General features: G+C 73.0%; 49 protein-coding genes and 1 pseudogene (1 of these 50 cut by a window edge). 25 read left to right on the top strand and 25 right to left on the bottom strand.

Annotated elements, in window-relative coordinates:
• From ACFRU2_RS02680 to ACFRU2_RS02655, 6 genes are all read right to left on the bottom strand, one after another.
• Window positions 1-854 carry the 5' portion of a carbohydrate ABC transporter permease gene (locus tag ACFRU2_RS02680; RefSeq protein ID WP_375949768.1) on the bottom strand. Its footprint begins 7 nt before the window's first position, so only the first 854 of its 861 coding nucleotides appear in the window; it begins with the start codon at window positions 852-854; the stop codon falls past the left edge of the window.
• Between the two features lie 189 nt (window positions 855-1,043).
• The gene (locus ACFRU2_RS02675) at window positions 1,044-2,351 is read right to left on the bottom strand and encodes an ABC transporter substrate-binding protein (RefSeq protein WP_382966804.1); all 1,308 of its coding nucleotides are present in this window, start codon (window positions 2,349-2,351) and stop codon (window positions 1,044-1,046) included.
• A gap of 115 nt (window positions 2,352-2,466) precedes the next feature.
• The gene (locus ACFRU2_RS02670) at window positions 2,467-3,570 is read right to left on the bottom strand and encodes a substrate-binding domain-containing protein (RefSeq protein WP_382966802.1); all 1,104 of its coding nucleotides are present in this window, start codon (window positions 3,568-3,570) and stop codon (window positions 2,467-2,469) included.
• A 111-nt stretch (window positions 3,571-3,681) separates the two neighbouring features.
• Window positions 3,682-5,193 (bottom strand): peptide MFS transporter, encoded by a 1,512-nt coding sequence (locus ACFRU2_RS02665; protein ID WP_382966800.1) that lies wholly within the window; start codon window positions 5,191-5,193, stop codon window positions 3,682-3,684.
• 323 nt (window positions 5,194-5,516) lie between these two features.
• Window positions 5,517-6,248 (bottom strand): ribonuclease H, encoded by a 732-nt coding sequence (locus tag ACFRU2_RS02660; protein WP_382966798.1) that lies wholly within the window; start codon window positions 6,246-6,248, stop codon window positions 5,517-5,519.
• A gap of 7 nt (window positions 6,249-6,255) precedes the next feature.
• The gene (locus ACFRU2_RS02655; RefSeq protein ID WP_382966796.1) at window positions 6,256-8,523 is read right to left on the bottom strand and encodes an MMPL family transporter; all 2,268 of its coding nucleotides are present in this window, start codon (window positions 8,521-8,523) and stop codon (window positions 6,256-6,258) included.
• A 113-nt stretch (window positions 8,524-8,636) separates the two neighbouring features.
• Between ACFRU2_RS02655 and ACFRU2_RS02650 the strand changes: the two genes are divergently transcribed.
• The 4 genes from ACFRU2_RS02650 to ACFRU2_RS02635 all read left to right on the top strand — a co-directional run bounded on the left by ACFRU2_RS02650 (window position 8,637) and on the right by ACFRU2_RS02635 (window position 11,112).
• The gene (locus tag ACFRU2_RS02650; RefSeq protein WP_382966794.1) at window positions 8,637-9,338 is read left to right on the top strand and encodes a TetR/AcrR family transcriptional regulator; all 702 of its coding nucleotides are present in this window, start codon (window positions 8,637-8,639) and stop codon (window positions 9,336-9,338) included.
• Entirely contained in the window at window positions 9,335-10,075 is a 741-nt protein-coding gene (locus tag ACFRU2_RS02645; RefSeq protein WP_382966792.1) for a DUF2993 domain-containing protein, read from the top strand. Before ACFRU2_RS02650 ends, ACFRU2_RS02645 begins: the two co-directional genes overlap by 4 nt.
• Window positions 10,076-10,202: 127 nt before the next feature.
• Window positions 10,203-10,625 (top strand): hypothetical protein, encoded by a 423-nt coding sequence (locus ACFRU2_RS02640; protein WP_382966790.1) that lies wholly within the window; start codon window positions 10,203-10,205, stop codon window positions 10,623-10,625.
• Window positions 10,626-10,701: 76 nt separating this feature from the next.
• Window positions 10,702-11,112: an SgcJ/EcaC family oxidoreductase gene (locus ACFRU2_RS02635; protein WP_382966788.1), complete on the top strand. Its 411-nt coding sequence runs from the start codon at window positions 10,702-10,704 to the stop codon at window positions 11,110-11,112.
• A gap of 23 nt (window positions 11,113-11,135) precedes the next feature.
• Here the strand turns inward: ACFRU2_RS02635 and ACFRU2_RS02630 are convergent, their stop codons facing one another.
• Window positions 11,136-11,876, bottom strand: coding sequence for an SDR family oxidoreductase (locus tag ACFRU2_RS02630; protein ID WP_382966786.1), 741 nt, complete (start codon window positions 11,874-11,876; stop codon window positions 11,136-11,138).
• A 71-nt stretch (window positions 11,877-11,947) separates the two neighbouring features.
• Here ACFRU2_RS02630 and ACFRU2_RS02625 point away from each other — a divergent pair, with 71 nt between their 5' ends.
• From ACFRU2_RS02625 to ACFRU2_RS02600, 6 genes are all read left to right on the top strand, one after another.
• The gene (locus ACFRU2_RS02625; protein ID WP_382966784.1) at window positions 11,948-12,892 is read left to right on the top strand and encodes a LysR family transcriptional regulator; all 945 of its coding nucleotides are present in this window, start codon (window positions 11,948-11,950) and stop codon (window positions 12,890-12,892) included.
• A 159-nt stretch (window positions 12,893-13,051) separates the two neighbouring features.
• Window positions 13,052-13,984, top strand: a complete 933-nt coding sequence (locus tag ACFRU2_RS02620; RefSeq protein WP_382966782.1) for an ADP-ribosylglycohydrolase family protein — start codon at window positions 13,052-13,054, stop codon at window positions 13,982-13,984.
• A gap of 40 nt (window positions 13,985-14,024) precedes the next feature.
• Window positions 14,025-14,768: a class I SAM-dependent DNA methyltransferase gene (locus tag ACFRU2_RS02615; protein ID WP_382966780.1), complete on the top strand. Its 744-nt coding sequence runs from the start codon at window positions 14,025-14,027 to the stop codon at window positions 14,766-14,768.
• 94 nt (window positions 14,769-14,862) lie between these two features.
• Window positions 14,863-15,579: a VanZ family protein gene (locus ACFRU2_RS02610; RefSeq protein ID WP_382966779.1), complete on the top strand. Its 717-nt coding sequence runs from the start codon at window positions 14,863-14,865 to the stop codon at window positions 15,577-15,579.
• Between the two features lie 63 nt (window positions 15,580-15,642).
• Complete coding sequence (locus tag ACFRU2_RS02605; protein ID WP_382966777.1) at window positions 15,643-16,338, top strand: response regulator transcription factor; 696 nt, start codon at window positions 15,643-15,645, stop codon at window positions 16,336-16,338.
• Window positions 16,331-17,461, top strand: coding sequence for a sensor histidine kinase (locus tag ACFRU2_RS02600; RefSeq protein WP_382966775.1), 1,131 nt, complete (start codon window positions 16,331-16,333; stop codon window positions 17,459-17,461). The genes ACFRU2_RS02605 and ACFRU2_RS02600 overlap by 8 nt, the downstream gene beginning before the upstream one ends.
• Before the next feature lie 5 nt (window positions 17,462-17,466).
• On the opposite strand, the gene ACFRU2_RS02595 is transcribed toward ACFRU2_RS02600, so the two are convergent.
• Window positions 17,467-18,822: a D-alanyl-D-alanine carboxypeptidase family protein gene (locus ACFRU2_RS02595; RefSeq protein ID WP_382966773.1), complete on the bottom strand. Its 1,356-nt coding sequence runs from the start codon at window positions 18,820-18,822 to the stop codon at window positions 17,467-17,469.
• 1,184 nt (window positions 18,823-20,006) lie between these two features.
• Between ACFRU2_RS02595 and ACFRU2_RS02590 the strand changes: the two genes are divergently transcribed.
• Both ACFRU2_RS02590 and ACFRU2_RS02585 read left to right on the top strand, forming a co-directional pair.
• The gene (locus tag ACFRU2_RS02590; RefSeq protein ID WP_382966771.1) at window positions 20,007-20,741 is read left to right on the top strand and encodes an N-acetylmuramoyl-L-alanine amidase; all 735 of its coding nucleotides are present in this window, start codon (window positions 20,007-20,009) and stop codon (window positions 20,739-20,741) included.
• 11 nt (window positions 20,742-20,752) lie between these two features.
• Window positions 20,753-21,190: a glutaredoxin domain-containing protein gene (locus tag ACFRU2_RS02585; protein ID WP_382966769.1), complete on the top strand. Its 438-nt coding sequence runs from the start codon at window positions 20,753-20,755 to the stop codon at window positions 21,188-21,190.
• 15 nt (window positions 21,191-21,205) lie between these two features.
• Here the strand turns inward: ACFRU2_RS02585 and ACFRU2_RS02580 are convergent, their stop codons facing one another.
• Window positions 21,206-22,876, bottom strand: coding sequence for a chloride channel protein (locus ACFRU2_RS02580; RefSeq protein WP_382967816.1), 1,671 nt, complete (start codon window positions 22,874-22,876; stop codon window positions 21,206-21,208).
• Between the two features lie 334 nt (window positions 22,877-23,210).
• Here ACFRU2_RS02580 and ACFRU2_RS02575 point away from each other — a divergent pair, with 334 nt between their 5' ends.
• Window positions 23,211-24,551, top strand: coding sequence for a cytochrome P450 (locus ACFRU2_RS02575; protein ID WP_382966767.1), 1,341 nt, complete (start codon window positions 23,211-23,213; stop codon window positions 24,549-24,551).
• Between the two features lie 402 nt (window positions 24,552-24,953).
• Here ACFRU2_RS02575 and ACFRU2_RS02570 read toward each other — a convergent pair whose 3' ends face one another.
• On the bottom strand, window positions 24,954-27,422 hold the full coding sequence (locus ACFRU2_RS02570) for a YfhO family protein (RefSeq protein ID WP_382966765.1): 2,469 nt from the start codon (window positions 27,420-27,422) through the stop codon (window positions 24,954-24,956).
• Window positions 27,423-27,829: 407 nt separating this feature from the next.
• Here ACFRU2_RS02570 and ACFRU2_RS02565 point away from each other — a divergent pair, with 407 nt between their 5' ends.
• Window positions 27,830-28,450: an L-threonylcarbamoyladenylate synthase gene (locus ACFRU2_RS02565; RefSeq protein ID WP_382966763.1), complete on the top strand. Its 621-nt coding sequence runs from the start codon at window positions 27,830-27,832 to the stop codon at window positions 28,448-28,450.
• A gap of 82 nt (window positions 28,451-28,532) precedes the next feature.
• Here the strand turns inward: ACFRU2_RS02565 and ACFRU2_RS02560 are convergent, their stop codons facing one another.
• From ACFRU2_RS02560 to ACFRU2_RS02535, 6 genes are all read right to left on the bottom strand, one after another.
• Window positions 28,533-28,793: a hypothetical protein gene (locus ACFRU2_RS02560; protein WP_382966761.1), complete on the bottom strand. Its 261-nt coding sequence runs from the start codon at window positions 28,791-28,793 to the stop codon at window positions 28,533-28,535.
• Window positions 28,790-29,383, bottom strand: a complete 594-nt coding sequence (locus tag ACFRU2_RS02555; protein ID WP_382966759.1) for a TetR family transcriptional regulator — start codon at window positions 29,381-29,383, stop codon at window positions 28,790-28,792. Before ACFRU2_RS02555 ends, ACFRU2_RS02560 begins: the two co-directional genes overlap by 4 nt.
• Window positions 29,380-30,840 (bottom strand): MFS transporter, encoded by a 1,461-nt coding sequence (locus ACFRU2_RS02550; RefSeq protein ID WP_382966757.1) that lies wholly within the window; start codon window positions 30,838-30,840, stop codon window positions 29,380-29,382. Before ACFRU2_RS02550 ends, ACFRU2_RS02555 begins: the two co-directional genes overlap by 4 nt.
• 150 nt (window positions 30,841-30,990) lie before the next feature.
• Window positions 30,991-31,896 carry a hypothetical protein gene (locus ACFRU2_RS02545; protein ID WP_382966755.1) on the bottom strand — a complete coding sequence of 302 codons (906 nt, stop codon included), beginning with the start codon at window positions 31,894-31,896 and terminating at the stop codon, window positions 30,991-30,993.
• A gap of 99 nt (window positions 31,897-31,995) precedes the next feature.
• Window positions 31,996-33,378 carry a uracil-xanthine permease family protein gene (locus ACFRU2_RS02540; RefSeq protein ID WP_382966753.1) on the bottom strand — a complete coding sequence of 461 codons (1,383 nt, stop codon included), beginning with the start codon at window positions 33,376-33,378 and terminating at the stop codon, window positions 31,996-31,998.
• On the bottom strand, window positions 33,375-34,505 hold the full coding sequence (locus tag ACFRU2_RS02535; protein ID WP_382966751.1) for an aryl-sulfate sulfotransferase: 1,131 nt from the start codon (window positions 34,503-34,505) through the stop codon (window positions 33,375-33,377). Before ACFRU2_RS02535 ends, ACFRU2_RS02540 begins: the two co-directional genes overlap by 4 nt.
• A 202-nt stretch (window positions 34,506-34,707) precedes the next feature.
• On the opposite strand from ACFRU2_RS02535, the gene ACFRU2_RS02530 reads away from it, so the two are divergent.
• Window positions 34,708-35,334, top strand: a complete 627-nt coding sequence (locus ACFRU2_RS02530; protein WP_382966749.1) for a helix-turn-helix domain-containing protein — start codon at window positions 34,708-34,710, stop codon at window positions 35,332-35,334.
• 26 nt (window positions 35,335-35,360) lie between these two features.
• Here the strand turns inward: ACFRU2_RS02530 and ACFRU2_RS02525 are convergent, their stop codons facing one another.
• On the bottom strand, window positions 35,361-36,527 hold the full coding sequence (locus ACFRU2_RS02525; RefSeq protein WP_382966747.1) for an AI-2E family transporter: 1,167 nt from the start codon (window positions 36,525-36,527) through the stop codon (window positions 35,361-35,363).
• A gap of 287 nt (window positions 36,528-36,814) precedes the next feature.
• On the opposite strand from ACFRU2_RS02525, the gene ACFRU2_RS02520 reads away from it, so the two are divergent.
• The 7 genes from ACFRU2_RS02520 to ACFRU2_RS02490 all read left to right on the top strand — a co-directional run bounded on the left by ACFRU2_RS02520 (window position 36,815) and on the right by ACFRU2_RS02490 (window position 45,743).
• Window positions 36,815-37,186, top strand: a complete 372-nt coding sequence (locus ACFRU2_RS02520) for a hypothetical protein (RefSeq protein WP_382966745.1) — start codon at window positions 36,815-36,817, stop codon at window positions 37,184-37,186.
• 198 nt (window positions 37,187-37,384) lie between these two features.
• Window positions 37,385-41,371, top strand: coding sequence for a helix-turn-helix domain-containing protein (locus tag ACFRU2_RS02515; protein ID WP_382966743.1), 3,987 nt, complete (start codon window positions 37,385-37,387; stop codon window positions 41,369-41,371).
• A gap of 179 nt (window positions 41,372-41,550) precedes the next feature.
• Window positions 41,551-42,399 carry a C40 family peptidase gene (locus tag ACFRU2_RS02510; RefSeq protein ID WP_382966741.1) on the top strand — a complete coding sequence of 283 codons (849 nt, stop codon included), beginning with the start codon at window positions 41,551-41,553 and terminating at the stop codon, window positions 42,397-42,399.
• A 148-nt stretch (window positions 42,400-42,547) separates the two neighbouring features.
• On the top strand, window positions 42,548-43,762 hold the full coding sequence (locus tag ACFRU2_RS02505) for a serine hydrolase domain-containing protein (RefSeq protein WP_382967814.1): 1,215 nt from the start codon (window positions 42,548-42,550) through the stop codon (window positions 43,760-43,762).
• 116 nt (window positions 43,763-43,878) lie between these two features.
• Window positions 43,879-44,679 carry an NPP1 family protein gene (locus ACFRU2_RS02500; protein ID WP_382966739.1) on the top strand — a complete coding sequence of 267 codons (801 nt, stop codon included), beginning with the start codon at window positions 43,879-43,881 and terminating at the stop codon, window positions 44,677-44,679.
• Between the two features lie 196 nt (window positions 44,680-44,875).
• Window positions 44,876-45,457, top strand: a complete 582-nt coding sequence (locus ACFRU2_RS02495; protein WP_382966738.1) for an HPP family protein — start codon at window positions 44,876-44,878, stop codon at window positions 45,455-45,457.
• 100 nt (window positions 45,458-45,557) lie between these two features.
• Complete coding sequence (locus ACFRU2_RS02490) at window positions 45,558-45,743, top strand: DUF6381 family protein (protein WP_284717145.1); 186 nt, start codon at window positions 45,558-45,560, stop codon at window positions 45,741-45,743.
• Between the two features lie 53 nt (window positions 45,744-45,796).
• Here the strand turns inward: ACFRU2_RS02490 and ACFRU2_RS02485 are convergent, their stop codons facing one another.
• The 3 genes from ACFRU2_RS02485 to ACFRU2_RS02475 all read right to left on the bottom strand — a co-directional run bounded on the left by ACFRU2_RS02485 (window position 45,797) and on the right by ACFRU2_RS02475 (window position 47,824).
• Complete coding sequence (locus ACFRU2_RS02485) at window positions 45,797-46,147, bottom strand: hypothetical protein (RefSeq protein ID WP_243332017.1); 351 nt, start codon at window positions 46,145-46,147, stop codon at window positions 45,797-45,799.
• 133 nt (window positions 46,148-46,280) lie between these two features.
• The gene (locus ACFRU2_RS02480) at window positions 46,281-46,460 is read right to left on the bottom strand and encodes a contact-dependent growth inhibition system immunity protein (RefSeq protein WP_382966735.1); all 180 of its coding nucleotides are present in this window, start codon (window positions 46,458-46,460) and stop codon (window positions 46,281-46,283) included.
• Between the two features lie 170 nt (window positions 46,461-46,630).
• Window positions 46,631-47,824, bottom strand: a complete 1,194-nt coding sequence (locus ACFRU2_RS02475) for a cytochrome P450 (RefSeq protein WP_382966733.1) — start codon at window positions 47,822-47,824, stop codon at window positions 46,631-46,633.
• Between the two features lie 115 nt (window positions 47,825-47,939).
• On the opposite strand from ACFRU2_RS02475, the gene ACFRU2_RS02470 reads away from it, so the two are divergent.
• The gene (locus ACFRU2_RS02470) at window positions 47,940-48,647 is read left to right on the top strand and encodes a dienelactone hydrolase family protein (protein ID WP_382966731.1); all 708 of its coding nucleotides are present in this window, start codon (window positions 47,940-47,942) and stop codon (window positions 48,645-48,647) included.
• A gap of 39 nt (window positions 48,648-48,686) precedes the next feature.
• Here ACFRU2_RS02470 and ACFRU2_RS02465 read toward each other — a convergent pair whose 3' ends face one another.
• Window positions 48,687-50,438, bottom strand: coding sequence for an Ig-like domain-containing protein (locus ACFRU2_RS02465; RefSeq protein ID WP_382966729.1), 1,752 nt, complete (start codon window positions 50,436-50,438; stop codon window positions 48,687-48,689).
• A gap of 47 nt (window positions 50,439-50,485) precedes the next feature.
• The gene (locus ACFRU2_RS02460) at window positions 50,486-51,565 is read right to left on the bottom strand and encodes a hypothetical protein (RefSeq protein ID WP_382966727.1); all 1,080 of its coding nucleotides are present in this window, start codon (window positions 51,563-51,565) and stop codon (window positions 50,486-50,488) included.
• A gap of 258 nt (window positions 51,566-51,823) precedes the next feature.
• On the opposite strand from ACFRU2_RS02460, the pseudogene alc reads away from it, so the two are divergent.
• A pseudogene (alc, locus tag ACFRU2_RS02455) lies at window positions 51,824-52,909 on the top strand (allantoicase); the annotation flags it as partial.
• 18 nt (window positions 52,910-52,927) lie between these two features.
• Here alc and ACFRU2_RS02450 read toward each other — a convergent pair.
• Window positions 52,928-53,338, bottom strand: coding sequence for an organic hydroperoxide resistance protein (locus ACFRU2_RS02450; protein WP_382967812.1), 411 nt, complete (start codon window positions 53,336-53,338; stop codon window positions 52,928-52,930).
• A 127-nt stretch (window positions 53,339-53,465) separates the two neighbouring features.
• Here ACFRU2_RS02450 and ACFRU2_RS02445 point away from each other — a divergent pair, with 127 nt between their 5' ends.
• The gene (locus tag ACFRU2_RS02445) at window positions 53,466-53,939 is read left to right on the top strand and encodes a MarR family winged helix-turn-helix transcriptional regulator (RefSeq protein WP_382966725.1); all 474 of its coding nucleotides are present in this window, start codon (window positions 53,466-53,468) and stop codon (window positions 53,937-53,939) included.
• On the opposite strand, the gene ACFRU2_RS02440 is transcribed toward ACFRU2_RS02445, so the two are convergent.
• Both ACFRU2_RS02440 and ACFRU2_RS02435 read right to left on the bottom strand, forming a co-directional pair.
• Window positions 53,902-54,594: a cytochrome b/b6 domain-containing protein gene (locus ACFRU2_RS02440; RefSeq protein ID WP_382966723.1), complete on the bottom strand. Its 693-nt coding sequence runs from the start codon at window positions 54,592-54,594 to the stop codon at window positions 53,902-53,904. The genes ACFRU2_RS02445 and ACFRU2_RS02440 overlap by 38 nt on opposite strands.
• Entirely contained in the window at window positions 54,578-55,243 is a 666-nt protein-coding gene (locus tag ACFRU2_RS02435) for a molybdopterin-dependent oxidoreductase (RefSeq protein WP_382967810.1), read from the bottom strand. The genes ACFRU2_RS02440 and ACFRU2_RS02435 overlap by 17 nt, the downstream gene beginning before the upstream one ends.
• Window positions 55,244-55,562: the final 319 nt, after the last annotated feature.

The following is a 55,562-nucleotide window of genomic DNA, read 5'->3' as shown; positions in this document are numbered from 1 at the left end:
GAGTCACCTCGCTTTCCGATCCGGGTGACGACGTAGGAGAGGGTGCCGGCGACGAAGGCCACGAGGAGCGAGGCGGAGGAGGCGAGCCCGTAGTCGTGCCGCTCGAAGGCCGCCTTGTAGATGAACATCATCGGGGACCAGTCCGAGCCCATCGAGCCGGCCCGCTTCGAGAGGAGCATCGGCTCGCCGAAGATCTGGACCACGCCGACACAGGTGAACAGGAGCGTGAGGAAGACGGCCGAGCGGATCATCGGGAGTTTGATCCGCAGGGCGATGCGCAGTTCGCCGGCGCCGTCCATGACGCCCGCTTCGATGACCTCGCGGGGCACGGCCTGGAGCGCGGCGAAGAAGATGATCATGTTGTAGCCGATCCACTGCCAGGCCGCGACGTTCACCAGCGAGGGCACGACGCTGCCGGGGGCGAAGAAGTCCCACTGGCCGCCCGCCGCTTCGATCCAGTCCAGGACCGGGCTCAGGCCGGGGGTGTAGAGGTAGGTCCAGATGATCGCGGCGATCAGTCCGGGGACCGCGTGCGGCATGAAGACGGCGAACTGGACGAGCCGCTTGGCCTTGGCCGCGGCCGAATCTACGAGCAGGGCCAGGGCGAGCGCGGCGCCGATCATCACGGGGATGTAGACGGCGCAGTACGCGGCCACGTGCAGGAAGGAGGAGGTGAAGCCGTGGTCGCCGAGCGCCTTGGTGTAGTTCCCGAACCCGCTGAAGACCCGTTCGGTGCCGCCGAATCCGAGACCGGAGGAGCGCTCGGTGAAGAAGCTCATCCAGAGCGCGTACGCGACGGGCAGGATCAGGACCGCGGTGAAGAGCAGGAAGAACGGGCCGAGGAAGACGAGCACCGCCCTGCCCTGGCCTGGCCGGCGCGCGGGCGCGGCGCCGCGCGCTGAACGAATGAGTGGTGCTGCCACCGGATCTCCTTGGTGGTGCGCTGCGGAGGAACGGACGGGGAAAGGGGCGGGGAAGGGACTTCGAGACAGGGCGGGGAGCGGGGCCCGGGTGCCGGGAGGGCTTCGGGCCCCGCGCGGCGCCTACTTCGCGAGGTTGAGCCCTCGGCCCTTGATGGCCGCCTCGGCGGCGGTCTGGCCGGCCGCGAGTCCGTCGGCCAGGGTGCCCTTGAGCGCGGCGTCCTGGATGGCGGTGTTGGTGGCGGTCTGCACCGGGCCCCAGACCCAGCCCGGGACGATGGTGTCGACCTGCGCGCCGGCGATCTCGTAGACCTTGTCGCCGCCGAAGAAGCCCTTGTCGTCGAAGGCCGCGGCGGCGATCGGACGCAGCTCGGGGCTGGCGGGCAGGCTGCTGCTCGGCGCCTTCAGGCTGCTGAGGCGGGCCTTGACGCCTTCGGGGCTGGTGGCCGCCCACGTGGCGAACTCCGCCGCTTCCTTGACGTGCTTGCTGCCCTTGGTGACGGCGTAGCTGGTGCCGCCGAACATGCCGGTGGCCGGGGTGCCCCAGTGCGGCAGCGGGGCGACGCCCCACTTGCCCGAGTCCTTGGCCAGGGCCGTCATCGTGCCGCCCGCGCTCCACGAGGCGCCGATGAAGCTGGCCATGACCCCGTCGGCCTTGGCCTTCGCGAACTCCGGTCCGTTGATCTTCAGGTTCATCACCAGGTCGTCCTTGACCAGGCCCTGCCAGTACGAGGCCACCTTCTGCGAGGAGGCGTCGTTGATGTTGACCTTCCAGCCGTCACCCTCGGTGCCGTACCACTTGGCGCCGGCCTGCCAGGAGAGCGCCGCCAGCAGGGGCGCGTCGTCGTTGCCCCAGCCGCCTATGCGCACGTTCTTGCCGGAGGCCTTGATCTTCTCGGCGGCCGCCTTGTACTCGTCCCAGGTCTTGGGGACTTCGACGCCCGCGTTCTTGAAGAGGTCCTTGCGGTAGTAGAGGAGGTTGGGCGTGGCGTCGTACGGCACGGCCCAGGTCTTGCCGCCGAGGGTCACCCGGTCCTGGACGCCCTGGGGGAACTTCGCCTTCACGGCGGCGCCGGCCGGGGCGGTGATGTCCTCCAGGAATCCCTGGCTGACGAACTCGGGGAGCGTCGGGTACTCGATGCCCGCGACGTCGGGAGCGTTCCCGGCCTTGATCGCGTTGCTGATCTTGGCGTACCCGTCCGGTCCGCCGGTGATGGCCGAGAAGGTGACCTTGATGTTCGGGTGGGACGCGTTGAAGGCGTCCACCACCTGCTGGGCACCGCCGGTCCAGCCCCAGTAGGTCAGGTTGACCGGCTCTTTGGGGGCGTCGGCCTTCGGCGCGGCGCCCTCGCTCCCACCGCAGGCAGTGGCGAACAAGGCCAGCGAGAGGGTGGCGAGGGCGGCGCGGGAGGTACGGGAAGTGAGCTTCACTGCTCTGCTCCTCAGGTGCGAGCCGTCGATGCGGCGAGGTGATGCACATCATTCGGCCAGAGGAGAAGCGAGTCAATAGAAAAGGAAAGTTTGAGAAAGAAAAGCGAAGTAACGGTTAGGCCTCGCTGGACGCGCGCACCCTCAGCTCCGGGAGGATGGCGATCCGTCGCCGCGGACGACCCGGCTCGCGCAGCCTTCGTACGAGCAACTCCACTCCCGTGACCCCGACTTCGTGCTTCGAGGGCGCCACCGCGCTCAGCGGCAGGTCCGCCAGGGAGGCGACCTCGTCGTCGTACGAGACCAGCGCGACATCGCCCGGCACGGACAGCGCGGCACCGCGCAGCCGCTGCATCAGCACCATGGCCTCGTGGTCGGGATGGACCAGGGCGGCGTCGACGCGCCCGTCCCGCACGGCTTCCACGAAGGCGTCCATCACCTCTTCGTAGGCGGCGTCACCCGCACCGAACTGCTCCAGATCGAGGAAGAACGCGTGCTCGGCCGTGCCGGGGCCGGCCTCCTCCATCGCCGCGTCGTAGCCCTTCTTGATCCAGGGCGCGGTGGGGGTCCCACCGCGCATCACGAGGGCGATCCTGCGGCGCCCCGTGTCCAGGAGGTGGCGCACCGCCAGCCTGGCTCCGTACCCGTGGTCCGTACCGACGTGCTCGGCGGCGGAGGCCTGCTGTTCCGGGCGGCGTTCGATCAGCACGACGGGCACGCCGAGCTCCTCGTACCACTGACCTCCCGGCTTGCCCTCGCCGGCGGAGGGCGCCAGCAGCAGCCCGTCGACGCCGTCCTCGACCATCCGCGCGGCCTGCGCCTTCTCCGTGTCCACGTCGTACGTGGACACGGCGAGCGTCAGCCGCACCCCGAGGGCGTCCGCCGCTTCCCGGGCGCCCTTGATCACCTCGGGGTAGTAGTAGGCGGAGGACGGCACGATCAGCCCGAGGACCAGCGGCCGGCCGGATCCGGCGGCGGGGGCGGGGGCGGCCGTGCGGGCCGCCGCCGGGGCGGCGGTCACGGGGGCGGTCTCCGCCCAGTCCTCGGGCAGCATCGCGCCGCCGTGCACCCGGGCCAGCAGGCCGCGTTCCGCGAGGACTTCGACGTCCTTGCGCACCGTCACCACGGACACGCCGAGCTCCGCCGCGAAGTCCGTGACGCGCATCGATCCCGCTTCGCGGACCCGTCGCAGGATCGCCTGCTGTCGTTCCTCTGCGTGCACGGTGGAGCTCCCCTCGACTGCGTCCCTGGTCGAGCTCAGCGTAGCGCGCGAAAGCCGAAACTTACGTTTCCTTTCGAACGAAAGGATTGCATAGCGTCTCCGTGGGCGGTGTCAGCGCACGCCGCCCATCAGTGCCTTGACCTTGTTGCGGTACACGAAGATCGCGATGCCTCCGAGGAGCGCCAGCGCGCCCTGGCTCGCGAACCAGGACGGGGCGTCGGTGGACACGCCGAACTGCTGGAGCAGCGCCACCACCGAGTCGCCGACCGTGACCGCCAGGAACCAGACGCCCATCATCTGGCTGGAGTACTTCTCCGGGGCCAGCTTGGTGGTCAGGGAGAGACCGACCGGGGACAGGGTGAGCTCGCCGACCGTCTGGATCAGGTACACCATCACCAGCCACATCGGGGACACCTTGACCCCGTCGACCGCGATGCCCTGGGCGACCATCATCACGGCGAACGAGAGCCCGATCAGGACCAGGCCGACGGCGAACTTGGCCGGGGTGCCCGGCTCCTTGGCCCGCCGGCTCAGCGCCACCCAGCCCCAGGCGAAGACGGGTGCGAGGGCCATGATGTAGAGCGGGTTGCACGCCTGGAACCAGCTGGCGGGGAAACCCATCCCGAAGAAGGTGCGGGAGGTGCTGTCCTGCGCGAACAGGTTCAGGGTGGAGCCGGTCTGGTCGTAGATCCCCCAGAACAGCGCGGCCGCCGCGAAGAACCACACGTACGCCGACATCCGGGCCCGGTCGGCCCCGCCCAGGCTCTTGTCCCGCCTCATCCGCAGCAGGTACCAGGACGGCAGGACGATGCACAGGACGGTCAGCGGCAGCATCGCCCAGCTCAGCGTGAAGTGCCCGGACAGGCCCACGCCTCCGTACGCGACGGCCGCAACGGCCAGCCAGGTGAGCGACTTGCGGACGACCGCGGTGCGCTCCGCCCGCGAGAGCGGGGTCGGGACGACGTCGCTGCGCTCCGACATGTGCCGGCCGCCGAGGGCGAAGAACGCGAGGCCCAGGGCCATGCCGACGCCGGCCATGGCGAATCCGAGGTGCCAGCTGACGCTCTGGCCGATGGTGCCGATCGTCAGCGGCGCGATGAAGGCGCCGAGGTTGATCCCCATGTAGAAGATCGTGAAGCCGCCGTCGCGGCGCGGGTCGTCCTTGTCCTCGTAGAGGTGGCCGACCATCGTGGAGATGTTGGCCTTGAGCAGGCCGGAGCCGACGGCGATGCACACGAGGCCGACGAAGAACGAGACCCGGGCCGGCACGGCCAGCAGGAAGTGCCCGATCATGATGACGGTGCCGCCGATGGCGACGGTCCTGCGGGCGCCCCAGGCACGGTCGGCGAACCAGCCGCCGGGGAGGGCCAGCAGGTAGACCATCGCGTTGTAGAGGGAGTAGATCGCGGTGGCCATGGCCGCGTTCATCGCGAGCCCGCCCTGGGAAGCCGGGGCGACCAGGTAGAGCACGAGCAGCGCGCGCATGCCGTAGAAGCTGTAGCGCTCCCACATCTCCGTCATGAAGAGGTTGACCAGCCCGCGGGGGTGGCCCATGAAGGTCTTCTCGGGGCCCGGGGAGGAGGGTCTGTGCTCGTACTCGCCCTTGGTCAGGGTGGACGCCATGATCGGTCCTCGCTCGCTCTGGGCGCGCGCGGATCGGCGTGCGGCCGCGCCCGGTGGGAGGGCCGGCACCGGCGCGCGGTCCGTCCTTCCCCACGCCCGAGGGGGTCCGGGCGGGCCTCTGGGGTGAGCCTCGGGGGCTGCCGGACGGGAGCGGAACGCGCCGGGATCCACGCCCTGGTGCTCCATCGCGCCCGGACCCGGCCCACAGGTCATTCACTGTGTTCCCAGCCTGTCCCACGGGACGGCCCGGACACAGGGGCCTTCGGGGCATGCCGTGGAGCCGAATGTCACGGCACGGCCCGCTCCCGGCGCTGACGAACGGCCTATGCGGCGTCGGGACCGGCTCCACCGCAGTCGGGGTGGCCCCAGCGCGAACCGAGCTTGCTGATCTTCTCCCCCGCCGCGTACTGCTTCCCGCAGGGGCAGGTGCCGGGGAACTTGGCCTTGATGGTCACCCCGGCCCGGCCGGCGGTCGCGCTCTTGGTGGCCGTCGCGCCCTTGGCCGAGGCGGCTCCTGCGGGACGGCGGGCGGAGGTGCTGCGGGCCGGGGTGCTGCGGGCCGGCGCCGGGACGGGCATGGAGGCGTGGCCCAGCGCGGTACCGGCCGGCTCCTGGCTCACGGCCGCGTCACTGGCCGCCTGGTCGGCGATCGCGTTCAGGTGGTCGCCGTCCTCGCGGTGCGCGGGGACGTAGCGGAACTCCACGTCGCGGTCGGTCAGCAGGGCGTCGATGCTCTCGACGAGCTCCCGGTTGGCCACCGGCTTGCCCGCGGCCGTCTTCCAGCCGTTGCGCTTCCAGGCCGGGAGCCACTGGGTCACGGCCTTCATGGCGTACTGGGAGTCCATCCGCACCTGCACGGCCGTACCGGGGGCCACGGCCTCCAGCAGCCGCCGCAGAGCGGTGAGTTCGCCCACGTTGTTGGTGGCCCGGCCCAGCGGCCCGGCCTCCCAGCGCTCGGGGTGCCCGTGGACGTCGGCGATGACCCAGGCCCAGGCGGCAGGCCCGGGATTTCCCTTGGCCGCCCCGTCGCAGGCGGCGATGATGCGATCAGACATCCCCCGATCATGCCTCACCGCGAACGTCGCCCGCGCCCACGATTGCGGCCGGGGCCCCGGATCCGGCCGGGCCCGCGGCCTCGCCTCCCGGCTCCGGCGAGGCATCCAGCCGTGCCGCGTCGTCGTCGTCATCGTCGCGCTGCCGCGGCAGGAGCCGGTCCAGGAAGGGCGGCAGCCACCAGTTGGCCCGGCCCATCAGGAACATCGCCGACGGGACCAGCACCAGCCGCACCACGGTCGCGTCGAGGATCACGCTCACCGCCAGGCCCACCGCGAGCATCTTGACCACGACGGTGGGCGAAGCCGCGAAGGACAGGAACACCGCGGTCATGATGAGCGCCGCGCTGGAGATGACCCGGCCGGTGGCCGCCAGCCCCGTACCGACGGCGAGGGTGTTGTCCCCGGTGCGGCGCCAGGACCCGGCGATGGCGGAGAGCAGGAAGATCTCGTAGTCCATCGACAGGCCGAAGACGATCGCGAACATCATCATCGGTACGAACGACTCGATGGGGACGGGCTCCGACACCCCGATCAGCCCGCTCCCCCAGCCCCACTGGAACACCGCGACGAGGACCCCGTAGGAGGCGGCGGTGGTGAACAGGTTCAGGGCGACCGCCTTGAGCGGGACCACCACGCTGCGGAACACGAAGGTCAGCAGGACGAGCGCGGCGGCCAGCACGATGGCGATGATGAGCGGCAGCCGGTCCTTGACGGTGTCGCGGAAGTCCAGCTGGCCGGCGGTGGATCCGGTGAGGTAGCCCTCGGCGCCGGTGCCCTTCAGCGCGGAGGGCAGGGTGGTGCCGGTCAGCGTCGTGAACAGGGTCCCCGTGCCGGCGCTCTGCGGTCCGGTGGCCGGGGTGACGGTGGAGACGAGCAGGCGGCCGTCGGGGCTCGGCGCGAGCGGGGTGAACCCGGCTATGCCGGCGGTGTCCCGCAGCGCGGCGGTGAGTTCGGCGCCGATCCGGTCGGCCGGTACGGCGGCGTCGTGGAGGTCGGCCACCAGGACGAAGGGGCCGTTGGCCCCGGGGCCGAAGCCGGGTCCCTCGCCCTCGGCGATCCAGTCGTAGGCGGTGCGCGTGGTGCTGCCCGCCCGGTCGGCGCCGTCGTCGACATGGCCGAGACGCAGCGAGAACAGCGGTACGGCGCACAGCGCGAGCAGCAGCGTGCCCGCGGTCAGGAACTTCCACGGGTGCCGGGCCACCAGGGCGGCGTAGCGGTGCCAGCCGTCGTGGTCGCCGGAGGTCTCGGCGACCGGGCGGCGCAGCGCGAACCGGTCGATCCGGCGTCCGACCAGGCCCAGGGCGGCCGGTACGAGGGTCAGGGCGGCCGCCCCGGTGACGACCACGACGAGGGTGGCGGCCAGCCCCATGCGGCCGATGAAGGTCAGTCCGCAGGTGTACAGGCTCAGCATGGCCACCGCGACGGTGACGGCGGCCACGACGACGGCGCGCCCGCTGGTGGCGGCGGTACGGGCGGCCGCGTCGACCGGATCGTGCCCGTCGAGGAGGTCCTGCCGGAAGCGGGTGGTGAGGAAGAGGGCGTAGTCGATGCCCACGCCGAGGCCGATCATGGTGGCCAGGGTGGGGGCGGCGGTCGCGAAGCTGACGACGCCCGCCACGATGCCGACGATGCCGAGGCCCACGCCGACGCTGACCATCGCGGTGAGCAGGGGCAGCAGGGCGGCGGCGACGCTGCCGAAGGCGAGCAGGAGGATCAGCAGGGCCACGAGGACGCCCGCCGCCTCCCGGGCCCTGTCGTCGACCGGCGGCCGGACGACCTGGTTCAGGTCCCCGCCGTACGCGACCTCCACGCCGGAGTCGCGGGCCGCGGCGGTGGCCGCGTCGAGGGTGCCGGTGTACTCGTGCCCGAGGGTCTTGACCTGCCGGTCGAAGGACACCGTGGTGTAGGCGGTACGGCCGTCCGCGCTGGTGACGACCGGGGAGGCGGCGGTGACGTGGGGCATCCGCGCGAGCCGGGCCGCGCTCTCGTCGACCGCCTGGCGGTGCCCGGCCAGGGAGCCGGAGTCGACGTGGAAGACCACGCGTCCGTTGGGATCCCCGAGCCCGGGGGCGGACGCGGCCAGCAGATCGGCTCCGGTACGGGACTGCGTGCTGGGGAGGCTGATCTGGTCGCTGTAGACCGGGGCGGCGAGCCGGCTGCCGGTCATCGCGCCGGCCAGCAGCAGGAGCCAGGCCGCGATCACCCAGGCGGGGTGGCGGGCACAGAAGCCGCCGAGGCGGCCGAGGCGGCTCGTTCGGCCGAGGGGGGAATGCACGACGCCTCCAGGAAGTGTCAGGACTGACACGAGCACCTTGGCAGAAAATGTCAGGGGTGACAATTGTCAGCCATGACAATTGACAGGGGTGACGGCATTGCTAGGCTTCGACGGTGAACCAAGATCCGGCCGCGCCCGCCTCTGCCACCGCGCCCATGCCCGAATCCGCGTCGGGGGCCTCGGAGCCGGGGCCCGAGTCGGAGTCCGGCCTGCGCGAGCGGAAGAAGGAGCGCACCCGCACACTGCTGCGCGAGGGCGCCGCCGCGCTGTTCGCGGAGCACGGCTTCGCGGGCACCACGGTCGCGGACATCGCCGCCTGCGCGAACGTCTCCGAGCGGACCTTCTTCCGCTACTTCGAGAGCAAGGAAGCCCTGCTCCTGCCCGACAGCGTCGACCTGTTCGCGTACGTCGAGGCCGAACTGGCCCGGCGCCCGCCGCACGAACCGCCGCTCGACGCGGTCTGCAACGCCCTGATCGCCGCGGTGGCCCCGTTCGCGGCGTCCAGCCTCACCGCCCTGACCCACTCCGTGGCCATCGCGGGTGACGAGCGCGTGGTGGCCGCCCAACTCGTGCAGCTCTTCGCCGATTTCGAGGACCGGCTCACGCTCATCGTCCTGAACCGGCTCCCCGCCGACACCCCCGAGGCCGACCTGCGCGCCGGGGTGATCGCGGGCGCCGCCCTGTCCGCCGTCCGCGCCGTCCTGCGCACCCAGCGCCGGCGCCGCGCGAACGGCACCTTCACCGACACCCCGCCCGCCTCCCTCGTACTGGAGGCCTTCGCCATGCTCAAGCAGATCGGATCCGCAGCGCAATGAAGCTCCGACGCACCCCCGTACTCGTCACCGCCGGCATCACCGCCGCCCTGGCCGGCGTCTTCGTGGCCGACGGCGTGGTCGAACACACCGCCCAGGAGCGCATCGCGCGGGCGGCGGGCTGCCGCCTCCAGGCCCGCGGGCCCGTCACCGCGGAACTCTCCGGCACCTTCGCCGGACTCCGCGCGCTGACCGGCCAAGTGGGTTCCGTACACCTGGCGGCCGAGGGCGTACGCCGCGCCGACACCGACATGGACATCAAGGCCGACCTGTACGACGTCACGCGCGACGGCGGCATGAGCGGCGGCCGGGCGACGGCCACCATCCCCTACGAAGCCCTGCAGAAGCGTTTGGCCGACTCGGGGGACGCCGCCGCGGGTGCGGAGGGGCTGACCGTGGGCGGCGACGCGAAGGGACTCACCCTCACCGGGACCGTGGGCGGCCTGGGCCTCCCCGTCACCGTGCACGCGAGCACCAGCGCCACGCCGACCGGTGTCACGATCACCCCGACGACGGTCACCGTGCTGGGCCGCGAACTGCCGATAGCCACCGTGAGCGGGCTGCCCGGTGCGTCCGGTCTGGCCGAGCGGCTGGCACCCCGGACCGTGGACGTCGGCGAGCTGCCCGAGGGGGTCAGCCTCACCGGCGTCCGGACGACCGGCGACGGCCTCACCCTGGACGCCTCCCTCGCGAAGTCCTCCTCGTCGGACACCGACGGGAAACGCTGCATGTCGGCGTAGCCCGCCACCCACGCCCCTTCCTTCTTTCCGGTTCGCAAACAGCACGAGCCCCCCGAACCCACCCAATCCACGGCCACACAGCAACCCAGAATTGACTTTACGGATTCTTTAAATTTACCCTCCGGCCATGCGCAAATCTCCCTCCACCGTCCTCTCTGCCCTCTCCCTCGCCGGCCTGGCGCTCGCCGCGGCCGGCTGCTCCGCCGCCACGACCGACAAGGCCGTGGAGCAGGTCGACAAGGTCGTGAACGAGACCTACGAGGTCACCTACGAGGTGACCGGCAAGACCGTCGACTCCGTCTCCTTCCACGACGGAGGGGGCACGGCCACCGCGCCGAACCTCGTGACCGCCGAGCAGCCGGGCGCCGCATGGACGAAGACGGTCACCCTGCGCGGCATCATGCCGCCGGCGGTCTCCCCCAGCTCGGTCGAGAACACCGCCGACCTGACCTGCAAGGTCATCTACAAGGGCAAGGTCATCAAGGAGGCCACGGGCGAGGCCGCCATGGCCGGCGGCTGCGTGACGGTGTCTCCGATCGCCGCCCAGTAGGCGGTCCGGCCACCGGGGCACTACGTATCCCAACAGGCTTGACCTCAAGCCTGCTTGAGGTGTGATCGTCATCCTCATGACCACGGAATCACCGTCCCGCGCGGCGGACATCGAAGCGATCAACCGGCTCGTCGCCACGGTCGAGCACTCCCAGCGGACCAAGGACCCCGAGGAGTTCCTCGCCCTCTTCCACCCGGACGCGATCTGGACGACGGCCCACGGCAAGGTCCTCATCGGTCTCGACGCGATCTCGGAGTTCACCCGCAAGGTCCTGCCCGCGGCGAACTGGGACGGCCAGGTCACCTACGAGGTGGTCCACGTGCTCTTCATCCGCCCGGACGTCGCGGCCGTCAAGGTCCGCCAGCGCTACCTGTCCCCGGGCGAGGAGAGCGAGGGCGCTCCCCTGTACGTGATCACGAAGCAGCCCGACGGCCACTGGCTGCTGACGGCCTGCCAGAACACGGGAGTGATCGCGGACGCGCCCTGAGGCGGAGAGGGCGCGGCACGGTCTCACCAGGGAATCGGACCGTCCTCGGCCAGGAAGGCGCCCGTCGGGCCGTCCTCGCCCGCCGTCGCCAGGTCGACCGCCACGGCAGCGCCTTCTTCCGCCGTACGCATCCCGGTGTGGCGGTTGAGGTCGGTCGCGCAGTATCCGGGACTCACCGCGTTGACCAGGATCCCTTCGGCGCGCAGTTCGTTGGCGTAGAGCGCGGTGATCGCGTTCAGCGCGCTCTTCGAGGTGCAGTAGGGGAGGAGGATCGAGGAGTAGGCGGACCACGGGCTGCCCGGGTCGGCCAGGTGGGTGAGGGAGCCGAGTTCGCTGGACATGTTGACGATGCGTGCGGCGGCGGAGCGGCGCAGCAGGGGGAGCATCGCGTGGGTCACCGCGATGACGCCGAACACGTTGGTCTCGTAGACCTGCCGGACGGCAGCGGCCGGGGTTTCACTCGGCTTGTGCGGTCCGGCGGCGATCGCGGCGTTGTTGACGAGGATGTCGAGGCGGCCGAACGTGGCGTCGATGTGCCGGGCCGCGGCCTGGACCGAGGCCTCGTCGGTGACGTCCAGCGGAACGCACCGTACGTCGGCGCCGCCCGCGCGAAGCTCCTCGGCCGCCGCCTCTCCACGCTCGGCGTTGCGGGCGCCGATCAGCACGGTGATGCCGAGGGCTGCGAGCCTGCGCGCCGTTTCCTTGCCGATGCCCTTGTTGGCGCCGGTGATCAGAGCGGTCTTCTGTGAAGTCGAAGTCGTCATGGCACCCAGCCTCCCCTCGCCCATGGGCGCCAGGGAAAGACCGGAAGGCTCTGGATCTATAGTCCACGGATATGAGTGAGCTAGAGGTGCGGGAGCTGAGGTACTTCATCGCGGTCGCCGAGGAACTGAACTTCAGCCGGGCCGCGCAACGTCTGGGGATGGCGCAGCCCCCGCTGTCGAAGGCGATCGCTCTGATGGAGTCCCGGCTCGGGGTACGCCTGCTGGAGCGCACCACCCGGCAGGTGAGCCTGACCAACGCCGGTCAGGTGCTGCTCGACCAGGCCCGGATCGCGGTCGACGCGGTGCACGCGGCGGCCCGGCGAGCACGCCGGGCCGGTCAGCCGACGCCCCGGCTCGTCGTGGCGGTCAAACCGGGAGGCGATGCCGGGCTCCTCGGGGAGATCCTCGCCGCCTACCGGGGAACCGGTGCGCATCTGCCGCCGCCCGAAGTCGTCGTCGGCGGCAGCGGGGAGCCGGTCGCCATGCTGCGGGACGGCCGCGCCGATGTGGCGCTGCTGCGCAGCCCGTTCGACGGTCAGGGGCTGGACTCCCAGACGCTCGTGGTCGAGCCGCGACTGGCCGTCCTCCCCGCCGCGCACCGCCTGGCCGGACGCCGGCGACTGCGGCTGACCGACCTCGCGGGCGAACCGATCCCGCGCTGGAAGGGCGCCGCCCCCTCCACCACCGCCTACTACACCGGATGTGACGGCGCCGAAGCAGGCGACGGCCACACGGACTTGGCGCCGGCCGACACCCCTGAGGGGCCGCTCGTAGCCGGCGTGGAACAGCTCTTGGAGGTGGTCGCACTGGGGCAGGCGGTGGCGTTCCTGGCACGCTCCACGACCGAGCGGCACCAGCGCCCGGACATCGCATACCGGCCGGTCACCGGCCTCAGCCCCAGCGCGGTCATGGTCGCCTGGCCGGAGACCTCGCGATCCACGGCCGTCGCCGCCTTCGTCCGAGCCGCCCACGACGTCGCCGCCCACCACCCCGACCACATGCCCGCACTGGTCTGACCGGCGTACTCCCCACCCCTGGCCACGCCGGCCAAGGCTCCATTGATCCCCGAGGCGGTAATCGGCTCGCGCGCGGCATCCGCGGACGGAGAGGATGGCTGGACCAATCCGCCGATCCGCCAATCCGCCAGTCCCAGTCCGCCGTTCGAAGGAACTCCGATGAACAGCCCGCCGTACGCCCCGGCAGCCCGCACCTCCCTCGACGGGCTGGTGATGGGCGATGCCTTCGGCGACAGCTGGTTCACGCTCTCCGGTGAGGACGTCGAGGAGCAGTGGGCGGCGCGCAGGCTCCGGCCCACCCCGTGGCAGTGGACGGACGACTCCGCCATGGCGTTCGTGCTCTTCGCCCACCTTGCTGCCGGCGGGGAGGTCCGGCCCGATGCTCTGGCGCGGGAGTTCGCCGCCGAGTACGCGCGGGATTCGGGGCGCAAGTACGGGGCCTCCATGCACGAGGTGCTGGAGCGGATCAGCGCAGGCGAAAGCCGGCGTGCTGTCACCGCCGAGCAGTTCGGCGGACAGGGTTCCTACGGCAACGGCGCCGCGATGCGGGTCGCGCCGCTCGGTGCCTGGTTCCGGGGCGACCCGAAGGAGGCCGCCGAGCAGGCCCGGCTGTCCGCGCTGGCCACGCACGCCCATCCCGAGGCGGTCGCGGGCGCCGTCGCGGTGGCGGTGGCCGCCGCGCTGGCGGCGGCGGGCGCGGGCCACGACGCCCCGGTCCGCGCCGAGTTCCTGCGGGAAGTCGCCGCGTACGTACCGGGCAGCGAGGTCGGCTCGGGGCTGCTGGCGGCCGCGGACTTCCCCGCGGGCACCTCGGTGGCCCGGGCCGCGTCCGTGCTGGGCTCGGGGTGGCGGATCTCGGCCCCCGACACCGTGCCGTTCGCCCTGTGGTCCGCCGCGGGGCACTTGGACGACCTGCCGGAGGCCTTGTGGCAGACCGTCGGCGGCTGGGGCGATCGCGACACCACGTGCGCGATCGCGGGCGGGGTCGTCGCGGCGCGCACCGGCACCGGCACCGTTCCGGCCGACTGGCTCGCGGCGCGCGAGGCCATTCCCGCGTGGAGCGGGTGGACGCCCGAGCAGCAAGCTCCCTAAGGCCTTTCCCGGTAGATCATGTGACTACTAGGCTGCCGCGATGGAACATGATCGGGAACGGGAACCGGAGCGGGCTCGGGCGAACCACTACGACGGCTTCGCCGAGGCGTACGCGGCGGAGAACGAGAGCAGCCTCGTGAACGCCCACTACGAGCGGCCCGCGATGCTGGCCCTGGCCGGAGACGTGGCCGGGCGTCGGATCCTGGACGCGGGGTGCGGCTCGGGCCCGCTCACCGCTGCGCTGCGCGACCGGGGTGCGGTCGTCACCGGTGTCGACTCCAGCGCCGGGATGCTGGCGCTGGCCAGGCGGCGGCTGGGTGAGGGCTCGGCCCTGCACGAGGTCGACCTGCGCGACCCCCTGCCCTTCGCCGACGGCGCCTTCGACGATGTGGTCGCCTCGCTGGTGCTGCACTACCTGGAGGACTGGGGGCCGACGCTGGCCGAGGTGCGGCGGGTCCTCAGGCCCGGCGGCCGGCTGATCGCGTCGGTGGACCATCCCTTCGTGGCCTACACGTTCCAGGATCCGCGGCCCGACTACTTCGGGACCGGCAGTTACACCTTCGACTGGACCTTCGGCGGACAGTCCGTCCCGATGAAGTTCTGGCGCAAGTCGCTGCACGCGATGGCCGAGGCCTTCGCCACCGCAGGCTTCCGGCTTTCCGTCATCAGCGAACCGCAGCCCGACCCGGCGGCCCGTGAGCTGTTCCCCGACGGCTTCCGCGACCTTTCGAGCAAGCCCTGCTTCCTGTTCTTCGTCGTCGAGGTACCGCCACGACGTCCGTGACCTCCGTGACGTCCAGTGACGTCCACGGCAGGTATCGCGGGCGTATCGAAAAGCGCATACGCCCTCGCAACGGCCCACCGTCTCCCCTGGGAACATGAACCACAACGCCTCCCCGTCACCACCGCCCCGCCGCACGCTCAGGGTCGTACTCCTCGGCTTGGCGGCCCTCGGCATCGCGAGCGTCCTGTACGTCGTGCGGGGGCCGCTCATGATGTCCGCTCCGAGGTGCATGGCCGGGCAGTGGCACGGGTGCCTCGACACCTTCAACGGCGTGGTGCTCATGACCCTCGTCGCCGTGCCGTTGTCCCTGCTGGTGGTGTGGGCCCTGGCCCGCCGTCGGCGTGCCGCCGGCGTCGGCGTCGCCTCGGCGTGGCAGTTGTCGCTGGCCGAGGTGGGCATGGTGCACGGGACCGTGCCGTGGGTGTGGATGACCATGATGCCGGGCTCCGGGGCCGGGATCGTCCCCGGCCGGTACAGCCTGGTACCGATACGGGACCTGCTCACCATGGGGCCGCTCGGGATCGGCGGGAACCTGCTGGTCTTCGCCGCGCTGGGGTTCTTCGCCCCGATGCGGTGGGCGGCCCTGGCCTCCGTGCCGCGGGTCCTGGCCCTCGGGGCGGGTTGCTCGGTCCTGGTCGAAACGGCGCAGTACGTCCTGCAGCTGGACCGCGTCTCCTCCATCGACGACGTCCTCGTCAACGCCACCGGCGCCGCCCTGGCCGCGCTCGCGTCGCGCCGCTGGTGGCGGACCACGGTGCCGGAGCCGTCGGAGCTGCCCCGCCCGTCCCCGGCACCGGCGCCGACGGGCTGAGCCGCGTACCCGGTGCGCGCCGTGCATACGACGGCGATATGTCCTGGTGCTTAGGCTTCGGACATGCGCGTACTGATCGTCGAGGACGAGCCCTACCTGGCCGAGGCCGTCCGTGACGGTCTGCGGCTGGAGGCCATCGCCGCCGACATCGCCGGCGACGGCGACTCCGCCCTGGAACTGCTCGGCGTCAACTCCTACGACCTCGCGATCCTCGACCGCGACATCCCCGGCCCCTCCGGCGACGAGGTCGCCCGCCGCATCGTCGCCTCCGGCAGCGGCATCCCGATCCTCATGCTCACCGCCGCCGACCGGATCGACGACAAGGCGTCCGGGTTCGGGCTCGGCGCCGACGACTACCTCACCAAGCCGTTCGAACTGCGGGAGCTCGTCCTGCGGCTGCGGGCGCTCGACCGCAGGCGCGCGTACGCCCGGCCCCCGGTCCGCCGGATCGCGGGCCTGCAGCTCGACCCCTTCCGCCGGGAGGTCTTCCGCGACGGCCGCCACGTCGCGCTCACCCGCAAGCAGTTCGCCGTGCTGGACGTCCTCGTCGCCGCCGAGGGCGGGGTCGTCAGCGCCGAGGAACTGCTGGAACGGGCCTGGGACGAGAACGCCGACCCCTTCACCAACGCCGTGCGCATCACCGTCTCGGCGCTGCGCAAACGGCTCGGCGAACCGTGGATCATCGCCACGGTGCCCGGCGTCGGCTACCGCATCGACACCCGGCCGGAGACCGGAGACGAGGGGGCGGACCATGGATAGGGCGACCGGGTTGAGCGTTCGCTCCAAACTCACCCTCAGCTACGCCGGATTCCTCATGGTCGCCGGCGCCCTGCTGCTCGCGGCGGTATGGCTGTTCCTCCTGCGGTACGTCCCCGATCGGGCGTTCCTCGTCTCCGCGGACACGCAGCCCCACGGCGTCTTCCCCGTCCGGTCCAACCTCCTGCGCGTCTTCGCTCCGAGGGCGGCCGCCGTACTCGCGCTCCTGCTGGTGATCGGCCTCGTGGGAGGGTGGATCCTCGCCGGCCGCATGCTCGCGCCCCTGACCCGGATCACGGATGCGGCGCGGACGGCCGGGAACCGGTCGCTGTCCCACCGGATCCGCATGCGGGGCCGGCAGGACGAGTTCCGCGAACTCGCCGACGCGTTCGACTCGATGCTCGAACAGCTGGAGTCCCACGTCGCCGAACAGCAGAGGTTCGCCGCGAACGCCTCCCACGAGCTGCGCACCCCGCTGGCCATCTCCCGGACGCTCCTCGAGGTCGCCCGCAAGGACCCGACGCGGGACCGGGGCGAACTCATCGAACGCCTGCACTCGGTCAATGCGCGGGCGATCGACCTCACCGAGGCCCTCCTGCTCCTCAGCCACGGCGACCGCGCGGACTTCGCCCGCGAGAGCGTCGACCTCTCGCTCCTCGCCGAGGAAGCCGCCGAAACCCTGCTCCCCCTCGCCGAGCAGCGCCGGATCACCCTCGACGTCACCGGAGGGACGGCCCGGACCGACGGCTCCGCCGAGCTCCTGCTGCGGATGGTGACGAACCTCGTCCAGAACGCCGTCGTGCACAACCTCCCCGCCGACGGGACCGTGACGGTCCACACCGAGGAGCACGGCGACACGAGCGTGCTGCGGGTCGAGAACACGGGCCCCCGGCTCGCACCGGACATGGTCCCGACGCTCACCGAACCCTTCCGCCGCGCGACCGACCGCGTACGCACGGACGAGCACGCCGGGGTCGGCCTCGGCCTGGCCATCGTGCACAGCATCGTCCGCGCCCACGCCGGGACCCTCGACCTCGTCCCGCGCCCCACCGGCGGGCTCCTCGTCACGGTCCGGCTCCCCCGTACGCCACGGGCCACGCCCGTACGCGGCGGAGCAGCCGTTTAGGCCGTCTAGCGGAGACGTACGAGTTTCGTGGCGAGGGACGGTGCGGACAGGTCCGTCTGAAGTGCCACGGGAACCGTCGGGGCGCCCGGTCCGGTCCCGATGGTCAGGACCCCGATCTCGGTGCCGGCCGGCGCCTTCGCGGGGAGTCCCTTCTCTCCTACGGCCAGAGTCAGTTCGAGCCGCTGACCCGGCACGGCCACCGCGGCCGTGTCCCGGGTGGCCACCACCGGGGTCCGGGTACCGAGCCCGTCGTCCACGTAGCCGACGACCTGGCCCTTCTTGACCGCGCCCGCCGAGGTCAGTGCCTCGCGGACGGCCTCGATGACCTTCTTGCTGTTCTGCTTCACCAGTTTCAGGCTGTTGGCGCCGTCTGGGTCGGCGCCGGTGACGTGCTGGTCGAGCATCGTGCCGAGGATCAGCGGGGTCTTGTCGCCCACCGTCTTGTACGCCGCCCACATCAGGGCGCCGCCGGCCGCCGAACTGGAGCCGGTCTTGATGCCCTTGATGCTGAGTCCGGCGATGAGCAGGTCGTCGTTGTTGTTGATGAGCGGCTCCTGCAGGCCCGGGACGGTGGCGTTGGGAAGCTGCACGATCGCCCGGAAGGCGTCGAACTTCATGACCTCCTCGGCCAGTTTCAGCTGATCGACGGCGGTGCTCACGGTCTTGGCGTCGAGCCCGCTCGGGTCGGTGTACGTGGTGGAGGTCATGCCGAGCGCCTTGGCCTCGGCGTTCATCTTCTCCACGAAGGCGGCCTCGGAGTCGCTTCCGGTGTCCCAACGGGCCAGCAGGCGGGCGATGTTGTTGCCCGACGGAATCATCAACATCTTCAGCATGTTCTGCTGGGAGAAGCGGGTTCCGGCCGTCAGTCCCTGGACGCGCGATTCGCTCGCCGAGGTGCCGTCCGCGACGGCCTTGGCGTCGACCTCGATCTGCGGTCCGTCCTCCCCCTTCTTCAGCGGGTGGTTCTTGAGGATCACGTAGGCCGTCATGACCTTAGCGACGCTGGCCGTCGGCACGGGCTTCTGCTCCCCGAACGTCCCGACGTCGCCCGCGCCGCCGATCCGTACGGCGGCCTGGCCCTTCTCCGGCCAGGGCACGTCGAAGCGGCCGTCGAGGGCGACGGAGGCCGCGGCGCCCTCGCTGGTGAGGACCGCGTCGGGCAGCGGCCGCAACGCCTGTACGACGGCCAGTACGGCGACCAGCAGGAGCAGCAGCGGCACCCAGATCCGCACCCGCCGGGCCACCGTCCGGCCGGGGGTCTCGGGCGGCGGCGGGGTATTGGTGAGCTGCGCGAGCAGATCGAGCGCGGGCAACGGCTGCTCGGTGGTTCCCTCGGGGGCGACCGCCTCCGAGGGGGCCATACCGGGAGCCCCTCCCGCAGCGGGGGCGGTTCCCGGCGCCGTCACCCGGGCCGGGGCGGCTGCCGGAGTCGGGACGGGCCCGGCTCCCGAAGCCGGGGCGTACGCCGCCGGCGCCGGCGCGGCCGGGGCCGGAGCCGGTCGCACGGGTGCCGGGCGCAGCGCCCATGACGGCACCGGCGCCGCCGAAGCCGAGGGCTCCTCGTCCAGTGGCTTGAGGGCGACGAACTGGCTCGTCCTCTCGGAGTCCGACTCAGGACGGGGGCCGGGGCCGCCATCGGGACCGGCTGCCGACGTCGAGGCGGTCTCCGGCTCGGTCCCGGGCGCGGAAGCGGACCCGGCCACAGGCCGCCCGCCGCCGGACACGGGTACGGAGTCGGCCGACGGCGCGGGCCCCTCCTGGGCCGCGACCGCAGACGGGGATTCGGAAGCGGACACGGCGTCAGGCACGGCCCCGGCCCCGGCCGCGGGCTCGGGCTCGGGCTCGGGCTCGGCAATACTCCCGGCCGCACGCTCCACTCCGGGTATGGATGCGGGATCGGACGCAACCTCAGGGCCGTCGCCGGACCGGGGCCGGGGCACAGCCGCGGACCCGGGCACAGCCCCGGCCGCGGACTCGGACGCGGACTCGAGCTCGGACGCGGACGCGGACGTGGACGCGGGCTCGGACTCGGCCCAAGATCCGGACTCGGACCCGGCCGCAGCCTCGGAAGCAGCCGCGGGCGCAGGCGCAGGCTCAGCAGGCGCAGCCTCAGCAGCCGGTACGGCCGTCGTCCCGGCGGCCGCCCTCGGGGCCGGCACCGTGCGCGGGTCCGGACGCGGAGCGGGCTCCGGATCCGGCCCGAGTGCGGGGCGCTGGGCGGGAGTCGGTGTCTGCGCGTCGTGCGGTCCGGGTGTCCCTCCCGGGTGCTCGTCCTTCGTCGCGCCGGGCGTCTCGCCCTCCACCGGTACCGCCGTCATGCCGTACACCGCCTTGCTCGTGCCGTTCTGGATCAGCCGCCAGTCTCCGTGCCGCATATGCGCAGGTGATGCGCGCTGCATGACCAATTGGTCACAATCCGTCCGGCGGGGCCCTGGCCGGAACCCGTCATCAAACGATCATCGAACGATCACGACCCCATCATGAGCGCCCCGAAGGATCGGCCTTCCCCCCGCGCACCGCACCACCCAGGAACCGGACACCGCTCATGCACCCCACCCACCCCGGCCACGCGGCGCCGTCGAGGCGGCGCCTGCTCGTCGGCGGCGGCGCCCTGTTCGTCACCGCGACAGCCGCTTCCCTGTTGGCCGCCCGGCCCGGCGGTTCCGGACGGAGCGACGACGACCGCGGCCGGGCGGCGGGGCCTTCCGGGGCCTCGCCCACCGCCTCGCCCGCCTCCGGTTGGATGCCCGGGGTGACGAGGGTCCCCCTGGAGCGCAACTTCGTCCACGGCGACCGCGACGCGCAGCGCGGGCTCGTGCTCCATGTCCAGGAGGGCGAGGGGTCGTTGTACGAGCAGTTCAACACCCCCGGGATCAAGACCTCCTCGCACTTCTGGGTCTCCCGGGACGGGGAGACGGAGCAGTACGTGTCCGTCCTGGACCGGGCCTGGGCTCAGGTGGAGGGCAACGGGTCGTGGGCCTCGGTCGAGACCTCCGGTTTCGCCACCCGGCCGCTCACCGAGGCACAGGTCGACGCCGTCGCCCGGATCTACGCCTGGGGCGCAGGCTCGCACGGCTGGCCGGCGGCCGTCAGCGAGCACCCGGACCGGCCGGGGCTGGGCGTCCACGCCATGGGCGGCGCCGCGTGGGGCGGCCACGCGTGCCCCGGTACCCTCCGCTCCGCCCAGCGCGCGGAGATCATCCGCCGGGTGCGCGAGCGCCTGCCCGGCGGACCCCAGGGCGAGCGACCCGGTTCGGGGAACGGTTCGACGCGCCGATAGCCTGCATCACCATGACACGCTCCTGGATCCTGCCCGTGCGGCTCGTTCTCTGCGGCTCGGCCCTCGCGGCAGTGTTGACGTTCACAGGCAGTCACGCCACGGCGGCAGCCCTGCTGTTGATGTTCCTGGTGCTCGCGGGCGTGCACTCGCCCCTCGTCTTCCCAAGGCCGGTCACCGCGCTGGAGGCACAGCGCCGCAGTGCGGCCGACGGCCGGCCGGTCGTCCTGTGGCGGCCAGGCTGCACGTACTGCATACGGCTGCGCGTCCGGCTCGGCCGCAGCGCACGCCAGGTGCACTGGGTCGACATCTGGCGCGATCCGGCAGGAGCCGCGGCGGCGAGGGCGGCCAACCAGGGCAACGAGACCGTACCCACGGTGATCGTGGCCGGCCGGCCCCACACCAACCCCGATCCCGCATGGGTACGCGCGCAGCTCTCCCCACCCGTGTGATCGGGGGAGGACCACCTAAGCGGGTGGGTGCAGGGCCAGCAGGGCCGAGCGGTGGGAGACCCAGCCCAGGAGGTGGAGCCGTTCCTCGTCGAGGACCGGGAGTCCGTCGCCCTCGCTCGCGGAGAGCAGCGGCAGCGCCTCCTGGAGGGACTGGCCGGCCAGCAGGACCGGCGGGTGGTCCCGTACCGTCTCGACGGGCGTGTGCTCGGAGAGGCCTTGGTGCAGGGCCCGGGAGAGGGCGGCAGCGCCGACCGCACCGGCGTAGTGGCCGTGCCGGTCGACGAGCGGGAGGCGGGCGGCGTCCGCCTCGATCATCGCCGTGATCGCCTCGCGCAGGCCGGTGCCGGGTGCGAGCGCGGGCGGCGGTGGCCCCATGGCGGCCCGGACCTCGATCGCCGCCGGGCCGGTCAGGTCCAAGTCGACCCCCCGGCGGCGGAGTTTGGCCGTGTAGACGGTGTCCCGGCTGAGCGCGTGGCTGACTCCGGTGGCGACGGCGACCGCGATCATCAGCGGCAGGATGATGCCGTACTCGCCGGTCAGTTCGTAGATGATGACGACGGCGGTGATCGGTGCGCGGGCCGATCCGGCGAAGACCGCGCCCATCCCGATGACGGAGTAGGTCATGGCCGAGCCGGTCACCCCGGGGGCGAGGCCGTCCATCGTCTGCCCGAAGGCGCTGCCGAGCATGGCGCCGACGAAGAGGCTGGGCGCGAACACGCCTCCCGAGCCGCCGATCCCGATGGTGACGCTGCACGCGACGATCTTGCCGACGAGCAGGACCAGCAGGAATCCGATCGCGTACCCGCCCACCGCGGCCTTGCCGAGCACCGGGTAGCCGACCCCGTACATCTCCGGCAGCGCGAGCAGGATCGCACCGAGCACGAGGCCGCCGACCGCCGGGCGGAGCCATTCCGGCCGGCCGTTCCAGACCGCGTCGCAGAGGTCTTCCACCCCGTAGAGCACCTTCGTGAAGAGCACCCCGACGGCGCCGGCCACCGCGCCGAGCAGTACGTACAGGGCGTACGCGGCCACGTGGCCGGCGCTCACCGGCGCCAGGTCCAGGAACCGTTCGTCGCCGAGGACCGCGCGTCCGATCACGCTGGCGGTGACCGCGGAGACGGCCACCAGGCCGAAGGCGCGAGCCGTGAAATCGCGCAGGATCAGTTCCATCGCGAAGAAGACGCCGGCCAGCGGCGCGTTGAAGGTGGCGGCGATGCCGCCGGCCGCGCCGCAGGCGACCAGCAGCCGCATCCGCTCCTCGCGGACGCGCAGGAGGGATCCGGCGGTGGAGCCGAGGGCGGCCCCGATCTGGACGATGGGCCCTTCGCGGCCCACGGAACCGCCGCCGCCGATGCACAGCGCGGACGCGAGCGATTTCACCACCGCGACCCGGGGCGGGATCCGGCCACCCTGGCGGGCGACGGCGTACATCACCTCGGGAACCCCGTGGCCGCGCGCCTCCTTGGCGTAGCGGTAGACGAGCGGTCCGTAGAGCGCGCCCGCGACCACGGGCGCGAGCAAGACGAAGTACGGGCCGAGCCAGGGCACGTAGGGGTTGGCGGCGTGGCCGGCGGAGGAGTAGTCGTCGTGGCCGGACAGGGCTTTGGTGAACACCTCGATGAGCCAGCGGAAGCCCACCGCGCCCAGTCCCGACCCGGCGCCCACGAGCACGGCGGGCAGCAGCATCGCGGCCTGGGTGCGGTTCAGCGCGTCCCGTGCCGCATCCGCCGAGAACGGACCCATCTCCACTCCTCAGGAACCGATCCACTGCCGATCGCGCGCCCGGCCCCTGACCACGATCCCCCGAACCCCCCATCCAACGGGCCGCATCGCGCCGGGCCCCGGAGGCGGGCCGGAGGTACACCCGCCCGGCGTAGGCCGTCTCGCGGGTCCGTCCGGGAGGGTGCGGTGCCTGGCCGAAGGCCGACCCCCGTCCGTTCCCGGTCCCGTACAGTCCGTGCTGCCGCCGGCCCGGCGCGGGCGGAAGCCGGGCGACGAACGGACGAACAGGGGAACAGCCATGGCCATCGAAGCCGGTCCCGCGGGGCGCCTCGCTCCCCCGGTCCCCGAGCTGGACCCCTCCGTCGTGAAGCAGTGGAGCGCGGGGGGAGGCCAGCTCGTCGAGCTGCTGGCCGAGGTGTGCGGACGGCTCGGCGGGGTCGGCGCGTTCCGGCTCGGGGACGGCGGTCCCGTCGGCCGGCCGACCGTGCTCGTCACCGGTCCCGAGGCGGTCCAGCACGTGCTGGCCCTCCATCCGCAGCGCTACGTCAAACGCTCGCACCGTGCCCGGTTGCTGGTCGGCGAGGGCGTGCTCTCCGCGACCGGCGAGGCGTGGAAGCGTCAACGCAAGCTGCTGCAGTCCCAGTTCACGGGGACCGGGATGCGCCGCTACGAGCAGCGGATCGCCGGGGCCGCCCGGATCGCCGCCGGGCGCTGGGCCGCGTACGCGCGTACCGGGGAGGTCTTCGACGTCGGCGAGGAGATGCGGCGCTTCGCCCTCGACACCATCTGGCGCTCCCTGACCGGGCATCCGCTGGACGCGGACACCGACCGCGAACTGGGCTCCGTGGCGGCCGTGGTGGCGGCGCTGCCGACGCTGCCCGCCGATTCCGCCGACGCCGGGGAGGCGGTCGCCGAGGATCTGGCCAGGATCGACGCCGTGGCCCACCACGCCATCGCCGCCGCCCGCCGGGGGTCCGCGGGCCCCGACGGGCCGGGGCTGCTCCACCTGCTGGTGGAGGCGTCCGCCGAACGGCCCGAGTACACCGATCGGTTGATCCGCGACGAGCTGGTCACGCTGCTGGTCGCCGGGCACGAGACCACGGCCACCACACTGACCTGGCTCTACTTGCTCCTCGACCGCCATCCCGAGGCCCGCGCGTGGACCCTCGCGGCGGGCTCCGAGGGCTCGGCCGAACGCCGGGAGGCGATCCAGGCCCTGGTCAGCGAGACCCTGCGGCTGTACCCGTCCGCCTGGATCCTGCCCCGGCACGCCATCGAGGACGACGTCCTGGCGGGCTACGCCGTCGAGGCGGGCACCGACGTGGTCGTCTGCCCGTACCTCGCACACCGCGACCCGGTGCTGTGGCCCGATCCCGAGCGCTTCGACCCGCTGCGCTTCACCGCACCGGGCGGCCGGCCGACCGTCCCGGGCGCGTACGTCCCCTTCGGCATCGGCCCCCGCGCCTGTCTCGGGCTGCAGTTCGCGTTGCGCGAGTCGACGGTGTTGCTGGAGCACCTGCTGCCGGCCCATGTGCCGACCTTCCGGTCCGTTCCCGAGGGGTCCTCCTACAGCATCACGGTCCGGCCGGACGGTCCGACGCCGGCCACGCTCGCAGCTCACCCCGACCGAGGGCGTTGAGGAATCCCGTCACGGTCACGGGATCCCGAGGCGGCTTCCGCCCCGGGGGACGGCCGGTCGTGACCGGGATCACCGTCGGCGGGCCCGTCCGCGCATTGATCGATCGCGGGTGGGGATGGCGACGGAAGCTGAGGGCGGCAGGGCTTTTCGATCATCGATTGGCAGGACGGAAGGGACCTCCGGCCGTGGACCGGCGCACGGCCCAGGCCGGGCGGCCGACCGCCTCGGGACCAAAGTCCCTGGCCGCCCGCCCGGCCCGAGCCGACCCTTTTGAAGGCGTCCCACGCCGGCGGACGGGCCGGCCGTGGGGCGGGGCCGGGCACGAGCGGTGTGCCGGCCCCGGAGCCGGGTGCCGGACCGTCCCCCGCGGTCCGGCATCCGGCCGCCAGAGCCTCAGGCCCTTCAGGCCCTGCGGGTCCGCCACAGCGTGCCGGCCAGGACACCCGCGATGAGCAGCAGGCCCGCGCCGGTGCCGCCCAGGCCCGCGCGGAGCCCCTCGGGGACGTACGAGCACGCCAGCCGGTCGGCGCCGCCGGATCCCAGGGGGACGCCGAGCAGGCCCTGGTACGAGACCGGGGCGCCGGCCGGGCCGCCGTCGACTGAGCAGCTCCAGCCGGGCGACGCCGTGGTGGCGAGCACCGCCGTGCCGGTGGAGCCCTCGGGGAGCCGGGCCTCGATGGTGTGTCCGCCGACCGTGACTCCGGTGGCCGCGCCCGCCTTCAGCCCGGCCACGGCCGCGTCGAAGGCGGCCTGGTCCAGGCAGCCGAGGGCGTCGGGCGGCAGGACCTGGCCGTCCTTCGGGGTGCGTACGGAGAAGGTGATGCGGCCGTCGGCCGCCGCCGCGCCCAGTTCCCGGACCGGGGCGCTGACCGCGGGCGGCCTGCCGGAGAAGCTCTCGAGCCGGCCGCTGTCCTCGGCCCGGACAAGCGCGTTCAGGTCGGGTGCGTGGAGGAAGGCGCGGGCCCCCGGGGCACACCGCCCCGTGAACGCGGTCCAGGTCTCCGGTCCCCAGCCTTCGCCCCTGGTCAGGGCGAAGCCCGGCCCGGGCCCCGGGGCCGGTGCCGAGGCGCCGGGCCCGTCGGCGCGGGCGAGGGCGGGGACGGTGTAGACCCTGGCGCCGAGGGCGGCCTGGCGCCGGGCCCAGACGGAGCCCACGGGAGCCCCGTAGGCCTGGTCGCTGCCCGGTGCCCGGAGGGTGACCAGGGGCGGGGCGGGCAGGGTGCGGACGGTGACGCCGTTCTCGCCGGCCGGTTCGAGGACGGTGCCGATGCCGAGCAGGGCCCGCAGCACCGGGTCTTCGGCAGGCCACAGGTGACGGCCGCCCATGGCCTGGCCCAGGCCGAGGCCTCGTAGTCCGCGCGCGGTCTCCACGCTCACGTAGCTGCTGTAGTAGGCGCCGCCCTGGCCGCCGACCAGCAGTGCGTCGTTGTTGGTGACGAAGACGCCGGGTCCGGCGTCGGCCCGGGTGGCGGGCCAGTTCTTGTGCGCTTCCAGGGCCTGGCGCGCACCCTTGCCGAGCTCGGTCATGGTCTGCGCGCGTACGGGGCCGCGCCGTCGGGGGTCGTCGGCGACGGAGTTGCCGTACACGGAGTACACGGTGCCGCCGAAGACCGAGACGGCCAGCAGCAGCATGACGCCGATGCGGGCGGGGCGGCGCAGTCCGCGCGCGTAGAACAGCAGCAGGGCGGTGGTGACGGCGCCGCCGACGAGGACGCCGGTGAGGGCTTGTCCGTTGACCGGCGGGAGGTCGTACGTGGCTGCGACGAGCAGGGCCAGCAGGCTCGCACCGCCGAGCAGGGCCCGGGGCCGGGGCATGTGGGCGAGGCAGATCCAGGCGGCCATCGCCAGCATGCCGCTGAGGACGAAGGACTCGCGGAAGGGGGCGCCGTGCGGGAGGGCCCCGCCCTGCCAGAGCTTGGCGGTGGGGGTGAGGACGAAGGAGACCGCGGTCAGCAGCAGGAGCGAGAACCAGGCGAGGCGTTCGCGGCCGCGCACCTTCGACTGGAAGGGCAGGGTCAGGACGAGGAGGAGGACGAGCACCCCCGCATAGACGTTCGGCGCGGGGCGGACGGGGTGGGTCCCGGGTATGAGCATCGAGAGGAAGGTCAGCGGATCGGTGTTCACGCTGACCACGTACAGCTCGGTGGGCTGGGCCCGCCGGTTGGCGAAGGCGCACACCAGGACGGCGGGGGCTGCGAGGAGCAGTCCGGTGCCCGTCATGGTGGCGGCCCGCCACAGGGCCCGGCCGCGGGTGCGCATGTCGGTGTCGGCGAGCAGGAGCCGTACGAGGAAGACGAGCGCGGTGGCCGTGGTGGCCATGGCGGCGGTGTAGAAGTTGGCGAACCAGCACAGGGCGACGAAGAGGCTGCCGAGGACCCAGCGGCGGCCGGTCAGGCACCAGTCGGCGGCTATCCCGAGCAGGGGTATCGCAACCAGGCCCCAAGTCCACATCGGGACGACGGTGCCCTCGGCGACTCCCCAGCCGCAGACGGCGTAGCCGACGGAGAGCAGCGCGCGCAGCCAGGGCGAGCCGGGGCGCAGGCGGCCCAGGTACACGGTCATCAGGGCGGCGGCGAGGCCCATGCTGCAGAGGCTGACGAGGTAGACGGAGAGTTCCGCCTGCTGGCGGGGCAGGAGGCCGGCCAGCAAGGAGAACGGACTGGAGAGGTAGGTGAAGAAGTCACCGAGGAAGCCGACGCCGTACCCGCTCTGCCAGTTGAAGAGCAGGTCTCCCTGGGCACTGCCGTGCTGGAGGTCCCAGAGGTGGGTGTGGAACGGCACGTATTGGTGGCGCAGGTCGTTGTCGGCGCGCGGGACGGGTCCGAAAGGGTAGACCCCGCGCGTGGCGAGACCGGCGCTGTAAGCCGCCATGGATATGAGTGCGGCCACGAGTGCGGAAAGGAATGCGATATTCCGGTTGACCCCGCCCACCTGGGACGCGACCTGTCTGCGGCCTCCCCTGGAGAGGCGTTTTCCGGCAGGCGGGAGCGAAGTGGCGGTCATGTGTGGCAAACCCTCGTGCGTGACTAATCGGCCACGGAGGGGCCGCCTATTCCCGCACCCTATGTACCCCGCCGAAGAATTCATGCACCCGACGCACGAATATGATCGCAATCACGGGAAGGTCCGGTCCAAGCAGCATAAAAAATGGACAATCGGCCACTTTTTACTCACCCCGCCCTCGGCCCGCCCTCTGCCCGCTCTCTCCCCGCCACGGCCCGTCCTCGGGGAGCGGCCGGCCGGGGTGCCGGAACCACCGGATCCCGTAGGCTCGTCGGATGGCAAAGTACTTCGACGTACACCCCGAAAACCCCCAGCCCCGCGCCATCGGCAGCATCGCCGACGGCATCCGCGCCGGAGGACTCGTCGCCTACCCGACGGACTCCTGCTACGCGCTGGGCGCCCAGCTGGGCAACCGTGACGCTTTGGACCGGATCCGGTCCATCCGGCAGCTCGACGACCGCCACCACTTCACCCTGGTGTGCGAGAACTTCGCGCAGCTCGGCCAGTTCGTCATCATCGACAACGACGTCTTCCGTGCGATCAAGGCGTCCACCCCCGGCAGCTACACCTTCATCCTTCCGGCGACGAAGGAAGTGCCGCGCCAGCTCCAGCACCCGAAGAAGAAGACGGTGGGCGTGCGCATCCCCGACCACGTCGTGGTCCAGGCGCTGTTGGCCGAGCTCGGCGAGCCGCTGCTGTCGAGCACGCTGCTCCTGCCCGACGAGGCGGAGCCGATGACGCAGGGCTGGGAGATCAAGGACCGGCTCGACCACGTCGTGGACATGGTGGTCGACTCCGGCGAATGCGGGACGCTGCCGACGACGGTCATCGACTTCTCCAGCGGCGAGGCCGAGATCGTCCGGCGGGGCGCCGGGGACACCGCCCGCTTCGAGTAGCGGAGCCTCCCCGCGAACGGGGAGCGGCGGGAGCGGCGAGCGGGGCGGGAAGACCGGTCCTTCCCGCCGCCCGGACGGCGTGTCAGGTGCGTGGGCGCAGGACGGGCTTGAGGCCGTAGTCGAGCTCGGAGCCGTCCACGAGGAGGGCTTCCACCGTTCGGGTGGTCGGGTCGATGTCCGCCACCATCCCGTCACCCGAATAGCGGGGGTAGCCGGAGGCGCCGTTCTGGCCGGTCGGTGCCACGACGGCCGAGCGGACGGCGTCGTCGGCCGACCCCTCCACCACGTGCTCGGGCACCAGCAGGATCTCGTAGGTACGCGGGGCGTGCGGTTCGGTACTCATCCCCCGACGCTAACCGGCTCCCGCGGATCATGCCGTCCGGCGCCACCGTCGATGAGCCCCTGGAGTCCGGGCGCGTACAGGTCCGCCAGTCGTCCGGGAGGGGTACGGGTACCCGCGCCGTCGGGCCGGTGCAGACTCAGCGTCGCCCCCAGACCCAGCAGCTGGCCCGCGATCAGTTCGGCGCGCAGCTCCCGGTCGGCGCCGGCGAGGCGGGCGGCCAGGCGGGCGGTGACCTGTTCGCGGAAGCGCTCCCGCAGCAGGGTGCGCTCGTCGTCGATGCCCAGGGAGAAGACCACCCGCAGCAGCGGGTCCCCACGGAGCTCGTCGCGCAACCGGACCATGGTCAGGACGAGGTGGCGGCCCAGTACGGCCGGCTCCGCCGCGAACAGGGCGTCGGCGGCCGGCTGGAAGTCGGCGACCGTGTTGAACAGCCCTTCCTTGCTGCCGAACCGCTTCACGATCAGCGACGGGCTGACGCCTGCGTCGGCCGCGATGCCGCGCAGGGTGACTTCGGCGTAGGGACGCAGGGTGAAGGCCCTGCGGGCGGCGCGCACGATGGCGGCGCGGCCCGACTCCTCGGCGGTGCTCATAGGCCCTCCCGGACCGCGGGCGCGGACTTCGTCAGCCCGACCGTACCGGCCTGCGCGGACGCGGCCTGCCGGCCCCGCGGCAGGCAGAGGGCCGCCGCCAGCGCGGCGAGCGCGGCGCCGGCCGCGATCAGGAAGACCAGCAGGTACGCGTGCAGGGTGGGCACGCTGCGCCCGTCCACCAGGAACGTGACCCGGGCGAGCACCGCCGCGACCACGGCGCTGCAGCAGGCCTGGCCGACGGAGCGCATGAGGGTGTTGAGCCCGTTCGCGGCGCCCGTCTCGGTCACGGGGACGGCCCTCATGACGAGCGCGGGCAGCGCCGAGTAGGCGAGGGCAGTACCGCAGGCGACCACCGTGGCGCCGGCCACGATCAGCCAGAGGGCGTGGCTGGTGAAGAACCGGACGAGGTAGCCGAGGGTCATGACCGCCGCGCCGAGGGCCAGCGCGGCCCGGGGGCCGTGGGCGGCGGAGAGCCGCGCCGATACCGGGGACAGCGCGACCATGGCCAGGCCTCCGGGCAGCAGGCACAGGCCGCTCACCACGAGGGAGGCGCCGAGCCCGTACCCGGTGCTCACCGGCTCCTGCACCAGCTGGGCGGTGACCAGGGAGTTCGCGTAGAAGGCGAAGCCGACGAGCAGGGCCGCGAGGTTGGTGAGCAGGACGGCGGGGCGCGCCGAGACGCGGAGGTCGACCACCGGGGAGACGGTGCGCAGCTCGTGGCGCCCCCAGAGGGCTCCGACGGCCAGGGAGGTGGCGAACAGCGCGAGCGTGGGCGGGGAGGTCCAGCCCCAGTCCGCGCCCTGGGTGATCGCGAGGAGCAGGGCAACGAGCGTGGTGGCGAGCCCGAGGGTGCCCGGTACGTCGAACCGGCCCGAGGTGCGCGTCGGGGACTCGGGGACGGTCCACAGGACGAGGAGGACGTCCAGCAGGCCCAGGGCGGCCGAGGCCCAGAACATGGTGTGCCAGTCGAAGTTCTCGACGACGAGGGCCGCGGCCGGGAGGCCGATCGCGGCACCGATACCGAGGGTGGAGCTCATGAGGGCGATGGACGGCAGGACGCGTGCCGGGGGGAGTTCGTCGCGGATGATGCTGATGCCGAGCGGGATGACGGCGAGCGCGGTGCCCTGGAGGGCGCGGCCCGTGATCAGGACGGCGATGTCGGAGGTGACCGCGCACAGCACGGACCCGGCGGTGAGGACGACGAGCGAGCCGAGGAGCACGCGACGTTTGCCGTACATGTCGCCGACCCGGCCGAGTACGGGGGTGCAGACGGCGCCGGTGAGCAGGGTGACGGTGACGAGCCAGCCCGCGGCGGCGCGGCTGCTGCCCGTGAGGTCCGGGACGTGCGGCAGCAGGGGGACGACCAGGGTCTGCATGACCGCCACGATCGCCCCGCAGAACGCGAGGACGGCGACCATCGGGCGGAGGCGGGGGCGGGGCTGCGTCTTGGTGGGCATACGGCTGCTCCCGAACACTGGCCCGATGGAAGGGGTGCACACGCGTTCACCCCCAGGGTAAACGCGCGTGCACCCCCGTGTCCGCCCTTCGGGCCCACCGGCCACCGGCCACCGGCCACCGGCCGCCAGGCAAGATCCGGAAGAGACGGCCTAGGAGCGGCGGGCACCGTTCCCGGGACCGGTCGCCTCGTCCCCGGGCGCCGAAGGGTGGCGCAGCAGACCGCGTGCCCACCGTTCGTTGAGGCCCGCGAGGAAGCCGATCGCCCCCCAGAAGAACCAGGTCTTGACCAGGGCCCCGTGCCCGTCGGCGGAGAGCGGGCCGGGCCCGCACAGTTCGGCCGGGGAGCCCGGCGGGGTGAGCAGGGTGAGGATCCCGCCGGCGACGAGGAGGTAGAGGGCGGTGGCCAGGAACCATCCCACCACCACCCGGTACCAGCCCTCTTGGCGCAGCGCGCGGGACAGCTGGACCGGATCCGCGGCCGGGCCGGCCCCGCCCGGGCCGTCGCCGGCGACCAGACCGTCGCGGACCAGCTGCCGGGGATCGCGCAGCCGGACGATCACGCTGAAGACCGCGCCCATCGCCCCGCCGGCGAAGCAGACCAGCGCCCCTGCCAGGGCGAGGCGCTCCTGGCAGCCGAGGCCCGCGCCGAAGAGCCCGGGCACCCACTCCCCGAGCGCGAAGACCACGAGCAGGATCACCGGACTGATCACGATCCCGCAGGTCAAGCCGGTGTTCAGGCCGCGCGCCCCGGCCGTGGCCGTATCGGCCTCCAGCCGCGTTCCGGCCAGCGCGACGGCCGTCTCCAGCCGGGCCACGTCCGCCCCCTGGGCCACGGCGCGCAGGGCGCGGAGCAGCTCCTCGGTGACCGCGGCGCGCGTCCGCCGTTCGAAGGCCCGCTGCGCGGCCGTGTGCAGGCCGTCGAGGCGGAGCATCAGCTCCGGTTCGGCGCACCACAGTTCCCGCAGCCGCTCCGGATCGATGCCGGGCACCTCTTCGAGTGCCCGTATTTCCCCGTCGGCCGCGCCGTCGAACCACTCGCGCACATCGCGCAGCATCGGCTTCCCCTCTTCGCACAGCAGTTGTATCCGCCTTCGCCGCGCGAGGATAGCCGTCCGCCCGGCGAGCGCCGCCGTCGGCCCGGTGAAGCGCCGCCGTCAGTCCGCGGGTCGGTCCTCGTGCCCGGTCCGGCCCGGCGGCTCTCCGCTGCCGAAGGCGCGGAAGAGGGCGTGGAGCAGGACCGCGGCGAGCGTGCCCGCCACCACCCCGCTGCCGAGGACGGTCCGGGCCCAGGTGGGGAACCCCTGGTAGAGGTCGGGGGCCACCACCGGCAGCAGCCCGGCCGTGAGGGCCAGCGCGATCACGGTGGAGCCCCCGCCGGCGCCGGGCGCGGTCCGCCCGAGCATGTCGACGCCCATCACCGCGATGATCCCGTAGATCACCAGGGCGGATCCGCCCACGACGGGTGCGGGGACCGCGGCGATCAGCCGGGAGACGGGTGCCAGCAGGCCGACGGCGACGAGCAGCACTCCCGCGCCGGCGGTCACGAAGCGGCTGCGGACCCCGGTGAGCCGTCCGATGCCGATGTTCTCGGCGCTCGTGACCATCAGCGAGGTGCCGAACAGTCCGCCGAACACCGAGATCAGCGCGTCGGCCCGGGCCACCCGGGGCACGTCGCGTCCGGGGTCGCTCGCACGCCCCACGGTCTCGCTGTTCAGGACGGTCTGCCCGGTGATCTCCGCCAGGGTGGTCAGGCTGAAGACGAGGAGGGGCAGCGCGGCGAGCACGTCGAAGTGCGGTGCGCCGTACGGGAGGAGGTGCGGGAGGGTCAGGCCCCCGCCGGCTCCGCCCACGGGCGCGAGGTGCCCGAGGCCGGTGGTGAGCGCGATGAGGGTGCCCGCGCCCATGCCGAGGAGCACGGCGGTCTGCCGCCAGATCCCGCGCAGCACCATGAGGAACAGCACGGTGCAGCCGATGGTGGCGCCGGCCAGCAGGACGGCCGAGGGCGCGGCGTACCCGGGACTCCCGGGGCGGCCGGTGACCAGCTGGGCGGCGACCCGGATCATGGCGATCCCGATGAGCAGCACGGTGGTGCCCATGACCAGGGGCGGGAAGAGCCGGACGACCTTCGCGTAGAAGGGCAGTACGGCGAAGAGCAGCGCCGCGGCGAGGAGCACCGAGCCGGTCGCGGTCGCGGGTCCGTGGTCCTTGGCTATCTGGAGGAAGAGCGCGGTGGCCGCCCCGCCGGGGAGCATGACGAACGGCAGCCGGGCCCCGAACCGCCACACCCCGAGGGACTGGAGCAGGGTGCCGGCGCCGCAGAGCACGAGGGTGGCGCTGAGCAGCGAGGCGGTGTGCGCGGCGCCGAGGCCCAGGGCCTGGCCGGTCAGGAACGTGGTGGAGACGGGCGCGGCCACCATGGCCAGGACGTGCTGTGCGGACAGCGGGGCCAGCCGGCGCAGCGGCAGCCGCTCGTCCACCGGGCTGGCGGGGGCTGTGGTCTTGGCGGGCTTCGCGGCCTTCGTGGAGGCGGTGCTCATCGGGCGGCCTCTCTGTTCAGCCAGGGCAGCTCTTCGGCGGTGTACCGGTAGGCGCGGAAGACCGCGTTGGGTTCGGACGGGAACAGGCCGCGGACCTCGGACTCCTGGTAGGCGCCGAAGTGGGGGACGACGTACTCCCAGCAGAGGTAGCCCTCGGGGGTCACCTCGAAGAGGCGGCCGGACGGGGAGTCGGTGACGAGGGTGTTTCCTCCGGCGAGGCGCTGGGCGCTGCCCATGAACGGGGCGAAGAAGGCCTCGCGGGCGGGGTCGTGGTACTCCCAGACGACCTTGCCCGACGAGCGCTCGACCTCGATGACCCGGGAGTAGGGGACGTCCGATCCGGGCCGGAAGACGCCGTTGTCGAACACCAGCACCCTGCCGTCGGCGAGTTCGGTGGGGGCGTGCTGCTGCGAGACGACTCCGGGCTCGGTGCGCCAGAGGATCTCGCCGGTCTCCCGGCTGATGACGACCACGGCGGAGACGCTGCGCAGGCTGGCGAGGACGTTCCCGTCGGCGAGCGGTACGACGCTGTTGATGAGCGGCCAGTGTTCGCGGGCGTAGTCGGGGTGCAGGGCGTACTCGGCCCGGTCGAGGTGTTCGGCCGCGCTCCACGACCAGCGTACGGAGCCGTCGGCGTCGACCTCGGTGATGGTGTCGGCCCACACCGTGCCGTCGGCCGCCTCCGAACCGGGCACTCCCCCGAGCACGCCGGCCGCGTCGGCCCCCCGCAGCGGTTCGAGCGCGGTGTAGAGCACGCGGCCGCCGCCGAGGTGGTGGGCGTCGTGGTGCTGGAGCGGGTCGCGGTGTTCGCGCAGGACGGTGCCGTCCGGGGTGGCTTCGAGCATCACGCCGCCGCGGTACTTGTGCCACATCGGGAAGAGCGCCTCCTCGCCGGGGAGCACGCCGCTGTAGGCGAGGTTGCCGTTGTCGAGGATCCGGGCGTGCCGGCCGGGGCGGTAGGGCAGCCGCCACTCGTGGACCACCTCGCCGTGGATGTCGATCAGGTACACCTCGCCGGTCCCGGTGAGCGGGGCGAAGAGGGTGTACCCGCCTTCCGAGGCGGCGGGGTCGAGGGCGATGAGACCGGTGCCGCGGCGGCGGCGGAAGTTCTGGTCGACCGGGGGCATGCGGGTGTCCTCCTGGAGGGGTGGGGCGGGCGGGGCGCGGCCGAGCCGGCACGCTCCGCGGTGTGAAACTTTCTTTGATGCGAGCAAGCTCCTTTGAAGTTAGCGGCGCATTGTTGCTGCACTGTGAAGGGAGTGCGAAGCCCGCGACGCGGTGCGGGAAGATGATCGTCAGAGGAGCGGAACGAGCGGGGTGGGCGGCCAGATGGAAGACGAGACGTCCGAGCGGAGGATCGGTGCGGGCATCCGCAGGCGGCGCAGGGCGCTAGACCTCACCCTCGCCGAGGTGGCCGCGCGCAGCGGGCTGTCCTCGCCCTTCCTCAGCCAGATCGAGAACGACCGGGCCCGCCCGAGCATGCGTTCGCTCCAGCGGGTGGCCGACGCCCTGGACACCACGGCCGTACAACTGCTGGCCGCCGGTGAGACCCCGCGCCGCGTGGACATCGTGCGGGCCGACGCCGATCCCGGGCTCGATGCCGGGCTAGGATCCGGGGCGGGTGCCGGGGTGGGTGCCGCAGTGGATGCCGGACCGGATCCGACGGCCCGGGTCCGTCCGCTCGTACGCGGCCAGCACCAGATGCACGCGCTGGAGTTCACCGGGGACCACGACTCCGAGCGCGCGTTCCGGCACCGCAACGACGAGTTGATGTACGTCGCCGACGGCGCCGCCGAGGTGGAGGTGGACGGGCGGACCCACCGCCTGGGCCGCGGCGACACGTTGTACCTCACCGGCGGTGTGGAGCACCGCTGGCGGGCGGTGGAGGCGGGCACGCGGGTGCTGCTCGTCGCCGTCGCCGACCACGTCGAGGCCGTCGTGGACCCCCTCGGCTGAGGGGGCTCCGGGCGGGCCACCGTGCCTCAGCCCGTGCGGGCCTCACGGAGGGCCTGGTGGACGGACCAGGCCACCGAGACCAGGGGCACCGCCACCACGGCCCCCACGATCCCGGCGGCGATGGCTCCCGCGACCACGGACAGGGCCACCACCATCGGGTGCAGGCGCACCGCCCAGCTCATCACGAGGGGGTGCAGCAGGTGCCCTTCGATCTGGCCGATGACCACGATGAGCGCGACCACCAGGGCCGCCACGAGCGGCCCCTTGCTGGCGAGGGCGACGACGGCGGCCACGCCGAGGGCGACCGGGGACCCGATGAGCGGGACGAAGGCGGCGACGAACTCCAGCAGGGCGAGCGGGACGGCCAGCGGGACGCCGAGGAGGTAGAGCGCGACGCCCACGAGGACGGCGTTGGTCCCGGCCACGAGCACGATGCCGTGGGTGTAGCCCGTGAAGGTCCGCCACGCGGCCCGTCCGGCCACGGCCACCCGCTCCCGTGCGCCTTCGGGCAGTTGGGCACAGAACCAGTTCCACTGCCGGTCGCCCGAGTAGGTGAAGAAGACCGAGCAGAACAGCCCGAGGGCCGCCACGGTGAACACCACCACGACCCGTCCCGCACCGCTGAGGGCCGTGCTCAGCAGGGTGGAGCGGTGGCTCGAGAGGTAGTCGCCGATCTTCGACTGGGCATCGCTCAGGGCGTGCGCGTCGAGCCGGAACGGCGGCCCCTGGAGCCAGCTCTGGATCCGGCCCAGCCCGTCGCGGAACTCGCGCACCAGCGCCGGCCATTCCCCCGCGACGGCCTCGCCGACCAGCGCGAGGGCGCCGAGCACCAGGATCATGCTGCCGATCAGCGCGCAGGCCACGGCGAGCCCGCGGGGCATCACCCGGGCCAGCAGCCCGGCGGGCGGGCGCAGCATGGCCGCCGCGACCAGGCCGAGGAAGAGGGCCAGGGCGATCTCGTGGAACCGTCCCAGGACGGCGAACACCGCGTACGCCGCCGCGCCGACGACCAGCAAGCGCCAGGCGTACCCGGCCGCCGTCCGCAGGCCCGGGGCCACCGGCGTCGCCGCCCGGGCGGCGGTCGGGGACGCCGAGCGCGCCGGGGTCCGGTCCCGGCCGGGCCGGTCTGCGCCGCGGGGGCGGCCGCCGGGCGGGAGCCGCCGGGCGGGCCGCGTCACGAGTCGCCTGGTCATGTGCGGCCGCACCTCCGGGTGTGTTGGTCCCCTCGGGCTATCACCCCGGCGGCGGCCGCCCCGTGCGCCGCGCAGCGCGTTCGCCCGAAGGCCTCATCACCGTTGGGCCGAAGGAGCCGAAGGAGCCGAAGGAGCGGCCCGGGCGTTGCCCCTGCTCGGGCGAGTGCGCTGGTCACAGGGGGTTTCCCGGACCGGGCGGCCGACGGGCGACGGGAAACCCGTCGACCCCGGTGCCCGCCGGGGACAGGCTCTTGGTGTCAGCACGGAGCAAGACCCGAGGGGACACCATGCGCAAGATGATCCGCGGCGCCGCCGCATTCGCCACCGCCGCGGCCGCCGTCGTCGCACTGAGCGGAGCCGCCGGAGCGTCCGGCGCGCAGCCGGCCGACACGTGGGCCGGCTGCCCGGACGGGGCGGTCTGCATCTACCCGCAGAACCAGAACCCCGCCGTCAGCCCGAGCCACGTCTTCTACAGCTACGGGGCCCACAACCTCACCAACCAGTACGGCAACCACTGGGTCCTCAACAACCAGTACGGCGGGGCCACCGCACGTCTGTGCGCCGGCTCCAACGGGGCCAACTGCGGCAACCCCATCGCCCAGGGCACCGGGGTCTACGCCGACCTCGGGCCGATCAACTCGATCACCCTCAACCGCTAGCGGCTGACGGGCCCGTCGGCCCGTCAGCCCGTCAACTCGTCAATCCGTTCGACATGCGCAAAGACGTTCCCGAGCCCGGCACCCGGCCGGGCTCGGGAACGCCGCCGTTTGCCGCCACACCGCACGAACGGCCGGTCTGCCGTCCGACCCCCGCGATAGCCTGGGCACCTGCCTCTCACAGCCTGGGCGCACATTGCCATGGGGGACGTCTTGGGGGATCCGGACCGCTCGAGCGGGACCGCGGCGGCCTTTCCCGCCCAGTTGAGAAGGTTGCGCGTGCAGCGCGGCCTGTCGCTCGGCGACCTCGCCCGGCGGACGCACTACAGCAAGGGCTACCTCAGCAAGATCGAGACCGGTGCGAAGCCGGTCACCCTCGATGTCGCCCGCAGCTGCGACCGGGCCCTCGAAGCCGGGGGCGAACTCCTGCGCCTGGTACCGGAGCGCCCCGAGAACGACGAGTCCGGGCGCCCGGCAGCCGGATCCCGCGCCGATCAGGCCCACCGGCCCGGTCCCTCCGACCCTCCCGGCACCCCCGGTCCACCCCGCCAGCGCGGTCCGCAGTCGGACGGCGCGTGCCCCTACCGCGGCCTGTCCGCGTTCACCCCGCAGGACTCCCGATGGTTCTTCGGCCGGGAGCGGGCCACGGCCGCCCTCGTCGAGCGGGTCCACGACCGGCTCGGGCACGGCCCGTTGCTCCTCGTCGCCCGCTCGGGCGCGGGCAAGTCCTCCCTGCTCAGCGCGGGTCTGGTGCCGGCCCTGCGGCGCGGCGGCCTCCCGGTGGCGGGGGCCGACGGCTGGCCGGTCGTCCGGTTCACCCCCACCGCACACCCGCTGCGGGAGCTGCTCGAAGCCACCGTCAAGACGGTGGGGGGCGACCTCGGCGTCACCCCGGAGCAGTTGAGCACCCACCCGGAACGGCTGCTCGAATCCGTCCACCGGCTGGCGGGCGGGACCGACCCGCTCCCCGGGGCGGACGGGCTCCGGCCGGCGACCATGCGGCCGGTGTTGCTGGTCGACCAGTTCGAAGAGCTGTTCACCCTCTGCTCCGACGAGGAGGAGCGCCGCGCCTTCGTACGGGTGCTGCTCGCCCTGGCCGCCGCTCCCCCGGCGGCGGCGCCCGGCGGCGCGTACGACCCCGCCGTCGTCGTGCTCGGTGTGCGGGCCGACTTCTCCGGGGAGTGCCTGGACCTGCCGGAGCTGGCCGCCGTGTTCAGCGACGGGCTGTTCGTCCTGCCCCCGATGTCCGTGGCGGAGCTGCGGGAGTCGATCACGCGCCCGGCGGAGCTCGCCGGACTCGTACTGGAGCCGGGACTGGTCCCGCTGCTGTTGCGGGACGCGGGCGTACGAGACCCCGGTGCGGGGGATTCCAGTGCGGGGGATTCCGGTGCGGAGGACCCCGTGGCGCGCCCCGGCGGCGGTCCGGACGCCGGGCCGGGGGAGGCTCCTTCCAGCGCCCTGCCCCTGATGTCCCATGCGCTGATGGCCACCTGGCAGCGGCGCGAGGGATCCACGCTCACCGTCGCGGGGTACGCGTACGCCGGCGGCATCCAGGGCGCCGTGGCGCGCAGCGCCGAGCACGTCTTCGCCCGGCTGTACCCGGCCGAGCAGCGGATGGTCCGGCGGCTCCTCGTCCGGCTGGTGCACATCGCCGACGGCACGGGGCCGACCCGGCGCCGCATGGGCCGCACCGCCCTGTTGGAGGGGCAGGCCGACTCCGTGCGGGCGGCCGCCGCCCTGGACGCCTTCGTCCGGGCCCGGCTGATCAGCGCGGACAGCGACACCGTCGAGATCACCCACGAGGCCCTGCTGCATGCCTGGCCGCGGCTGCGCGGCTGGATCCACGCCGACCGGGCCGGACTGCTCGTCCACCAGCAACTGGCCCAGGCCGCCGACGAATGGGTGCGCGAGGGCCGCGACCCGTCGGTGCTGTACCGCGGCAGCCGCCTCGCCACCGCCCGCACCTGGGCCGACGAGCTGGACGGCCGCAGCCGGCTGGGTCCCCGGGAGACCGCCTTCCTCGATGCGAGCCGGGCCGCGGAGGAGGCCCGCCACCGTCAGGACCGGCTCCGGGTCCGTCTGCACCAGCGGATGCTGGCCACCCTCGTCGTCCTGCTCCTGCTGGCGCTGACCGCCGGCGGGGTGGCGTACCAGCAGCGCGCGGGAGCCCTCGGGCAGGAGCGGACCGCCCGTTCCCAGGCCCTGGCCGCCCGGTCGCTGTCCCTGTCCGCCGGGCAGCCCGAGGCCTCCATGCTGCTCGCCGAGGAGGCCTACCGGGCCGAGGCGACGCCCGAGGCGCGCGGCGCCCTGCTCAGCACCCAGTCCCAGCCCTTCCTGGCCCGGCTCGGCGGGCACGGCGGGCCGGTCAACGCGGTGGCCTTCGCACCCGACGGCCGGACCCTGGCGACCGCCGGGTCCGACGGGAAGGTGCTGCTGCGGCGGGTGGCCGACCGGAGCACGGTCGCCGCCTTCACCGCGCCCGGCCGGGTGCGCACCGTCGCCTTCAGCCCCGACGGGCGGACCCTGGCGGCCGGTTCCACCGACGGGCCGGTCCGGCTCTGGGCCCTCGGCGCGGGCGGGGGCTCCGTGTCGGTGCTGCCCTCCGCCACGGCGGGCGCCCGGGCGGTGGCCTTCGCCCCCGACGGGGGCACCCTCGCCGTCGCCGCCGCCGACGGGACCGTCCAGTTGCGGGACCCGGCCGGGGAGCACCGCGTGCGCGCCGTCCTGACCGGGCACACCGCGCGGGTCAACACCCTGGCCTACGCCCCGGACGGCCGGAGCCTCGTATCGGCCGGCGCCGACGGGACCGTACGGCTGTGGGACACGCGGCGGGCGGAGCCGGCCGCCGTTCTGGAGGGGCACACCGGGGAGGTGCTGGGCGCGGCCTTCGCACCGGACGGGCGTACGGTCGCCACCGGCGGGGTCGACCGTACGGTGCGGCTGTGGGACGTCGACGGGCGGCGCGCGGCCGCGACGCTGGCCGGGCACAGCGACGACGTCAATTCCGTGGCCTACACGCCGGACGGCACCACCGTCATCAGCGGGGGCGGCGACGGCACCACCCGGCTGTGGGACGTCCGGGGCGCCCGGCTCACGGCGACGCTGGCCGGGCACACCGACTACGTGCTGGCCGTCTCCGTGGATCCGACGGGATCGGTGCTCGCCACCGCCGCGTTCGACCAGTCCGTCGTGCTCTGGGACCTGCGGGGGCCGGTGCTGACGGCGCGCCCCTTCACCGAGGTGTGGCACGCCGCGTACAGCCCCGACGGAAAGCTCCTCGCCACGGCCGACGCGGCTCACACCGTGCGGGTGTGGGACGTGCCCGAACGGCGGATTCTGGCCACTTTCACGGGGCACGCCGAGACGGTGTTCTCGGTGGCGTTCGCCCCCGACGGACGCACCCTCGCCTCGGCCGGCGCCGACGGCACCGTACGCCTCTGGGACACCGGCACGCGCGCTCCGCTCGCCACCCTCACCGGGCACACCGGGACCGTGTTCTCGGTGGCGTTCGCCCCCGACGGACGCACCCTCGCCTCGGCCGGCGCCGACGGCACCGTACGCCTCTGGGACACCGGCACGCGCAGTCCGCTCGCCACCCTCACCGGGCACACCGACTTCGCCAACGACGTCGTCTTCAGCCCCGACGGACGGACCCTGGCCAGCGCCGGGGACGATCTGACCGTCCGGCTGTGGGACGTGGCCGGGCGCCGCCCGCTCGCCGCGCTCAGCGGGCACGCCGGAGCGGTACGGGCCGTCGCGTTCGGCCCGGACGGGCGGACCGTGGCGAGCAGCGGCAACGACGGCACCGTACGGCTGTGGGACGCCGACCAGCGGCGCGTCACCGCGGTGCTGACGGGGCACACCGGCTCGGCGCGGGGCATCACCTTCTCCCCCGACGGGCGGACCCTGGCGAGCAGCGGCAACGACCGTACGGTGCGGCTGTGGGACGTGGCCGGACACCGGCTCCGGGCCGTGCTGTCGGGCCACACCAACGCGGTGTGGGGGGTCGTCTTCTCCCCCGACGGGCGGACCCTGGCGAGCAGCAGCAACGACGGCACCGTACGGCTGTGGAACCCGGATCCCGGCGCCCGGCTGGCGGACATCTGCCGGACGGTGGGCCGCCTCGGACCGCGGGAGCGGCAGGCGCTGGTGCCCGGCCTGCCCGTGCGGGCGGCGCGCGGCTGCTAGGTCGTCCGGGGTTTCCTCAGGGGTTTCCCGTTGCCCGTTCGGGTGGTGCCGCGTCCGGACCTCGACGGGGCGCGGCGGGGGCCGACAGGCTGGGTCACGGATCCGGAGCCGGCGGCCAAGTGCCGTTCGGACGGCCGTGCTTCCGCCCCATCCCGCCGCGTGAAACGAGGTCTCCCACCATGCTGCGCCGAACAGGTCTCATCGGAACGCTCCTCGCGCTCCTGGCCGTACTCCTCTGTACCCCGACCGGCCCGGCGGCCGCCGACGACGGCTGCCGGGTGCTGGCCCCCGGGGCCTCGGCGGCGGCCGAGCGCGCCGTCGCCGCCGCCTGCGAACAGGTGGGAAAGGGGGTCTGGTACACCTGGGGCGGTGGTCACGGCCCGGGGCCCGGTGCCACGTACGGGCAGGTGGACCCCACCGATCCGGCGAGCGAGCACGATCCCGAACGGCTCGGCTTCGACTGCTCGGGGTTCGTCCGCTACGCCTACGCGCAGGCAGCCGGCTCGGACCTGCTCGACGGGGTGGCCAGTGCGCAGTACTACACGCACCGCGCGGCCACGCGCTTCACCGCCGCCCAGGGGCTCGCGCCGCTGCTCCCCGGCGACCTGCTGGTGTGGGGAACCTCCCGCGACCTGCACCACATCGCCCTCTACCTCGGGGCGGGCAAGATGGCCGAGGCCCGGCAGTCGGGCACCAAGCTGATGGTCAGTGAGGTCACCGACGCGCGGCTGTCGAACGGCTACTACGGGGCGGTGCGGGTGGACACCGGCCCGGTCACCGGGCACGTGTTCCAGACCTGGGGCTCCGGCGTCTGGACCAAGGAGCAGCCCGCAACGGCGTCCGCGCGCGTCTACGCCTTCCCCGGGCCGACGACCATCCGCGTCGCGTGCCAGAAGCACGCCGAATCGGTGACCTCGGACGGCTACACCAATGACGCCTGGTCGTATCTTCCGGACTATCAGGCATGGATGACGAACATTTACGTCCGCGGGGCGGCTTGGCTGGAAAACGTGCCTACCTGTCGTTGATCATCCGTAAGGTCGGAAACGAACCACACCCCCCAAGCCGGCCGACCCGGCCCATCCGAGGAGCAACGTGCGCACGTCCACGTCCCCGTCGTCCCCGTCAACCCTGTCTCCCTTCACCCGCTCGCGGCGCCTGGCCGTCGGCGCCGCCCTGCTCGCCGTCGTGGCCGGCGGTACGCTGCCCGCCACCGCCGCCCACGCGGCGGCCGCGCCCGGCTCCGCCGCGCAGGCTCCCGTCCAGCCGACCGCCGCGCCCGATCTGGAGGCGCTGACGCAGGCGTTGCGCAATACGACGGCGGCCGGTGCCCCCGGGGCGATGGCCCGCTTCACCGGTCCGGACGGGGTCCGGACCCGGGTGGAGGGCGTACGGGACCGGGAGACGGGCGCGGCGATGGACACGCGGGCCCGCTTCCGGATCGGCAGCGTCACCAAGACGTTCTCCTCGGTCGTCCTCCTCCAGCTGGTGGACGAAGGGAAGATCGAGCTCGACCGGCCGGTCAACGCGTACCTCCCGGGCCTGCTGCCCGACGACCGGATCACGGTGCGCCACCTGCTCACCCACCGGAGCGGTCTGGCGGACTACACGAACGCGATGTTCGAGCACACCGTGCCCGGCTTCGAGGCGGTCCGGAACAAGGTGTTCACGTACCAGGAACTCGTCGGCCTCTCGCTCGCCGAGCCGAGGACCACCGAGCCCGGGGTGGCGTACAAGTACTCGAACACCAACTTCGTCGTGGTGGGGATGCTGATCGAGAAGGCCACCGGGAAGCCGGTGGCCAAGGAGTACGAGCGGCGCATCATCAAGCCCCTCAAGCTGAAGAACACCTCCTACGTGCACCCCGGCACGACCATCAAGGGTCTGCACGCCAACGGCTACCTGCACCCGGACGAGGCCGGTGCCCCGCTGGTCGACTCCACCGAACAGACCGTCTCCTGGGCGCAGTCCGCGGGCGCGATGATCTCCAGCGCGGCCGACCTCAGCACCTTCATGTCCTCCCTGCTCGGCGGGAAGCTGCTGCGCCCGGCCACGCTGGACGCCATGCTCACCGTGACCCCGACCGACGCCACGAACACCCGGTTCTACGGGCTGGGCCTGCGCCGGTACGACCTCTCCTGCGGTGCGCAGGTCTACGGGCACACGGGCACCGTGCAGGGCTTCTACACCTACGCGTTCACCACCCGGGACGGCAAGCGCTCCCTCTCCGCCATGGCGAACACCTCCAACCGGGGCCAGGCCAACACCGCCCTCGGCGGCACGCTGGAGGCCGCGTTCTGCGGTAAGGCACCGGTCACCCAGAAGGCCACTGCGCGCGGGTTCGCGTTCGCCCCGGCCGCGGCGGAGGCCGACCTCCCCGAGAACCGCTGACGTCGATTCCCGGACACGGGCCCGCTCCCACCCCTTGGCGTGGGAGCGGGCACCGGGAAAGCTGAACTCCGCATTTCCGCACGGGTGTTGCCCGTGTGACCGATGAGGAGGACACGATGGCCGACGCACCGCCCGTGAAGCGTTCCCGCAGGGGGCCGGGCCGGCGGGCCCGCAGGATGCTCGCCGCCGCGGCGGGGGCCGCGACCCTGGTCCTCGCGGTCCCCGGGGTCGCGTACGCGGCTCCGCCCCCGGCCCTGCCCGCCAATGCGGACGGGCTGGAACAGAGCTTCCAGCCGGCCTACGACTACGACCGCGACGGCTGCTACTCCAGCCCCGCCATCGGTCCCGACGGCACCATCAACGGGGGCCTGAAGATGGGCGGCGACGTCAACGGCCAATGCCGTGACCTCTCCGACCTGAACAACACCAACGGCTACTCCCGCGCGAAGTGCAACAACGACTGGTGCGCCGTCATGTACGCCCTCTACTTCGAGAAGGACCAGGTCTCGCTCGGCCCCGGCAGCGCCGGGCACCGGCACGACTGGGAGCACGTCGTGGTGTGGATCCAGAACAACCAGGTCGCCTACGTCTCCACTTCGGAGCACGGGAACTTCAAGGTCCACGCCGCCTCGCAGATCCGCTTCGACGGCACCCATCCGAAGATCGTCTACCACAAGGACGGCATCAGCACGCACTGCTTCCGTGCCGCGAACTCCAACGACGAGCCGCCGGAGAACCACAAGGGTACCTGGCAGTACCCCACGCTGGTCGGCTGGAACGGCTACCCCGCCGGGCTGCGCGACAAGCTGAGCCAGGCGGATTTCGGCAGCGCCCTGCTCGGCATCAAGGACGGTCAGTTCAACGGCCACCTGGCCAAGGCCAAACCGGCCGGGATCCCCTTCGACCCCAACGCGTGACGGCCGACCCCATCGCGTGACGGTCGTAGGACGTGACGGCCGTAACGCGTGACGGCCGTCACCGCCGCCGGACCCGCGGGCCGGCGCCGGAAGGGGGCCGGATAGGGTCGTTGCGGGAACGCGCCGCACCGCTGCCCCCACTCCGCCCCTGCCCGGCCGACCGCCCGACGGCCGCCCTGCCCGGAAACCTGCCTCGATGAGTACCGCGCTCCACCCCGCCTCACCCGGCGACTCCCCCGGATCCCCGGGTTCACCCGGGGTCGCCGCCCCCGAACCGCCCCGCCGCCGGAGGATCGGCGGCCGGGCCCCGGCCCGGCCCACGGCCGCCGCCGCGATCCACAGCATCAGCGCCGCCACGGCGGTCCTGCTGTGGCTCGTGGCGATCGGAGCCATGATCCACGAGCCGATCCTCATCCCGCCGCTGGCCGCCAGTGCCGCCCTCGTGCACAGCGCGCCCACGCTGCCGCTCGCGCAGCCCCGCGGGGTGATCATCGGCCACATGGTCGGGGCGGCCGTCGGCTACGGCGTGCTGGCCGCGGCCGGAAGCAGCGCCTGGGGGGCCGCCGTGGCCGCCGGTGTCACGCTGGCGCTGGTCATGGCCGCGCGCACCCCGCATTCACCCGCCTGCGCCACCGCCGTGGTGGTCGTGCTCCAGGCCCCGGTGGCGGCCCGGTTCGTCCCGTTGCTGTTCGGATCGACCGTCCTGATCGTCCTGACCGGGTACGCGGCCTCCCGCGTGCGCCGCAAGGCTCCGAGCTACCCCGCGTACTGGTGGTGACCGTACGTCGCCCGCCTGCGGTCGTTCGAGATGCGCTCCGGGCGTACTGCTGGTTCGCTGAAAGCCGCCCGGCGTCCCCCCACAGCGCCCAGGAGTGATCATGAGTGCAGGCGAGTCCCACGGCCGGTCCCGGCAGCTGCGCGACAAGGCGCAGGAACTCGACGAGGCCGCCACCCGCTCGACCGACCCGGACGAGAGCCGGCGACTGCGGGACAAGGCGCGCCGCCTGCGCGAGCAGAGCGAGCAGGAGCGCGTCATCGACGACCCGGGCATGGACCTGCGGTAGCCCCGGCAGGCCGGGCCCCGGCTGAAGACCTACGGGCCTACGGCCTTACGGACCTACGGGGCCACGGCCGCCGCGGGGGCCTCGTCGAGCTCCCACGCGTGGCGCTTGAACTCGCGGACGAAGTCGGCGTGGTCCTCCCACTGGCGGGCGATGCCGCGCAGCACGTCCCAGTGGTGCTCCACCGCTTGGTCGATGACCCGGCGGACCGCCGGCTCGGCCGTCTCCCGCTGCTCGATGAGGCCCTTGGCCACCGAGGCCTCCAGCGCCGCGTTGCGCAGGGCGCGCAGGGCGCGGGAGGTGTCGTCCATCCCGAAGCCGTTCTCGCTGCCCGTCTCCTCGGCGAAGAGCGGGGTGAGCCGCGCCTCGATGAAGGCGGTGATCCGCTCGAAGTGGCGTACGTCCATCGGGGCTCCATCTCGGGTCGCTGCACTGTCCGGCGCGAACCGGGCCCGCACCGGCGATCATTATCCCGCAGCCGGCCACCCACTCCGCTCCGGGGTGCGGGCACCAACCCTGGACGAGCGGTACCGCTCCCGGTCAGGTGTACTGCGCCCGGGGCCCCGCCAGGTGTTCGGACACGACGGCCAGCCAGGCGCCCGGCGTGTACGGGGCCGGCGGGTCGACCTCCATGCCCAGCTCGGCCACGCCGACTGCGTAGTCGACCTCCTCCAGGCCGAGGGCGAGCAGCTCGCGCACCTCGCCGACGAGCCGCGCCACGAGGCGACCTCGGACGTGATCGCCGCGGTGGCCGGCAGTGCGTCGGGCCGGGAGCTCGCGAACGGCGGGTTCGGCCGGGACGTGGACATCGCGACCGAGCTGGATGGCTGCGAGTCCGTTCCGGTCCTCCGGGGCGGGGCGTTCTCACGACCCTCTGACCCCGGACGGGGCTACCAGCGGAGCGGGAGGCGGCTGACGCCGTGCATCAGGCTGCCCGGGAGCCAGGCCGGCGGGCCGGCCTCCGGGTCCTCGGCCAGGTCGGGGAAGCGCTCGAGCAGGGAGCGGATGGCGATGCGGCCCTCCATGCGCGCCAGCGGGGCGCCGATGCAGAAGTGGAGTCCGTGGCCGAAGGCCAGGTGGCCCTGCGGGGCGCGGCCGATGTCGAACGCCCCGGGGTCCGCGAAACGGGCGGGGTCGCGGTCGGCGCCGGCCAGGGAGACGAACACGGTGGCCCCGGCCGGGATGACGGTGCCGCCCACGTCGAGGGGTTCGCGGGCGTAGCGGTAGGTGGTGTGCTGCACGGGGCCGTCGTAGCGGAGCATCTCCTCGACCGCTCCGTCGATCAGCCCGTCCAAATCACCGCGCAGAGCAGCCAGTTGGTCGGGGTGAGCGAGCAGGGCCCGTACGCCGTTGGAGATGAGGTTGACGGTGGTCTCGTGGCCCGCGACGAGCAGCAGGAAGGCCATCCCGATGACCTCGTCGGAGGACAGGGAATCGCCGTCCTCGTCGCTGGTGCGGATCAGCGCGCTCAGCAGGTCCTCGCCGGGCTCCTTCGACTTGTCCCCGATGAGCTGCACGAGGTAGGCACCCATCTCCCGGTTCGCGGTGCTGTTCGCGTCGGCCGAGGTCGGGGAGACGATCTCGTTGGACCAGGACCGGAACCTGGCCCGGTCCAGGTCGGGCACGCCGAGCAGCTCGCAGATGACGGTCATCGGGAGCGGGAACGCCAGCGCGTCGATCAGGTCGCCGCCGCGCTCCGGCCGGGCGGCCATCGCGTCGAGCAGCCCGTCGGTGATCTCCTGGATGCGCGCGCGCATGCCCTCCATCCGGCGCGCGGTGAACTCCCTCGAGACCAGGCGCCGCAGCCGGGTGTGGTGGGGCGGGTCGGATTCCAGCATGTTGGAGTTCACGGCGCTGAGCTGGGCGTCCGGGAAGTTGCCCGAGGAGCGCCAGTCCTTGGACAGGGCCGGGTGGTTGAGCACGCGGCGCGCTTCCTCGTGCCCGACGATCATCCAGCTCGGTTCGACCTCGCCGGGGGCGAGGATGATGCGGTGGACGGGCCCCGCCGCACGCATCCTCTCGTAGAACGCATACGGGTCGGCATCGAACTCTTGCGCGCTGGCGCTGATGTCCACTACTGGCATCGGACCACGATACGCCCCGAGTTGGGGACCGGTGGGGGCGGTTTCCGGACACTCCGGGGCAAGAGCCCGATCACGGTAGTCTGCGGCCTTCGCCATACGAAAGAGGGGGACGGCCATGACCACCGCAAGCGAGGTAGTCCGGACGACGGTTGAGGTCGTCACTCGGGACGGCACCGCCGATGCCTACCTGGCCCGGCCCGACGGCGCAGGACCGTACCCCGGGGTGCTGCTGTACGTGAACGCCCTCGGGATCCGTCCGCACATCAAGTCGGTGGCGGACCGGATCGCGGCGGCCGGCTACGTCGTCCTGATGCCCAACCTCTTCTACCGCCACGGGCGCGCACCGGTGTTCGAACTTCCGGAGTTCGTGGACTTCGGGCGGCAGCCGGAGCTCTTCGACCGGGTCGGGCCGGTCCTCGAGTCGCTGACCGCCGAGCTGGCGATGCGCGACGCCGAGGCCTATCTGGAGCGGCTCGCGGGCCTTCCGGAGGTCGCCGCCGGGCCGGTGGCGATCACGGGGTACTGCCTGGGCGCCCGGCTGGCCCTGCTCACGGCGGGGACGTACCCGCAGCGGGTGGCGGCCGCGGCCGGTTTCCACGGCGGGTTCCTGGCCACGGACGCGGCGGACAGCCCGCACCTGGTGGCGGACCGGGTCACCGCCGAGCTGTACTTCGGCCACGCCGACCAGGACCCGACGCTGCCGGCCGAGGAGATCGACCGGCTGGCGAAGGCCCTTTCGGCGGCGGGCGTCCGCCACCGGGCCGAGGTGTACGAGGGCGCGGCGCTACGGGCCTGCGTTGCTACGGGGCTGCGTTGCTACTGAGCTGCGCTGCCGCACGGCTACGGAGCCACCCGGCTCCGGTCACGCGCACTGGCCGGACCGGGGTCCGGCGACGGTGGTTCCGGTGACGCGCGGTGCCGGGTCGTTGGCCTCGCAGCGCAGCGGTCCGGTGATCCGGCCGTCCGTGAACTCGACGCCTCCGGTGTTGGCTTCCAGGGTGACCGGACCGTTGATCGCGTTGCCGGCGCAGTCGGGGGCCGCCCCCGCGTCGGCGGCGGAGCCGATCACCACGGAACCGCTGGTGTGGCGTACGCCGACCGGGCCGGTCAGCGTGGATCCGCAGAGGGACACGGCGAGCGCCCCGTCGGCGGAGAACGGACCGGTGACGCTGCCGTCCGATACGGACAGCGCGCCGCCGGGCCGGACGGTGAGCGGACCGCTCTGGCTTCCGCCGGAGGCGATGCAGAGCGATTCCCCGGCCGCCACGGTCAGCGGTCCGCGGTGGTCGGTCGTGATGCAGGGCCGGCTGAATCCGACGGTGATGTCGGTCGGTTCACCGGTGGAGCTGCCCGTGTGGTCGGCGTCCGGGGCGTACGAGGCGCTGATCCGGTGGGTGCCCGGGCGCAGTGCGCTCGTGCTGAAGCGGGCCCGTCCCCCGTCGAGCGCGACGGTGGCGAGCGGGGTGGTCCCCTCGGAGAAGGTGACGCTGCCGCCCGGGGCTGCGGCCGGGTTCTCGGAGCCCGTCACGGTCGCGGTCAGGGCGACGGCGTGCCCGAACAGCGGGGTGGCGGTGTCCGTGATGAGGGTGGTCGACGTCCCGTAGCGGAAGGAGACGACGGCCTTGCCGTCCCCGTGCTGGACGCCCGACTCCAGGAAGGCCTCGGAGACACCGGCTTCGGCCGGGGCCGCGTAGCCGCTGCCGCCACCGCCGCCCGCTCCGTAGAGGTTGCCGGGGTTGCCGCCGCCGGAGCCGCCGCCACCGCCGCGCCAGCCGCCGCCACCGCCTCCGCCGCCGTTGCCGCCGCGGCCGCCGTTGCCACCGGTGCCACCGGAGCCGGGGTTGAGCTGGCCGGTGTGCTGGTCGATGTCGCTGCCGTTGCCTCCCCCGGCGCCGATCGGGTTGGTCCGGGTGCCGGTGCCGTGCTGGGTCTGGGTTCCGCCGGTGCCCCCGGCGCCGGATCCCTCCGGGCCGCCGCCCTGGCCGCCGTCCTCGCCGGCGGGCCCGCCGCCGTTGCCGCCGCTCAGCAGGGGGCCGCCGTTGCCGGCGCCCCCGCCGGCGCCGGCCACCAGGATCCGCTCGGTCGGGCCGAAGCCGCCGGTGCGCAGGTCGGTGGCACCGCCGCCGGAACCGCCGCCGCCGTGCGCGCCGCCGCCACCGGTGCCGTGGCCGAAGCCGCCGGGCCGGGCGTACTCGCCGTGCCGGGAGGTGCCGGAGCTGCCGACGCCTCCCCGGGTGATCTGGACGGCCTGGCCGGGGGTCACGGCGAGGACCGCGTGGGTCCGGCCGCCGAGGCCGCCGGGTGCGCCCTCGTTCGGCGGGTTCGGGGAGACGAAGCCGGCGGCGCTGCCGCCTTCGGCTCCGTACAGGTCGACGGTGAGGGCACCGACCCCGGCGGGCACGGTGAAGACGTCCGTGCCCGCGGTGGCGTACGTACAGGTGGGCGGCGAGCTGGTGAAGACGCCCGCCGGGCCGCAGGGGCCGGACGGCGCGGCCGCCGGGTCGGCGGCCGCGGTGAGGGGTGCCACCAGGGCGGCGAGGAGGCCGGCCGCGCCGAGGACCAGTGCGGTCCGGGAGGCGGGGCGGGAGCCGGGGGCAGATCTGTGTGAAGTCATGGTCCTGATCGGGGTGGTGGTGGAGGGACGGGGGTCGGCCATACCGCTCAGACGCCGTCGTCGGCGCACAGCGCCCAGGCGTCGGTGTAGGTGTTGGGGGAGCTTCCGCCGCCCGTGTGGGTGGAGGCCGTCCAGTAGGAGGCCGTGGTGGTCCCGTCACCGACCGGGGTGCCGCCGGAGTTGCTGGGGTAGCTGCCGTTGAGGTGGTCGCCCGGCGAGCCCGGTCCGGTGAACGCCGTGGTCGTCACGCTGCCGCCGCTGATGGCCGCGCCACCGCTGATCAGCTTGCCGTCGTTGCCGCCGCAGCCGACGGTCGCGGTCTGGCCCGACGTGGCCGCGGTCGGGCCGCTGACCTCGCTGTGGCGCACCTTGACCGTGGCGCCGCTGACGTTGATGTTGTTGCCGCTGCAGATCGCGTAGGCGTAGGTCGTGTTGCCGGTGCCGCCGCCACCACCGTTCCAGCCGACGGCGCTCCAGGAGTCGGGGTTCGACTCGCCGTCGGCCGCCGCCTTCTGGCCGTAGGCGTGTCCGGCGTCGTTGAAGGTGGGGAAGGAGGCGATCGGCTTCAGGCTGCCGACGTCGGCCGGGGTGATCCGGGCCCCGCCGCCGAGCAGGCGGGTGTTGGCCGGGCAGGTGGCGGTGACGAGGCCCACCGTGGAGGCCGCGGTGGGGCCGGCGACCTTGTTCATCACCACCTGGGTGTGGTTGATCAGGGTGCTGGTGAAGCACACCGCGTAAGGGGTGCTGGAGAACGAGGCGTTGACCGCGCCCCCGCTGCCGCCGATGCCGAGCCAGTGCGTCACGTCGGTGCCGACGACACCTGTGGACCCGATGTACTCGGTGGTGCCGTCGGGGCTCGGCGAGGTGCCGTTCACCTTGTTGCCGTTGGACGACGTCCCGGTGCCGATGGCCTGGTTGATCCCGCCGCCGGATATGAGCCCCGAGGAGCAGTCCGCGTGGGTGGAGATCTCGGCGAAGGTCGCTGCGGGTCCGGAGGTGGCCCCCGGAGTCTTCACCGTCACGCCGACGGTGTTGGCGTAGGCCGATCCCGGCACCAGAAGGGCCAGGAGGGTGCCGATGACCAGTGACTTTCCTGCGACGGCGCGCCGCAGAACTGTCTTTGGCATGTAATTTTCTCCCTCATCCAGAGTTGCGCATGCGGACTGTAACAGTCCTTTTCGCGCGCATCTACAGCGAGAACGAGCTGTCTCACCTAGCAGATAAGGGGTTTGATCCGGCCGGTCCATCCGCCTGCACCTTTCAGCTCTCCTGAAAGGAATGATCGAAAACAATCGATGGACCTGAGCAGTCCCGGGGAGCGAGAGTCGGGACATCCCCCCAAGCCCCAACTCCCTTTCTCCACAACGGAAAGCAGGCTTCCTCGCATGCAGCTCCCGACCACCACCGACTTCGCCGCCGCGCCCTACGTGTCGGGCGACCCGTACGCCGACTACCGGGGCGGCACCTTCGACTTCTCCCACCTGACCGACCTCGCCGACCGGAGGCTCGGCGCGGGGGTCGTCGCCGCCAACGACGAGTTCTTCGCCGAGCGGGAGAACCTCCTGCTGCGCACTCCGGCCGTCTTCGACGTGCACGACTACGGCAACAAGGGGAAGGTGATGGACGGTTGGGAGACCCGGCGGCGGCGCGGGGCGGGCGCGGACGAGCCGTTCCCGACGGACGCCGATCACGACTGGGCGCTGATCCGCCTCGGCTCCCCCGGCATCATCCGCGGGATCGTCGTCGACACCGCACACTTCCGGGGCAACCACCCGCAGCAGATCAGCGTGTGGGCGGCCGCCTTCGAAGGGACGCCCTCGACGGCCGAACTCCTCGGCCGGACGGACGCCTGGGAGGAGATCGTCCCCCGCACTCCGGTGTACGGCCACGCCGCGAACGGGTTCGCGGTCGGGTCCGGGCGCCGCTGGACGCACCTGCGGATCAACCAGCACCCCGACGGGGGCATCGCGCGCCTGCGGGTCCACGGCGAGGTGCTGCCCGACCCCGCATGGCTGGCGCTGCTCGGCACGGTGGACGTGGCCTGCGTGGTCAACGGCGGGGTCGTGGAGGAGGCCTCGGACGGCTTCTACTCCTCCCCCGGGAACACGATCATGCCGGGGCTGTCGCAGAAGCAGGACGACGGCTGGGAGACGCGCCGGCGTCGCGACAAGGGGAACGACTGGATCGAGTACCGGCTGGCCGGGCAGTGCGAGATCCGTGCGGTGGAGGTGGACACCGCGAACTTGAAGGGGAACGCGGCCGGCTGGGTGTCGCTGTCCGTCAAGGACGGCGTGGACGGCGCATGGACGCAGGTCCTCCCGCGCACCCGGCTGGAGCCCGACAGCCCGCACCGGCTGCCGCTCGCCGCGCCGGTCCTGGCCACGCACGCCCGGATCGACGTCTACCCGGACGGCGGATTCGCCCGCCTGCGGCTTCACGGCCGCCTCACGGACGCAGGAGCCGCCGCCCTGAAGAACTGGACTACTGGACTACTCGACCACGAGCTCCACGGGGATGTTGCCGCGGGTGGCCCGGGAGTAGGGGCAGACCTCGTGCGCCTGCTTGACCAGCAGGGTGCCCGTCTCGCCCATCAGGGCCTCGGGGAGTTCCACGCGCAGGACGACGGCCAGCCCGAAGCCCGCGCCGTCCTTGCCGATGGAGACCTCCGAGGTCACCGAGATCTCGCTGGTGTCGACCTTGGCCTGGCGGCCGACCAGCCCGAGGGCGCTGGCGAAGCAGGCGGCGTACCCGGCCGCGAAGAGCTGCTCGGGGTTGGTGCCCTGGCCGTTCCCGCCGAGGGCCGGCGGCATGGCCAGCGCCAGGTCGATCTGGCCGTCGGAGCTGACGGCGCGGCCTTCGCGGCCGTTGGCGGTGGCGACAGCGGTGTAGATCGCGTCCATCTCGGGGGTTCCTCTCAAGGGGCGGAGGCGGGGCCGCCGTCCGGTGACCTCGCTCCATCAATATGGCACACAATTCAGTTGTGCACAATTTAGTTGCCGACACGACACCCCGGGTACACTGGCCCCCATGACCGAGCAATCGACCGACGCCCTCCCCGACCAGGACTTCCTGCGCCTCGACGGCCAGATCTGCTTCGCGCTCGGCGCGGCGAACCGGGCCTTCGGCGGGCTCTACCGGGTCGTCCTGAAGGACCTCGGGCTCACCTACCCCCAGTACCTGGTGATGCTGGTGCTGTGGCAGCACGGGGAGCTGCCGGTCAAACAGCTCGGACAGCACCTGCGGCTCGATTCGGGCACGCTCTCCCCCCTCCTCAAGCGGCTGGAAGCGACCGGCCTGATCGTGCGCGAGCGCAGCGCCGCCGACGAACGGTCCGTGCACGTACGCCCCACCGAGGCCGGTACGGCCCTGCGCGCGCGAGCCGTCGAGGTGCCCCGGCGCATCGCGGCCGCGACCGGCTTCGAACTCTCCGAGATCAAGGACCTTCAGGACCGCCTGCGGCGGCTCACCGCCGCCCTCGACGCGGCGGTTCCGCCGGAGTAGGGCGTACGGCCCGTGCGGCGGAGGATCCGTGCGGGCGCCACAGGGGGTGCTCGCGCCGGGCCCAGTCGGCGGCCACCGAGCCCGTGCGCATGCCGCGCCGGGCCTCGGGATCGCCGACGGCCATCATGACGTGGCCCACGACGCCCACGCCCATCGCGAGGGCCAGCCAGTCGTGGACGAAGGTGGCCCCGGTCCGCCAGGGCAGCGGGGCCAGGTCGGTGAACCACATCAGCAGACCGGTGCCGAGCATCACGAGGGCGGCCCCGGCGCTCCAGCTCGCGTAGAGCTTCTGCCCGGCGTTGAACTTGCCCGCCGGGCGCGCGCCCGGCCGGTGGTCGCGGCGCAGGGCGGAGCGCAGCCAGGTGCGGTCGTGCGGGCCGAAGCGGTTCAGCCGGCGCAGGTCCCCGCGGAAGGCGCGGGAGCCGAGCCCCAGCAGGAAGGGGGCCGGGATCAGCAGTCCGGACCATTCGTGGACGGTGACCACGAGGTGGCGGCGGCCGACGAGTTCGGCGAGGGGCGGCAGGTAGAGGCAGGCCGCGCTCGCCAGGCACACGCCCGTCAGGGTGGCGGTGGCCAGGTGGACCAGCCGTACGGCGGGGCCGAACCGGCCCACGCGGGCGGGATGCTCGGCCGGGGGTTCAGACGGTCGGGGCATCGTCGCGTCCGTTCGACTTGCCGACCCAGGCGTCGACGTCGTAGCCGAGTTCCTCCCAGTAGCCGGGCCGGACCTCCGGGGTGAGCGTGATGCCCGACAGCCATTTCGCCGACTTGTAGAAGTACATGGGGGCCACGTAGAGGCGGACCGGGCCTCCGTGCGCATGGCTCAGCGGCTTGTCCTGCATGTTCAGGGCCACCATGACGTCCTCGCGGCGGGCCTGCGGGAGCGTGAGGCTCTCGGTGTAGGTGCCGTCGAAGCAGGTGAACCGGATCGCGCGGGCCTCGGGGCGCACCCCGGCCGCGTCCAGCAGCCGGAAGAGCGGGACTCCCTCGAAGGGGGTCTCGGGGACCCGCCAGCCCGTCACGCACTGGACGTCGCGGACGATCCGGGTCTGCGGCAGGGCGCGCAGCGCGTCGAGGGTGTACGTGGCCGGGCGCTCGACCAGGCCGTCGACGGTCAGCCGGTAGTCGGCCGGGCCGCGTTCGGGGACCGAGGAGGCGACCGAGTAGTACCGGAACCCGCCGCCGCCCGGCAGCAGCCCGGTCAGCCCGGTGGGGTCCTTGCTCGCGGCCGCGCCCAGCACGGCGTCGAGCCCCGACTGGAGCTTCGGCGCGAGGGCCAAACCGAGGGCGCCGAGTCCCACCATGCCGAGGACCAGCCGCCGCCCCACGGGGACACCGCGGCCGTCGGGGTCGGGGTCGGGAACGAGGTCGGGGTCGAGGTCCGGGTCCGGGCCTGGCTGCTGGTCTGTGCTCACGTGGTGATTCGACCACCCGCGACACCCCGGCGGCCAGGGCCCGCGCCCACCCGTCAGACTTCCGTAAGACGCACGCGCACGCGCGCGCCAGTGCCCGTACAGCCGTACGGGCGGTCCCCCCCCCCGCGGGAACGGACGGACCACCGGGGACCCACCCCCCCCCCCTCCCCCTTGGCACGTTCTCGCGCCTTACAAACTTTCCACGCTC

Source organism: Streptomyces sp. NPDC056883, from assembly GCF_042788835.1.
Taxonomy (GTDB): domain Bacteria; phylum Actinomycetota; class Actinomycetes; order Streptomycetales; family Streptomycetaceae; genus Streptomyces; species Streptomyces stoeckheimensis.
This window is presented reverse-complemented; position numbering and strand designations above follow the sequence as displayed.

Bases quoted from the DNA above. Each gene is read 5' to 3' on its own strand.
- ACFRU2_RS02660 (WP_382966798.1), bottom strand. From the start codon at position 6,248: ATGTCTGATCGCATCATCGCCGCCTGCGACGGGGCGGCCAAGGGAAAT.
- ACFRU2_RS02615 (WP_382966780.1), top strand. From the start codon at position 14,025: ATGGAACATGATCGGGAACGGGAACCGGAGCGGGCTCGGGCGAACCAC.
- ACFRU2_RS02440 (WP_382966723.1), bottom strand. From the start codon at position 54,594: ATGCCCCGACCGTCTGAACCCCCGGCCGAGCATCCCGCCCGCGTGGGC.
- ACFRU2_RS02630 (WP_382966786.1), bottom strand. From the start codon at position 11,876: ATGACGACTTCGACTTCACAGAAGACCGCTCTGATCACCGGCGCCAAC.
- ACFRU2_RS02565 (WP_382966763.1), top strand. From the start codon at position 27,830: ATGGCAAAGTACTTCGACGTACACCCCGAAAACCCCCAGCCCCGCGCC.
- ACFRU2_RS02485 (WP_243332017.1), bottom strand. From the start codon at position 46,147: ATGGACGTACGCCACTTCGAGCGGATCACCGCCTTCATCGAGGCGCGG.
- ACFRU2_RS02610 (WP_382966779.1), top strand. From the start codon at position 14,863: ATGAACCACAACGCCTCCCCGTCACCACCGCCCCGCCGCACGCTCAGG.
- ACFRU2_RS02640 (WP_382966790.1), top strand. From the start codon at position 10,203: ATGCGCAAATCTCCCTCCACCGTCCTCTCTGCCCTCTCCCTCGCCGGC.
- ACFRU2_RS02450 (WP_382967812.1), bottom strand. From the start codon at position 53,338: ATGGACGCGATCTACACCGCTGTCGCCACCGCCAACGGCCGCGAAGGC.
- ACFRU2_RS02535 (WP_382966751.1), bottom strand. From the start codon at position 34,505: ATGCCCCCGGTCGACCAGAACTTCCGCCGCCGCCGCGGCACCGGTCTC.
- ACFRU2_RS02460 (WP_382966727.1), bottom strand. From the start codon at position 51,565: ATGCCAAAGACAGTTCTGCGGCGCGCCGTCGCAGGAAAGTCACTGGTC.
- ACFRU2_RS02580 (WP_382967816.1), bottom strand. From the start codon at position 22,876: ATGCTGCTGCCCGCCGTGCTCGTGGGCGCCGGGTCGGGACTGGGCGCG.
- ACFRU2_RS02605 (WP_382966777.1), top strand. From the start codon at position 15,643: ATGCGCGTACTGATCGTCGAGGACGAGCCCTACCTGGCCGAGGCCGTC.
- ACFRU2_RS02570 (WP_382966765.1), bottom strand. From the start codon at position 27,422: ATGGCGGCTTACAGCGCCGGTCTCGCCACGCGCGGGGTCTACCCTTTC.
- ACFRU2_RS02545 (WP_382966755.1), bottom strand. From the start codon at position 31,896: ATGCTGCGCGATGTGCGCGAGTGGTTCGACGGCGCGGCCGACGGGGAA.
- ACFRU2_RS02575 (WP_382966767.1), top strand. From the start codon at position 23,211: ATGGCCATCGAAGCCGGTCCCGCGGGGCGCCTCGCTCCCCCGGTCCCC.
- ACFRU2_RS02540 (WP_382966753.1), bottom strand. From the start codon at position 33,378: ATGAGCACCGCCTCCACGAAGGCCGCGAAGCCCGCCAAGACCACAGCC.
- ACFRU2_RS02645 (WP_382966792.1), top strand. From the start codon at position 9,335: ATGAAGCTCCGACGCACCCCCGTACTCGTCACCGCCGGCATCACCGCC.
- ACFRU2_RS02515 (WP_382966743.1), top strand. From the start codon at position 37,385: ATGGGGGACGTCTTGGGGGATCCGGACCGCTCGAGCGGGACCGCGGCG.
- ACFRU2_RS02465 (WP_382966729.1), bottom strand. From the start codon at position 50,438: ATGACTTCACACAGATCTGCCCCCGGCTCCCGCCCCGCCTCCCGGACC.
- ACFRU2_RS02510 (WP_382966741.1), top strand. From the start codon at position 41,551: ATGCTGCGCCGAACAGGTCTCATCGGAACGCTCCTCGCGCTCCTGGCC.
- ACFRU2_RS02625 (WP_382966784.1), top strand. From the start codon at position 11,948: ATGAGTGAGCTAGAGGTGCGGGAGCTGAGGTACTTCATCGCGGTCGCC.
- ACFRU2_RS02600 (WP_382966775.1), top strand. From the start codon at position 16,331: ATGGATAGGGCGACCGGGTTGAGCGTTCGCTCCAAACTCACCCTCAGC.
- ACFRU2_RS02590 (WP_382966771.1), top strand. From the start codon at position 20,007: ATGCACCCCACCCACCCCGGCCACGCGGCGCCGTCGAGGCGGCGCCTG.
- ACFRU2_RS02445 (WP_382966725.1), top strand. From the start codon at position 53,466: ATGACCGAGCAATCGACCGACGCCCTCCCCGACCAGGACTTCCTGCGC.
- ACFRU2_RS02530 (WP_382966749.1), top strand. From the start codon at position 34,708: ATGGAAGACGAGACGTCCGAGCGGAGGATCGGTGCGGGCATCCGCAGG.
- ACFRU2_RS02560 (WP_382966761.1), bottom strand. From the start codon at position 28,793: ATGAGTACCGAACCGCACGCCCCGCGTACCTACGAGATCCTGCTGGTG.
- ACFRU2_RS02475 (WP_382966733.1), bottom strand. From the start codon at position 47,824: ATGCCAGTAGTGGACATCAGCGCCAGCGCGCAAGAGTTCGATGCCGAC.
- ACFRU2_RS02500 (WP_382966739.1), top strand. From the start codon at position 43,879: ATGGCCGACGCACCGCCCGTGAAGCGTTCCCGCAGGGGGCCGGGCCGG.
- ACFRU2_RS02490 (WP_284717145.1), top strand. From the start codon at position 45,558: ATGAGTGCAGGCGAGTCCCACGGCCGGTCCCGGCAGCTGCGCGACAAG.
- ACFRU2_RS02495 (WP_382966738.1), top strand. From the start codon at position 44,876: ATGAGTACCGCGCTCCACCCCGCCTCACCCGGCGACTCCCCCGGATCC.
- ACFRU2_RS02555 (WP_382966759.1), bottom strand. From the start codon at position 29,383: ATGAGCACCGCCGAGGAGTCGGGCCGCGCCGCCATCGTGCGCGCCGCC.
- ACFRU2_RS02470 (WP_382966731.1), top strand. From the start codon at position 47,940: ATGACCACCGCAAGCGAGGTAGTCCGGACGACGGTTGAGGTCGTCACT.
- ACFRU2_RS02635 (WP_382966788.1), top strand. From the start codon at position 10,702: ATGACCACGGAATCACCGTCCCGCGCGGCGGACATCGAAGCGATCAAC.
- ACFRU2_RS02550 (WP_382966757.1), bottom strand. From the start codon at position 30,840: ATGCCCACCAAGACGCAGCCCCGCCCCCGCCTCCGCCCGATGGTCGCC.
- ACFRU2_RS02435 (WP_382967810.1), bottom strand. From the start codon at position 55,243: ATGGTGGGACTCGGCGCCCTCGGTTTGGCCCTCGCGCCGAAGCTCCAG.
- ACFRU2_RS02525 (WP_382966747.1), bottom strand. From the start codon at position 36,527: ATGACCAGGCGACTCGTGACGCGGCCCGCCCGGCGGCTCCCGCCCGGC.
- ACFRU2_RS02620 (WP_382966782.1), top strand. From the start codon at position 13,052: ATGAACAGCCCGCCGTACGCCCCGGCAGCCCGCACCTCCCTCGACGGG.
- ACFRU2_RS02665 (WP_382966800.1), bottom strand. From the start codon at position 5,193: ATGGCGTCCACCCTGACCAAGGGCGAGTACGAGCACAGACCCTCCTCC.
- ACFRU2_RS02595 (WP_382966773.1), bottom strand. From the start codon at position 18,822: ATGGCCCCCTCGGAGGCGGTCGCCCCCGAGGGAACCACCGAGCAGCCG.
- ACFRU2_RS02585 (WP_382966769.1), top strand. From the start codon at position 20,753: ATGACACGCTCCTGGATCCTGCCCGTGCGGCTCGTTCTCTGCGGCTCG.
- ACFRU2_RS02520 (WP_382966745.1), top strand. From the start codon at position 36,815: ATGCGCAAGATGATCCGCGGCGCCGCCGCATTCGCCACCGCCGCGGCC.